The following is a 57,671-nucleotide window of genomic DNA, read 5'->3' as shown; positions in this document are numbered from 1 at the left end:
TTCTCGACGGCGCACGGGCCGGTGGGGTGCGGCGGGTCGTCCTGCTGTCCTCGCAGGGGGCGGGGACCAGGCCGGAGTTCTACCGCCATCCCGCCGCTTTCGAGGACGCGGTGCGCCGGTCGGGACTGGAGTGGACGATCCTGCGGCCCGGCGGCTTCCACTCCAACGCCTACGCCTGGGCGGAGTCCATCCGAGACGGCCGCACCGCCGCCGCTCCGTTCGGTCACACCGGCCTGCCGTCCGTCGACCCGGCCGACATCGCCGAGGTCGCCGCGACAGTCCTGCGCGAGGACGGGCACTCAGGCCGCGTCTACGAGCTGACCGGTCCCGCGCCGACCACGCCGCGGGACCGTGTGGCGGCGATCGGCGCCGCGTTGGGCGCGCCGGTGCGATTCACCGAGCAGACCAGAGAGGAGGCTCGGGCGCAGATGCTGCAGTTCATGCCCGAGCAGGTGGTGGAGGGGACGCTCGCCATCCTGGGGGAGCCGCTGGACGCCGAGCGGCAGGTCAGCCCTGACGTCGAGCGCATCCTCGGCCGTGCTCCCCGCTCCTTCGCGGAATGGGCCGTCCGGAACGTCGCCGCCTTCCGATGAGCCCGATCGACGCGTTCCTGGCCGATCCGTCGGCCCTGTATGCGCTGACCTGCCCCGCCCGTCTCCCGGGTCTGGGCGAGATCGGTCACGTGCTGATCCACCGCGACGACCGCGCGCGCCGCCCGGTGGGGGCTCGCCTCCGACCCCTGCGCCGAACAGCTGTGGCGCGTCCTGATGCGCGCCGAGTACGAGGCCGAAAACCGTCCGGAGAAACCGGGGTCCATTCGAGCGCGGCGCTACGGCCGACCCGCGAGAATCGGGAAGCGGGGGAATTCCTCAGGCGCTTCCGCCTTGGAATATCTCGGTCGGTATCAACAGTCCCGGGCGCCCGGTGGGCCCCGCCTCGATTTCGGCCTGGCATCGATCGATCAATTCGCCGGCGACCTTCTCCAGCGGAATTCGTACGCTCGTGATGGTCGGCTCGGTGATCAGTCCCATCGCTCCGCCGTCGAAGCCGGTGACCGCGATGTCGCGGCCGGCCCGCAGGCCAACGGAATGACAGACGTTGACCACGACGGCGGCGATGGAGTCGCTGCTGGTGACGATCGCGTCAGGCCGCTGCCGCCGGCTCAGTATCCGGCGGACGTGGTCACGAATCGCGTCGCCGGAGCCCTGGAAGATGTCGTCGTTCGTCGCCTCAAGCCCATGGCGGTCGAGACCCCGCTGGAAGCCGTGGAGTCGTTCGCGCTTCCAGTACTCGTCGCCCTCGGCCCCCACGTAGGCGAACCGGCCGTATCCCTTCGCGACCAGATGGTCCATCAGCATGGCCATGCCGTGCGCATTGTCGATGTCGACCCACTGCTGGGGGAGGTCGGGGGCGAGGCGGCCGAAGGACACGAAGGGAAGCGTGCCGCGCGCCAGCAGCCGGACGCGGGGGTCGTCCACCTGTGATTCCGAGATGATCAGTGCGTCGATGTTGCCCCGGGCGATGAGTTCGGTGAATACGGACAAGGGGTCCTCGTCCGTATGCGTGAATACCAGAATCTGGTAGCCGCGCCGGGCCGCCGCCTTTATCAGCGCCTGGAGGAAACTGAGGGTGAAGCCTTTCACCGTCTCCAGTTCCTCGCCGGACATGTGATAACCGATCTGCATGCTGCGCCGGGAGCGCAGGGCCTGGGCCGCGCGATTCGGCTTGTATGAAAGCGCTTCCATCGCGGCCATCACGCGGGCCTGCGTCTGCGCCGAAAAGTAATCCTTGCGGTCGTTCAGCACATTGGAGACCGTCTGTCGCGATACGCCGGCGAGTTTCGCGACGTCGTCGATGCTGGGGCGGCGAACTGAGCGACGATCGTTCGCGCCGGCCATTTTCCCCCGATCGGCTGTGTCTGACATTCGCATCACTCATGGTGTCGCAGGCGCCCGGGCCCAAACGCCTCCGGACTCTAGCACGCACCGCAGGCCCCGGAGAGGGCCGCGCCGACCGGTGGAGCGCCCACGTACGCACCCGCGTGAACCGCGGACGACATCTTGACGTAACGCCGGTGACATGTCACTCTCGGCTCCATTGAACGTTACATGTGAGCGCAAACACACTCTCACCCTCATCGAGACATGTAGCCGCGCCGCAGGCTCTCGGCGGTTGATGCGCGGCCTGATTCGTAGGAAAAGGACGTAAGTGTGGCCATCGTGGAAACTGTCGCCGAGGCGGGAGATCCTCACTCAGGTACGAGCGATGAGGTCGCGGCGCGGTCGGACGGGCACGGAGCCGACGGCTTCGTCCACCTCCAGGCGTCCGGGGTGAGCCTGGTGCTCGACTGCCGCGGCCCCCGGCTGCCACGGGTGCTGCACTGGGGACGCGCGTTGCCGCACGCGTCGGACGCGGACCTTTCGGCGTTGGCGCTGGCTTCGCTGCCGGCGACGGTACCGAACTCGCTCGACACGCCCGCGTCGGTGGCGGTGGTGCCGGAGCCGGCGACGGGGTGGTTCGGCCTGCCCGGTGTCCGGGGCCACCGCGACGGCCTCCATTGGTCGCCGCTGTTCGAGACGGAGCACGTCGGCGTCCACGAACGCGGCGCCGGCGAGGGCGGCGAGGTGGCCGTACTGGCGTCGGACGCCGGCTGCGGCTTGTCCCTCGAACTCCGCCTCGACCTGACGGCCGGCGGCGTGCTCCGCATGCGAGCCGCGCTCCGCAACACCGCTTCCGGGTGGTACACGCTCGACGGCCTGGTGATGGCTCTGCCGGTGCCGGCGGAGGCGACTGAGCTGCTCGACTTCACCGGCCGCTGGGGCCGGGAGCGGGACCCCCAGCGACGCGCGTTCTCGGCCGGTGCTCATGTTCGCGACGGGCGACGCGGGCGCACTGGTTCGGACGCGTCGTTCATCCTGGTCACGGGCGAGAAGGGGTTCGGGTTCCGGTCCGGCCAGGTGTGGGGCGTCCACGTCGGATGGAGCGGCAACCACCGGACGTACGCCGAGCGGCTGCCCACCGGAGAGTCGGTCGTCGGGGGCGGCGAGCTGCTGCAGAGCGGCGAGGTCCGGCTCGCGCCCGGCGCGTCGTACGAGACCCCATGGGTCTATGCCGCCCACGGCGACGGCCTCGACGAGATGGCCGCCCGCTTTCACCACCTGGTGCGGAGCGGGCGGGGCGGACGGCGACCGGTGATCGTCAACACCTGGGAGGCGGTCTATTTCGACCACGACCTGGGCCGGCTCAGGGCGCTGGTCGACGCGGCCGCCGAGGTCGGGGCCGAGCGGTTCGTACTCGACGACGGCTGGTTCCGGGGCCGGCGCGACGATCGGGCCGGGCTGGGCGACTGGTTCGTGGACGAGGCGCGCTGGCCGGAGGGGCTGCATCCGCTCGTCGAGCACGTGCGGGCGCGGGGCATGGACTTCGGCCTGTGGGTCGAGCCCGAGATGGTCAACCCCGACTCGGACCTGGCTCGCGCGCACCCGGACTGGATCATGGCGACCGAAGGCCGGCAGCCCCCGCTGGTCCGTCATCAGCAGGCTCTCGACCTGCGCCGGCAGGATGCCTACCGGTACATCCTGGAGCGGCTGGACGCCCTCGTGAGCGAGTACCGGATCGCGTTCCTGAAGTGGGACCACAACCGCGACCTCATCGACGCGGGCGTGCACGAGCAGACCAGGGCGGTCTACCGCCTCATGGACGAGCTGCGGGCGCGCCACCCCGGGCTGGAGATCGAGTCGTGCTCGTCGGGCGGCGCCCGGGTGGACCTCGGCATCCTCGGGTGCACCGATCGCGTCTGGGCCAGCGACTGCATCGACGGCATAGAGCGGCAGGCGATCCAGCGGTGGACGGCGTTGCTCCTGCCGCCGGAGCTGATCGGTTCGCATGTGGGGTCGGCGCGCTCGCACACCACCGGGCGGACGCAGAGCCTCGCACTGCGGGCCGGTACCGCGCTGTTCGGCCACTTCGGCATCGAGTGGGACCTGACCGCGGCCTCCGGCGAGGAACGCGCGGAGCTGAGGCGGTGGGTGCAGCTCTACAAGGGGATGCGCGGCTGGTTGCACCGTGGCCTCGTGGTACGGGCCGACCACCCCGACCCGGCGCTGTGGCTGCACGGAATCGTGTCGGCGGAGCGCGATCAGGCGCTGTTCTCGGTGGTGGCGATGGCCACCGGCGCCCGCACCCAGCCCGGACGGGTCCGCATCCCCGGGCTCGACCCGCATCAGCGCTACCACGTGCATCCGCTGCCCCCGGGCGACAGTCCGGGCACCACCGCGGTGACCCCGAACCCGTGGCTGGCCGAGGGGGTCGTGGTCACCGGCCAGGTGCTGGCGGAGGTCGGCCTGTCCGCCCCGCCGCTTCACCCCGAACAGCTGCTCCTGCTGCACATCACGAAGGCATGACCGTCATGAGGACCAGCACCGAACGGCAGCGCGACACGGAGGCGCCGCAACCTGACATGTCCCCGCCGCAGCCCCGGCGCCGGGCGGGCGACCTGCCCGTCGCAATGGTCTTCCTCCTGCCCGCGGCGGTCGGCTTCGCCGTCTTCTACCTGTGGCCGACGCTGCGGACCATGTACCTCAGCTTCACCGACTACAGCCTGCTCGCCCCGCCGGAATGGGTCGGTTTCGACAACTACCGGCGCGTGTTCGGCGACCGCCTGTTCTGGAACTCGCTCAAGGTCACGCTCGAGTACGTCGTCATCAACATCGGGGTGCAGACGATCGTCGCCCTCGGCATGGCCGTGCTCATGCACCGCCTGACCCGCTCCGGGCTGATCCGGGGCATGCTGCTCCTGCCGTACCTGGTCGCCAACGTGGTGGTCGCACTGATCTGGTACACGATGCTCGACGCTCAGCTCGGCATCGTGAACCAGGCGCTGGAGTGGATCGGCCTCGACCCGGTGGCCTTCTTCGGGGAGACGAGCACGGCGATCCCGACCATCGCGCTGGTCAACGTCTGGCGGCACATGGGCTACACCGCACTGCTGATCTTCGCCGGCCTGCAGGCCATCCCGAAGACCGTGTACGAGGCGGCGGCGACCGACGGCGCCTCCGAGGCGAGGATGTTCTGGCGGATCACCCTGCCGCTGTTACGGCCGGCCCTGGCGCTCGTACTGGTGCTGACCGTCATCGGCTCGTTCCAGATCTTCGACACGGTGGCGGTCACCACCAAGGGCGGGCCGATCAATGCGACCCGGGTGATCTACTACTACATCTACGAGCAGGCGTTCCAGCGCTTCAACTTCGGTTACGCCGCCGCCATCTGCGTCGCCCTCTTCGCGATTCTCGCCAGCCTCGCGCTGCTCCAGCTCAAGCTGCTGCGCGCCGGCGACTCGGACCTGGACTGAGAGGCAAGCCATGAGCCGAGCACTGAAAGGACGCGTCTCGTCGCCGGCGGGTCAGCCGCGGCTGAGCTGGCAGCGGATGGTGGCCTGGGCGATCCTCGTGCTGTTCCTCCTGATCACGCTGCTGCCGTTCTACTGGATGCTGCGCATCTCGCTGTCCAACAACCGAACCCTCTTCGCGAATCCGAGTTCGCTGCTGCCGACGGACTTCACGTTCGGCGCGTTCAAGCGGGTCCTGGGCATCGCGACGCTGGCGGAGGCCAACGCGGAGGGCGGCTCCGGCGCGAACATCAACTTCTGGCGGTACCTGGCGAACTCGGTGGCGACCTCAACCGTCATCACGGTCTGCCAGGTGTTCTTCAGCGCCATGGCGGCGTACGCGTTCGCCCGGCTGCGCTGGCCCGGACGGGAGAAGGTCTTCTTCGTCTTCCTCACCGCGCTGATGGTCCCGCCGATCTTCACCGCGTTGCCCAACTTCGTGACCGTCAAGCAGCTCGGGCTGCTCAACACGTACGCGGGGATCGTGCTGCCGTACCTGTTCATGACGCCGTTCGCGGTGTTCTTCCTGCGGCAGTTCTTCCTCAACATCAGCAGGGAGGTGGAGGAGGCGGCGATCATGGACGGCGCGGGACACGCGCGCATCTTCTTCCGGCTGATCGTGCCGATGAGTTCGGCGCCGATCGCCACCATCTCCCTGCTGGTCTACATCGGAGCCTGGAACGAGTACTTCTGGCCCCTGCTCGTGGGGCAGGAGGACGACGTCCGGGTGCTCACCGTGGCTCTGGGCATCTTCCGTGCCCAGACTCCGCAGGCCGGACCTGACTGGTCCGGGCTCATGGCCGCGACGCTCCTGGCCGCGTTACCGGTCATCGCGCTCTTCACCATTTTCGGACGATGGATAGTCAACTCCATCCAGTTCTCCGGGATCAAGTGATCCCCCCCTGAACCACTCTCATCCCCCCACCGTAACAAGGAGATCTGGCATGAGACGGATAAGGCGCCTCGCCGCTGTCGCGACGATATTTCCGCTGGCCCTGGCAGGGTGTGGCAGCGGCGGCGAGAGCGGGGACGGCGGCGCCGCGGGCACCGCGAAGACCGAAATCAGCTATTGGCTGTGGGACTCCAACCAGTTGCCGGCCTACCAGGCCTGCGCCGACGCGTTCCACGCCGCGCACCCCGAGATCACCGTGAAGATCTCACAGTTCGGCTGGGACGACTACTGGACCAGCCTCACGACCAACCTCGTGTCCGGCAACGCGCCGGACGTCTTCACCAACCACCTGAACTACTACCCGGAGTTCGCCGGCAAGCATCAGATCCTGCCGCTCGACGAGTTCATCGCGGCCGACGGCACCAAGACCGACGCCTACGCCCCCGGCCTCGCCGACCTGTGGGTGTCGGCCGACGGCAAGCGGTACGGCCTGCCGAAGGACTTCGACACGGTTGCGATCTTCTACAACAAGAAGATGCTCGCCGACGCCGGCATCACCGAGGAGCAGATGAAGTCGCTCACCTGGAACCCTAAGGACGGCGGCACCTACGAGAAGATCATCGCCCACCTCACCGTCGACAAGAACGGCAAGCGCGGTGACGAGCCGGGCTTCGACAAGAAGAACGTCAAGGTCTACGGCCTGGGCCTGGACGAGAACAACGGCGCCGGTGTCGGCCAGCAGATGTGGAGCATGTACGCGCTGTCCACGGGCTGGCAGTTCACGGACAAGAACCCGTGGGGCACCCGGTTCCGGTACGACGACCCGCGCTTCCAGGACACGATCGCATGGTGGCGTGGGCTGATCGACAAGGGGTACATGCCGAGCCTGGCCATCGCCCGGTCCGGTACCAGCGTCAACGACGGCTTCGGAGCCGGCAAGTACGCGCTGTCCACGAACGGCTCGTGGATGATCAACACGTACTACGGCTACGACGGGGTCAAGGTGGGCACCGCGCCGACACCCGTCGGCCCCTCCGGGAAGCGCGCCACCATCTACAACGGTCTGGCCGACTCCATCTACGCCGGCACCAAGCACAAGGACCAGGCGTGGCAGTGGGTCAAGTACCTGGCGTCCGCCGACTGCCAGAAGAAGGTCGGCGAGAAGGCCGTCGTCTTCCCGGCGATCCCTGAGGCGCTCGCCATCGCCGAGGAGAAGTTCAAGGCCAAGGGCATCGACATCAGCGCCTTCACCGTGCAGATTCACGAGAACACCACGTCGCTGTTCCCGATCACCGACCACGCCAGCGACGTTGCCGCGATCATGGGCCCGGCGATCGACGCGGTGCTGAGCTTCGAGGCGGAGCCGTCCTCGCTCAGCAAGGCCAACGACGAAGTCAACGCCCTGTTCCAGTAACGCCCGGCGTGCCACGTGCCGGCACGAGCGCCCCTGGACAGTAGATCACCGCCCCCGGCGGAGCAGGAACACGCGAGACCACGCGAGAAAACGCGGTGAACCGGCCGAGAAACGCCTGTCCAAGGGCTCGGCCGGCCACCTTCGATCACCAAACCCCTACCCCGTCGGCCAGCGGCTGGAGAGCCAGAGGAGAGGCATGCCCAAATTACCAACACATCGGCCAGCACGGCGAATCATCGCCGCGGTGACAAGCACCTTCGCCCTCGTCACCACGGGGGTGACGGCGGCGGTTCCCGCACACGGAGACGGCCCGGCGGCCCAGCAGCTCGTCGTCGACCTCGGCCAGCGGACCGGCGCGTTCCGCGGCGCCGCCGGCGGAGCGCTGTACGGGCTGAGCGACGAAGGCGTGCCCAGCGACAACACGCTGGAGCCGCTGCGGGTGGCCACCGTCAACCAGAAGCCACCCGCGGGCGCCCAGCACCCCAACGGCGACGCGTTGTCGGTGGCGCCCTCGTTCTTCCGCAACGGCGGCAAGTACATCCAGATCAACGTCCAGGACATGTACGCGCAGTGGACGTACGAGAACGCGGGCGGCGTGATCCCCTGCAACCAGGTCTGCTTCGACAACTACATGCAGAAGCTCGCCTGGGTCGTCGATCAGGTCAAGAACAGCCCGTACGCCGACCGGATCGTCTACGTGCCGTTCAACGAACCCGACGGCATCTGGTACAACACCTCGACCGGCAACGCCGCCCAGTACCAGACCCGGATGGCCGCCCTGATGGCGCACTGGAAGGCGGCCGTGGAGTACATCCGCGCCAACCACCCGGGCGCGCGGGTCATGGGCCTCAACGACGCCACCTTCCGGGCCCGCAACTACGGTGACTTCCTCACCTACGCCCGCGACAACAACGTGCTGCCCGATTTCGTGTCCTGGCACCAGTTGGAGTCCGGCAGCCTCAACCCCGCCGGCGGCAACTACTACCGCACCAACTACCGGACCTACCGGAACCTGGAGCAGGAGCGAGGCATCTCCCCCATCCCCATCAACATCAATGAGTACGGCGGCAACCGCGACCTGACGGTGCCCGGCCAGCTCATCCAGTATGTCGCCATGTTCGAGGACACCAAGGTCGACGCGGGCGGCAAGGCGTACTGGACCGCAGCCGGACTGCTCGGCGGTGACGTCGTCGAGACCAACAAGCCCGGCGGTGGCTGGTGGTTCTACAAGATGTACGCCGACATGGCCGGCGGTGACACCGTCAAGGTCACCCCGCCGACCCCGACCACCATCGACAAGCTCGAAGGCATCGCCTCCATCGACGACAGTCGCAGGCAGGCGCGCATCGTGGCCGGCGGTGGAACGTCGAACGCCTTCGACGTCGTCATCGACAACATCGACAAGGAATTGTTCGGCGACAAGGTCAACGTGACCCTGGCGGCGACCACGTGGAGCGGCCAGAACTCCGACGCCCCGCCGCCGACCGTGCTGCTCGACAGCGACTTCACCCCCGAGAACGGCTCGCTGACGATCCCGGTCCGCGGGCTCGGCGTCAGCGGCACCGGCGGGACGAACATCGACCTGATGGCGGCGTACGAGATCGTGCTGTCGCCCGGCGGCGCCGGCACCCGCCAGTCCGTGGACCCGCCCTGGCGAGCCTCGTACGAGGCGGAGCTGGCCACCGTCACGGCCGGAGCGGTTCAGACCTTCGGCACGCCGTCGAACTGGAACGCGGCCGCCGCCTCCGGCACGCGCCACGTCGGCAATCTCACCCAGACCAACAGCGCTGTGACGTTCGACGTGAACGTGCCGAAGGCCGGTGCGTACAAGCTGAGCATCCTGTACGCCAACCAGACCGGTCAGCCCGCCCAGCAGGTGCTCACGGTCAACGGTGGTGAACCGCGGTTCGTCGACTACCAGGCCACGCTCAACTTCCAGTGGCGCACCCGCAAGGACGTGGTGGTCCAGCTCCAGGCGGGCGCGAACCAGATTCGGCTGGCCAAGTCCCACCCCGAGCTGGGCACCGCGGTCGGCCAGGCGACGCTGGACCGCATCGACCTGGAACCGGCCTCCACCGGCCCGGTCACCCGGGACTACGAGGCCGAGCGGTCGCAGACCAAGGGCGACGTGACCTACGAGTACGACCAGCGGAAGCAGTCGGGGGCGGGCTTCCTCACCCTCAAGCGCGGTGGCGAGGCCATGTTCACCGTGTACGCCGAGGAGGACGGGTACTACGACCTGCAGTTCCGGCACAACAGCCCCGGCAAGCCAGGGTCGATCACCGCGAACATCGGGCTCGACCGGCGCGCGGTCGACGGTGCGGTGCTCCGCGCCAACCCGGGCGGCGGCACCTTCTGGAAGACCGACCGTCACCGGCTCTTCCTGTCGGCGGGCGTCAACCGTGTGACGGTGGAGCCCACCGGCCCCACGCCGGTGCGCCTCGACAAGGTGAGCGTGACCCCGGCGACGTCCGGGTCCCGCCCCGTGCAGGTGATCGAGGCGGAGTCCGCCGCCCGGTCCGGCTCGGCCGCGGTGGACAACCACGGCTACGCCTCGGGAGGGAAGTTCGTCGGCTGGATCGGACAGGGGCCGCAGAACCGGCTGACCCTCCAGGTCGACGCGGACAAGGCGGGTGACTACATGCTCGTCGTGCACTACGCCAACGACGAGCGGAAGACCGGCCACGTCTACAACGCCGACATCATCTCCCGCCCCCTCGACGTCTCCGTCAACAACGGGGACTCGAAGCGGTACTGGTTCAAGAACACCTGGTCCTGGGGCAACTGGTGGGCTCGCGGCGTGCCGGTGACCCTGAAGGCCGGAACGAACACGATCAGCGTGTACAACGATCCCGCCAACGGCGCGAAGGCTCAGGGATGCCCGGCACCGTGCATCTCCGAGCTCGACAGCCAGTGGGCGCCCAACCTCGACAAGTTCGACATCGCGCCGATCAAGGTCGGCTGATGCGGCACCCCGGGACGGGAGCGGCGGTGGGACAGCCGCTGCCGCCCCGGGCTCTCAGCAGCCCGAACAGGGTCGGCACGGCGGCAGGGACCACGAATCTCCCAGGATGACGGGCCTGGCGTCGGGCGCTACTCCCTGTCGGTGAGCTGAGGCCGCCGGCCCCCCTGCCCCGCGCAGGTCGCAACTGTCGGTGCCCTCCAATACGGTCTTCTCGGCACGCGGAGCCCCGCCCGCCCATCGTGGCGGGCGGGACTCCGCGATCGGGCGGGTGCGACACGGATTGGGGGGCCGGATGGCGGACCGCAGGGCGCTGGACCTCGACTCACAGGCGATCAGCGATCGGTTCAGGCTGTTCAACTTCACCAGGCGCGACGACCATGTGGCCTATCTCTGGGTCCTGCGGGCGATGGACCGGCTGCGTGAGGTGCACCAGGTCCAGGTGGACGCCGGGGAGGTGCAGGCGGCCCTGAACGAGCTCGCCCGGCTCCACGACGAGGTCCCCACGTTCGACGGCAACCTCCGCGACCGGCTGGACGCCCTGTACGAGGACGGGGTGGTGCACCGGTTCGACGACGCGTCCCGGGCCGGCAACCTGGTCCGCTACCGCAACAGGCAGTCGGTCTACCAGTTCAGCGAGCTCGGTTACTGGGCGTACACCTCGGTCGAGGGACTGCTCGCGGCCCGCATCCAGGACGCCAACCTGTCGCGGCTGGTCTTCTCCGACATCCTGGAGGACCTCAAGGCGCTCGCGGCGGCCAACCGCGCGGGGGAAGGCGAGCAGGTCTACCGGCGGCTGTCCCGGCTGGACTCGGTGATGGAGGACATGGGGCGCCGCTCCGCGCACTTCCACGTGACGCTCGGCGAGATCATCCGCTCCACCGACGCCTCTCCCGAGACGTTCCTGCGCTACAAGAACGCCCTGCTGACGCACATGTCCGAGTTCATGGCGGAGCTCGACCGCTATCTGCCCCGCCTGGCCACGGCCGTACGGGACGTCGAGGCGAGCGGCCTGGCCTCGCTGCTGGAGCGCGCGGCGGCCGCGGACGAGCGGCCCTTCATGGATCGGCACGAGCGGCTGGAGGACTGGCGCCGCCGCTGGTCCGCTCTGCGGGCGTGGTTCGCCCCCCAGGGATCGCAGGAATCACGCGCCGGTGAGCTGCGCAACGCCACACGCATCGCGGTGTCGGGCGTGATCGCGCTGCTGCGGCAGATCTCGGAGGCGCAGCGCGGCGGCGTCAACCGGGCCACCCAGCTGCGGCATCTGGCCGAGTGGGTCTGGAGCGCACCCGACGAGGGCGCCGCCCACGCGCTGATGGGGGCGGCGTTCAACCTGCGAACCGCGCGGCACCTGGGCGCCGCCCACGAGGACACCGATCAGATCTCGCCCAGGGCGACCTGGTGGGACGCGCCGGGGGTGGAGGTGTCGGTCACGCTCTTCCGCAGCGGTAAGGCGCCCACCCCGGGCGTGCCCACGCCGGTGCGCGGCAACCCCGGCGCGCGGGCGGCGCTGCGCCGCGAGCAGGCCGCGGAACGCGCGGCCGAGCGCGTGGCCGCCGGCCACCTGACCGAGCTGGGCGCGTACGGGCGGATGCTCGACGAGTCGGAGACCCGGGTCCTGCTGAAACTGATGACGCGGGCGCTGGAGGGACGAACGGTCGTCGCCGGCCGCCTGAAGAGAGGCTCCGGCGCCAACGACGCCGTGATGATCCGGCTCGTGCCGTGCGACACCGGAAGCGCCGTGCGCACCGCGCAGGGACTGCTCCACCTGCCCGGGTTCCGGGTCGAGCTCGCCGGGCGGACGCAGGGGACAGGTTCGGAGACAGGGGGTGCCAGGTGACGAGTCCTCGCGCCCGCGCCGCCGTCGGCGTCCCCGCCGCCGACCTCGGCTCCTACCAGCAGGCGGTCCGCCGCGTGCTGACCTGCGACCTGATCACCAAGGAGCGGCCGCGGCCCGGCGTGCTCGACCAGGTGCTGCGCTGGGCCGACGAGATGACGCGCGACTTCCGCGAGCTGCTCGGCTACACGTTGATCGCCACGACCCACCACGTACGGCTGGTCCGCCGCCTCGACGTCCTGGACGACACACAGCGATCGATCTTCTCCCGCAAGGGCAAGCCGTTCGACCGCCGCAGGCTGGCCTATCTGTGCCTGGTCCTCGGGTCTTTCCAGCGCTCCCGCATCGAGATCAGCCTGGCGGACCTGGTGCGGATCTTCACTCCGCTGGCCAACTCGATCGACGGCCTCGGCTTCGACCCCGCGATCGGTTCGCACAAGGCGGCCATCGTCGACGTGCTGGGCTGGCTGGTGGACCGCGGCGCGCTCCGGCTGTCCGACGGCAGCCTGGAGTGGTGGGCGCGCGACACCGAACGCGGCGACGCGCTGTACGACATCGACCACGACATCTGCGCGGTGCTGTTCAAACCGGCCCGGCCCGTCCAGCACCTCACCAGCGCGGCCGGCCTGGTGCACGAGTCGCCGCACTCGAACCCGGTACGCAGGGCGCGGCGGCTGCTCGTCGAGTTCCCCGTGGTGTACTACGCGGACGTCGAGCCCGAGGTGGCCGACGCGCTGCGCGCCCCGGGTCTCGCCGAGGACCTCGTCCGGTTCACCGGCCTGGTTCTGGAACGGCGCGCGGAGGGCGTCATGCTCGCCGACCCTGGCGGCGTATTCACCGACCGGCCGTTCCCGGGCCGGGGCAACGCGGTGAGCCGGGCGGCCGGGCTCCTGCTGGCGAAGATCGCGGACCTGCTGGAGGACCCCGAGCACGTGCCGGAGCCGCTGCCCGTGCCCGTGCTCGCCGACGACCAGGACGGCCTCGTCGCACGGATGGACGCGGGGCTGCCCCGCGACGGCATCGTCGCCGAGCTCGCCTGGTCTCCGTCCGAGGCCGAGCCGTCCCCCGACGACCGGCCCGCGCCCGCCGAGGCGCCGTTCGTGGAGCGCAGCCGCCTCGAGACGATGACGACCGAGTTGTACGACGAGTTCGGGGCGGCCTCGTTCACCACCACCTGGCAGCAGGACCCCCGGGGGCTGCTCGACGCCGTCGTCGGCTTTCTCGCGGACCTGATGCTGCTCAGGCCGGTGCCCGGCGGCGTGCTCGTCCTGCCCGCCGCGCTGCGCTACCGCAACATCCGGGCCGCCCTGCCCACCCGGACCTCGGGCGGCCAGCTGTCGCTGGTGGCGCTGCCGGAGCCGGTCACGCGGAAGGATCCGCCACTACAGGATCCGCGCATGCAGGAGGTTTCGTCCACACAGGAGGAGGAGCGATGACGCCGCCGCCCGACCGGTTCCAGCCCACCAGAGCGGGTGTGATCAACGTCTGGGACTACGTGGACGAGGAGTTCGCCTTCGCCGACGGGCGCCTGGTCCTGCGCGGGCACAACGGCTCGGGCAAGACCAAGGCGCTGGAGGTGCTCTTCCCGTTCATCCTCGACGGCGTGGCGGACGCCCGGCGGCTCGACCCGTTCAGCGGCGAGAACCGGACGATGAAGTCCAACCTGCTCTACCGGGGGCAGGAGGCCGAGTACGGCTACGTGTGGATGGAGTTCGCCCGGCGGGAGATCGGGGTGGAGCCCGCCGAGACCGACGAGACCGTCACCCTCGTCATCGGCATCCGCGCGCACCGGCACAGGGACGGGGTGCGGACCTCGTTCTTCGTCACCGACAAGCGCCTCGGCGTCGACTTCGGGCTGCTGGCGCCCGACTCCCGGCCGCTCACCGAGCGGCAGCTCAAGGCCGTCCTCGGGCCGGACGCCCACAGCGAGACCGCCACGCAGTACCGGGACGCGGTGGACGCCCGGCTGTTCGGGCTGGGCAGGGAGCGCTACACCCAGCTCCTCGACCTGCTGCTGGCGCTGCGCCGCCCCCTGCTGGCCAAGGACCTCGACCCCGACAAGGTCTCGGCCACGCTCACCTCGGGTCTGAGCCCCATCGACGAGGAACTCGTCGACCAGGCGGCCCGCGACTTCGAGAACCTGGCGGCGGTGCAGAAGCAGTTCGACGACTTCGCCGTCGCCGACGCGGCCGTACGGGCGTTTCTCACCGACTACGTCGCGTACCTCCGCACCCACGCGAAGGCCCGGCTCGCCCGCGTCCACACGGAGATGGACGGCGCGGTGGAGCACGCCCGCACGCTCGTGCGCGCGGAGGAGGCGCGGAAGACGGCCGCGGCCGCACGCGAGGCCGCCTTGGAGGCGGCCACCGCGGCCGAGGCCGAGCGGGAAGGGCTGGAGCGCCGCCTCGCCGCGTTGCGCGCGGACGAGGCCTACCGCGCGCGGGGCGAGCTGGAACTGCGCCGCCGTCAGATCGCCAAGACCGGCGAGGAGATCGAACGGGAGCGCGCCAGGCTGGCGGACGGCGCCGAGCACCTGACCGCCCTGGAAGGAGAGGCGGGCGAACTCGCGGAGCGGCTGGAGGGTGCGCGCGCGGCGATCGTCCGCTACGCCACCGACCTCGCCGACGCGGCGGAGCGGGCCGGCGTCTCCCGCGACGGAGACGGGCCGGCCGACACCGGGGAGGACCTGCTCACGACGGCGAGGGCACGTGCCACCGCCCGCCGGGACGACGTCGCGAAGGTCCGCGACGAGATCGCCAGAGTGTCCGGGGCGGAGCGGGACCGCCTGCGGGCGGAGACCGACCGGGACAAGGCGGACAAGGACGTCGGGGAACGGGAATCGCGGTGCGAGGCCGCCGACGCCGCGCTGGCGACGGCACGACGCCTCGCGAGGGAGGCGCTCGACGCCTGGGCCGCATGCTGGGCCCGCTCGCCGGAGCCCTCGGGAGACGTGCCCTCAGAAGACGTGCCCTCCGAAGACCCGCACGTGGAGGACGGGCGCCCGGAGGACGACGAGGCGGTGGCCGGGCCCGCCGACGTGGAGGCACTGGCGGAGGCCCTCGCCCACGCCGGCGACGCCGGGGCGCCGTCCCTGGCCGAGGTCTACAGCGTGCGGACCGAGGAACGGCGGACGGAGGCGGCCAGGTCCGCAGAACGCCTGTCCGGCCGCGTGCGCGACCTCGCCGCCGACCTCGTCCGCCTGCGCCGCGAGCGGGAGGAGATCGCGGCGGAACGCGACGAGGCGCCGCCGCACGACGACCGCCGGACCGCGGACCGCGACGGACGCCCGGGGGCGCCCCTGTGGCGGCTCGTCCGGTTCGCCGACGACCTCGACGAGAAGGAGGCGGCCGGCCTCGAAGGCGCTCTGTACGGCGCGGGACTGCTGACCGCCTGGGTGCACCCGGAGGCACAGCACACCCTCGATGCCGTCGAGGTCCTGGAATCCGACGGTTACCTGCTCCCCCTCCCCGAGGAGAGCCGCCCCTCCGGCCGTACGCTCGCCGACGTCCTCGTGCCGGAGGAGCAGGACATGGTGCCGGCGGCGGTCGTCGCGGACGTGCTGCGGTCGGTCGCGGTGTCCGACGCGATCACGTCCGGCGCGTCCGCGCCTGTGGTGACCGGACGGGCGCAGTTCGGCGTCGGCCTCCTGCTCGGCGCCCGGCCCAAGGCGTCGCCCGAGTACATCGGCGCCACGAACCGGGCCAACCGCCGCGCGGCCAGGCTCGCCGAGTGTGACGAGAGGATCGGCGAGACGAGCCGGGCGCACGAGGACGCCGAACGCGACCTGGCGCGGGCGAACCGCCGCTTGGAGGACTTCGCCCGGGCCCGGCGGCAGCTTCCGCCCGCCACGGCGGTCGTCGAAGCCGTCACCCGCGTGTCGCGGGAGTCCGCGCTGCTGGCACAGGCGCGGTCGGCGCTCGCGGACCGCCACCGCGACCTCGACGCCGCGGTGGCCCAGGTCGACGCGGCGCGCCGGCGGCTGCGGCAGGTCGCGGCGGAACGGAGCATGCCCGTCGCCGAACAGGAGGTCGACGCGGTCGCGCGGGCCGTCGACGACTTCCTCACCACGGCGCAGCGGCTGCACGACGGCCGCGAGCGGGCCGCGTCCGAGGAGCGGGACCTCGCGTCCCGGCAGGCCGCGATCGCCCGGCAGCGCGAGCGGCACGACGCGGACTCCCGCGCCCTGGAGGACAAGGAGCGGGAGCATCGGGCCGACGCCGAGGAGCTCAGGGCGGGAGAGGAGGCCCTCGACGCGCCGCTGCGCGAGGTGCTCGCCCAGATCGGCGAGGCCGAGCGACGCCTCGCCGAGGTCCGCGGGCGGTGCGAGGAGCATGCCGCCACGGCGGCGCGGGAGAACGAGGCGCTGATCATCGCCCAGAACGACCTCAAACACGGCCAGGTCTCCCTCGGCCAGGCGCTCGGGCACCTCTTCGAGCACGTCGCGGAGTTCGGGCCGTACGCGCACCTGGAGTTGCGCCCGTTGCTCGGCGTCACCGCCGTGGCGCCGTGGCCCGCCCACGTCGGCTGGCCCGAACCGGCGGAGGCGGCCGCGTCGGTGGCCGCGGAGCTGTCCGCCCACTCCAGCGGTCAGCCGCCGGATCCCGCCGCCCTGGTCGGCCGGGTGCTGCCGGGAGACGTGGCCGCGCTGCTGGACGCCTTCGCCGCGGAGATGGCCGACATCCGCGTGCCCGGGGAGAGCGCGCTCAAGAACGCCGCGAGCCGGCTGTCGGCCTCGCTGCGGACCTTCCAGGACGCGCTCGACGGCTGCGCCGAGGACTACCGCCTGGAGCACGACCCCACCGGCGTCGTCATGGTCTACGTCAGCGACGAGGGCGGCCGCAATCCGGTCGCGGCGTTCGCCCGGCGGGTCGCCGACCGCGTCCAGGAGCAGGGAATGCTCCTCGAGGAGCGGGAGCGGACGGTGCTGGAGGACGAGTTGCTCACCGCGCTCGCCCAGCAGGTGCACGACCGGGTCCGCACCGCGCGCGACCTGGTGCGCGGGATGAACGAGGACACCCGTTCGCGGCCCATGTCGTCCGGCACCAGGATCGGCATCCGGTGGGGCCGCTCCGACCGGCTGAACGACCGGCAGGTCGCGGTCTCGCGGCTCCTCGACCGGGACGCTCAGGGGCTCGGCGCGGCCGGGCTGGGGGAGCTGCGCGGCCTGCTGCGGGAGATGATCCGCGACTACCGGGCCGCCCATCCGCGTGCCACGTACAAGCAGGCCCTGGCCGAGGTGCTCGACTACCGCACCTGGTACGGCTTCGAGCTGGTGCTCGCCGTGCCGGGGGAGAAGGAGGTGAAGCTCACCCGGGCCAAGCACGAGGAGATGTCCGGCGGGGAGAAGTCGGCGGCCATCCACCTCCCGCTGTTCGCCGCGGCCAACGCCCTCTACTCGTCCGCCAAGCCCACGTGCCCCCGGGTGATCGCGCTGGACGAGGCGTTCGCCGGCATCGACGACCGGTACAAGCCCGAGCTGCTGGGCCTGACCGTGAAGTTCGGCCTCGACCTGTTCATGACCGGCCACGACCTGTGGGTCCATTTCGACACCGTGCCGATGGCCGCGCATTACGACATGCACCACGACAAGAGCGCGCACGCGGTGTCGGCGATGCTGATGCTCTGGGACGGCGCCCAGACCATCGATGCCGACGCCGGCTTCTCCGGCAACGAGGAGCTGGCCGAGACGCTGCTCGGCTTCCGGCCGAGCCGCCGCGCCCCCGCCCTCACCGAAGGCACCCTCCTCGCCGCCGACGGCGACGAGGAGCCCGACGACGTGGAGGCGGCGACATGACCTCGGCCTCGGAGGCGGTGGAGCGCTACCGGGGCGGAATGCGGGCGCCTGCTCCGCGCCGCGGCGCGCGGTGCTGCGACGAAGCACCGGCGCAGGACCGTCGACGGGTCCCCGGTGGCGGATCTCCGGGGGGTGACACGGCGCGAGAGGCGGTCGTACGTTGACCTGCGTGGCCTGCGCGACGAAGGAGTCACCGTGAGCGAGACGACCAGCACCCATGTCTTCCGGGAAGCCCGCGACCTGCTGCTCCGCTTGAGGGAGGAGCCCGAGCGGGCGGCACGCGAATTCTCCTGGCCGGTCTTCGGCGACAGGTTCAACTGGGCCACGGACTGGTTCGACGCGATCGCCCGGGGCAACACCCGTACGGCGCTGTGGATCGTGGAGGAGGACGGCTCCGAGCGGCGCTACTCCTTCGACGAGATGGCCCGCCGCTCCGATCAGGTGGCGGCCTGGCTGGCCGCCCAGGGGGTCGGCAAGGGCGACCACGTGCTGCTGATGCTCGGCAACCAGGTCGAGCTGTGGGAGTCGATGCTGGCCGTGATGAAGCTCGGCGCGGTGATCATGCCGGCGACCACCGCCCTGGGCGCGGCGGACCTCGCCGACCGGGTGGCGCGGGGACGTGTCCGGCACGTCATCGCCAACGCGGCCGACACGCACAAGTTCGACGGCGTGCCGGGGGAGTACGGCCGTGTCTGCGTGGGCGAGGCGGCCGGGTGGCTCCGGTACGGCGACGCCCACGCGATGCCGGAGCCGGGCCCGTTCGAGGCCCGGACCTCCCCCGGCGATCCGCTTCTGCTGTACTTCACCTCGGGGACGACGAGCAGGCCCAAACTCGTGCGGCACACCCAGGTGTCCTACCCGGTCGGGCACCTGACGACGATGTACTTCATCGGGGTGCGGCCGGGCGACATCCACCTCAACATCAGCTCGCCCGGCTGGGCCAAGCACGCCTGGAGCTGCTTCTTCGCGCCGTGGAACGCCGAGGCGACGGTGTTCGTGCACAACTACTCCCGCTTCGACGCCGCCGCCCTGCTCGCGCAGATCCGCCGCGCCGGGGTCACCACGTTCTGCGCGCCGCCCACGGTCTGGCGGATGCTCATCCAGGCCGACCTCGGGGACGGGCCGGGCAGCCTGCGTGAGGCGGTGGCCGCGGGGGAGCCGCTGAATCCAGAGGTCATCGCCCAGGTGGAGCGGGCGTGGGGGCTGACGGTCCGCGACGGCTACGGCCAGACCGAGACGACCGCGCTGATCGCCAACACGCCCGGTGTGCCCGTGAAGGCCGGCTCGATGGGCCGCCCCCTTCCCGGCGTCCCGGTCGTCGTCGTGGATCCGGTGACCGGCCGGCCGGCGGACGAGGGCGAGATCTGCCTCGACCTTTCCGCCCGCCCGGTCAACCTGATGACCGGCTACCTGGACGGTGAGGAGGGTGCCATGTCCGGGGGCCTGTACCACACCGGCGACGTCGCGGTCCGGGACGCCGACGGCTCGATCACCTTCGTGGGACGCACCGACGACGTGTTCAAGGCGTCCGACTACAAGATCTCGCCCTTCGAGCTGGAGAGCGTGCTCATCGAGCATCCCGCCGTGGCCGAGGCGGCGGTCGTGCCCGCCCCCGACCCGATCCGCCTCGCCGTGCCCAAGGCGTACGTGGTGCCGGCCGCGGGCTGGGAGCCGAACCGGGAGACCGCCGCGGCCATCCTGCGGCACGCCCGCGAGAGGCTCGCGCCCTACCAGCGGGTGCGCCGCATCGAGTTCGCCGAGCTGCCCAAGACCATCTCTGGGAAGATCCGCCGGGTCGAGCTGCGAGCCAGGGAGAGCGACGCCGCGGAGGCCGGCGCCCCGCCGTCCGGGGAGTGGCGCGACGACCAGTTCCCCGAGCTGCGTGCCTGACCCGGCCGCCCCTCCACAGAAGGGCCCGGCAGAGGGGCCGGGGCCGTCACCGCGCGCCGTGCGCGAGGAGTCGCGCGACCGGCTCCTCGGTCAGCCCCACGACGCCGTCGAAGTCCGTCGAACGGCTGACGGCGGCCCACCGCTCGGCTTCGGCGGCGCGGACGCGGGACGCCTGCTCGGCCATGCGCAGCGCGTCGGAGCCGAGCAGCAGCCGCAGCGGCGGCTCGTCCGCGTCGACCAGCCCGGCGATCACCCTGGCCGCGCGCCGGGGGTCGCCCGGCTGGGCGCCGTCGACCGCGCGCCGGTAGGCGTTGATCCGGCCGACGGTCTGCTCGTAGTCCGCCCCCACCGGCGGAATGCGCATCGACGAGCCACCCCAGTCCGTACGGAACCCGCCGGGCTCGACGATGACCACGGTGATCCCCAGCGGCCTGACCTCGCTGTTCAGCACCTCGGAGAACCCTTCGACGGCGAACTTGGCCGCCTGGTAGGCGCCGAGCCCCGGGGTGCCCCCGACCCGGCCGCCCACGGAGCCGATCTGCAGGATGTGACCGGACCGCTGCGCGCGCATCACCGGAAGCGCGGCCCTGGTCATGGTGACGACGCCGAACAGGTTGGTCTCGAACTGCGCCCGGAAATCCTCGTCGGAGGTCTCCTCGATGGGCGAAGAGTTGGCGTATCCCGCGTTGTTCACGAGAACGTCCAGTGAGCCGAACTCCTCGACGGCCAGCCGGACGGCCCGCTGCGCCGCCGCGGCGTCGGTGACGTCCAGCGCGACGGCGCGCGCCCGGTCGCCATGGCCGCGGACGAGGTCGTCCAGCTCTTCCGGTCGGCGGGCGGTGGCCACGAGGCGGTCGCCGCGTTCGAGCACCTCGCGGGCCAGCGCGCGTCCCAGGCCCCGTGATGCGCCGGTGATGAGCCATGTCCTCTGCATATTGCTTGTCTCCTTTGGGTGATTTTCAGTGCGCCGCGCCCGCCGGGACCCGCTCGGCCACCCCGGCGGCGGACGCCGTACGGCGGCGAGCCCCCGGAACCAGCAGCGCCACGGCGACGGTGGCCGCCAGGGTCACGGCCAGCACCAGGAAGGCGGTGGTGAAGCCCGACTCGTACGGCAGGCCGTCGGGGCGCAGGCGGGCGGTGATGACGGAGCTGATCACGGCGGTGCCGACGGACCCGCCGATGGTGCGGATGTTGGTGTTCATTCCGCCGGCGACGGCGGTCTGGCCGGCCGGCACGCTCTGCACGATCAGGTTGGTCATCGAGGCGTAGGCCAGGCCGAGACCGAGCCCGAACACGGCGGTCGCGACGGCGAGCTGCCAGGGCCGGTCGTGCCAGAGGGCGACGCCGGCACTCGCCAGCGCGCCGAGCGCGCATCCCCAGACGAGCTGAGCCTTGACCCCGACGACGCGGGAGATGGGGCCGCTCACCGTGCCGGCGACGGCCATCGTGACGAGCATGGGCAACATCAGCAGCCCGGCCTCGGTCACGCTCGATCCGAAGCCGTAGCCCGTCACGGCCACGGGCATCTGCACGAACAGCGGCAGGAAGGCGTACGAGGCGAACATGCCCGCGCCGAACAACAGGGCGACCAGGTTGGTCGTCCACACGGCCGGAAGCCGCATCATGCGCATGTCGATCAGCGGATCGCGCGAGCGCAGCTCGACCGCGATCCATGCGGCGAACAGCAGCACGGCGGCGGCGAGCGGCGCGATCACTGCGGCCGAACCCCAGCCCCAGGAGGTCGCCTCGCTGAGCGGGACCAGCAGCGCCACCAGCCATCCGGACAGCAGCGCCGCGGCCGCCCAGTTGACCCGGCCGGGCGTGCGCACCGGGGACGGGGGGACGTGGCGGTAGGCCAGGAACGCGGTGGCGACGACGATGATCGCGGGGATCCAGAACAGCCAGCGCCAGCCCAGGGCGTCGACGATCGGGCCGGCGAGCACGATGCCGACGCCGCCGCCGACGGCGATGACCGCGGACAGGACGCCGACGATCGAGGGGACCCGTGAGGCGGGGAACTCGTCACGGACGATCCCGAACGAGACGGGGAACACGGCCCCGCCGAGCCCTTGGATGACCCGGCCGGCGATCAGCACCCCCACGTTGGGGGCGATGGCGGCGACGAGGCAGCCGAGCGCGATGGCGGCCAGCGCGACGAGCAGCGTGCGGTCCTTGCCGATCATGTCGGCGATCCTGCCCATGAGGGGAGTCGCGACGGAGGCGGACAGCAGCCAGGCGGTGAGCACCCAGGTCACCGTGCTCTGGCCAGTGTGCAGGTCGTGCTGGATGGTGGACAGCACCGGGCTGACCAGGGACTGCAGCATGGAGAACGAGGCCGTGGCGGCTGCCAGCGCGAGGAAGGTCAGCCGTTGTGGTGAGGTGGTGCGTGACATCGACATCCTTCGACAGGAGGAATCGGGCGCGACGAGGCGCGCCGGTGACGCCGCCCCGGGCATGGGGACGGCGCGTAGCAAAGACGACGATCAGGGCGGCGTTGACAGGGAAGACACGAACGCGAGTGCCCGCCTGCTAAAGTCGAGGCGTGCCTCCAGATTAGCGGAGGTATGCCTCCGGTACAACCTGGGGAGGATCCCGGTGAACGAGAAGGCGGCCGAAGGCCCCCGGACGAGGGTGCGACGCCCCCAGCGCGCCGACGCGCGGCGCAACTTCGACGCGCTGCTCGCCGCCGCGCGCGAGGCGTTCGCCGAACACGGCACGCAGGCCTCGCTGGAGGACATCGCCCGGCGCGCCGGGGTCGGCATCGGCACGCTGTACCGCAACTTCCCCACCCGTCAGGACCTGTTCGACAGCGTGTACCTGGACGAGATCGACGAACTGTGCAGTGCCGCGGGGCAGGTCGCGGCCCTGCCGCCGTGGGAGGCGCTGGCCGCCTGGCTGCGCCGGTTCGTGGACTACGCGGCCACCAAGCGGGCCATCTACGAGGCGCTCAACCGCGACTCGGAGATGATGCGCTCCAGCCGGACCGCGATGTACGAGGCGGGGGAGCCGCTGTTCGACCGGGCGCGCGAGGCCGGGGAGGTTCGCGGCGACGTGACCTTCGACGACGTCCTGCGGATGATCTCCGGCATCACCGGGGGCGGGTTCGTCGACGACGACCAGCGTGAGCGGGTGCTGCGCATGGCCCTCGACGGCCTCCGGATCCGCCCGGCCTGAATCCTGATGGAGAACAGGAAGCCGGGCGGGGCCGACGGCCCCACCCGGCTGATGTACCTGGCGTGTCACTTGGCGATGGGCGTCACCGCGATCCTGTCGACGATCGGGGCGTACTTCGATCGGAGCAGGATGTCCGGGAAGGTCTCGGAGATGTAGGTGGCGCCGTCGAAGTTCGGCAGTTCTCGCGAGGCGAAGGCGACGGTGTTGGCTCCCTTCCTGAGCTGGACGGGGATGGTCAGCTCCCAGAAGTTGTCGGCGTGGAAGGAGTGGGGGAACCAGGCCCGCTGCGGCGTGGCGCCGTTGACGGATATCTCGGCGTGGCGGGCCAGCGGGTCGGGGTTGTAGTGGGAGGCGGGGGACTGTTCGGGGTTGGAGTAGCGGACGGTCAGCGCGTACGTCCCGTTCTCGGGGGCGGTGACGTCGAAGGTCAGAGTGCCGGCGTTGCCGGGGGCGCCGCCGATGTCGGTGACGGCCTTCCCACCGCTCGCCAGCGGGTAGGCGGCCACCTTGGCGGCGCCGGCGACGTGGGCGGACTCGGCCTCATACCAGGTCGGCGTGAGGGCGCCCTCGGTCTTCTCGACCCGCAGCCGGTCCAGCCGCACCCTGCCCGTCCGTGCGGTGTAGGTGATCTTGTTGACGCCGCCGGACAGGAATGCCTTGACCTCGGAGGACCCGGACGGCACGGCGATGTCCTGCCCGTTGACGCTCAGTGTGCCCTTGCCGCCGCCGCGCAGGTCGACACGCACCGTGGACTCGCCGTCGCCGGGTGAGTAGACCCAGAACGTCGCCGACTGTCCCTTGCGCAGGTCGGCCACGCCGGAGCCGGACACCTTCTTCTCGCTGTAGTCGGTGCGTGCGCCGTCGAGCGTGGCGTACTCGGCCTCGTAGATCGCCTCGCTCGCGGCCGGGTTGGCGAGGGAGAGGTCGATCTTGTCGACGATCGCGTCCCCCTTGGTGGCCCGGGTGCCGTCGAGGCTCCTGGCGGCCAGGGTGATCGTGTGGTCGCCCTTGGACAGCGTGACCTTCGTGTCCGTGTGGTCCCAGACCACCCACTTGTACCCCAGCGGAAGATGGAGCTCCCGCTCGTCCTTGCCGTCGACCCGGAGGAAGACGTTGGTCGGGCCCTGCTCCTGAACCGCGCCGTAGGTGTTCAGCGAGTTCGCGAAGACCGACAGGTCGTACGTGCCGTCCTGCGGGACCGACACCGTGAAGTTCAGCGTGACGTCGGAGCCGGTGCGCAGCCCGCCGACGTCGTAGCCGCCGGAGGTGTAGAACTTGCCGACGTCGGACGGGGTCCCCTCGGGACCGTTGCGGCTGTACCCCGAGCCGGTGTGGGCGGCGTCCTCCGCCTCGTACGTGGCCTGCCAGAGCGTGGTCGCCGGAGTGCCGGAGGCGGCGTGGTCGCCGGGGGTGAGGATGATCTGGTAGGCCGACGACTCCTTCAACGCGGGCAGTGCGGACCCGAACTCGAAGGTCACCGCGCCGTCCGTCACCTTCCGGTTCAGTTCGGCGACGACGCGGGGCTGCGCGGAGTCGCCGATCTGGCCGGTCCAGGGGATCTCCTGGACCAGCGCGTGCACCGTGTCGCCGAACAGCGTGGTGTCGACGTTGTCGAAGTGGATTCCGACGAGACCGGACGCGCCGCCGAACAGCGCGCGAGCCTGTGCCTTGGCCTTGTCGAGCGTCGCGACGCCCTGCAGGGTGTAGCTGACGTTCGGCCGCGGCGGGGTGACCTTGACCGTGTCACCGGTCATCTGGCCGTAGGCGTTCAGCAGCCACCACTGGCCGTTGCCGCGGTTCGCCTGCACGGCCGAGTCGGACAGGTTGCCGTCGACGTTCCAGTACGCGATGTCGGCGTCGACCTTCGACTCCTCGATGGCCGAGGCCCACTGGATCATCTGGCCGGGCACCGAGGTGTGGTAGTTGAAGGCGTACTCGTCGAGGTTGATCGGGAGTCGCCTGCCCTCATACGGGGTGCCCGTGAAGATGGCCTGCTCCCACTGGCGGTATTTCGCCACGTTGGTGCGGATGCGGGCCGGGTCGCCCAGCTCGTGCCAGGTCATGACCTCGGGGACGGTGCCCGCCTGCACGGTGTGCCGCAGGAAGCCCTGCACCTGGTCGTACAGAACGCTGGTGTTGGGGCCCGCGATCCTGGCCTTCGGCATCTTGGCCTTGATCAGGGCGTTGACCTCGTCCCAGGCCTTGAAGTAGTACTGGGGGTCGCTCAGCCAATTGATCTTGTTGTAGCTCCACGCGCCGGTGCCGAACATGTTGCCCTCGGGCTCGTTGAACGGCACGAAGACGATGTGGTCCTGATATTTCGGGTCGAGCGTGCGGACCTGGTCGACCTGCTTGGCGATCTTGGCCTTGAAGTCGCCCAGCCTGGCCTCGGGGGTGTCGCCGGGCCACTGGTAGGGGAAGCCGCGGTAGATGTCGGTCATGTAGATGTACACGTCGCCGCCGGTGCTGTCGGCCAGCGGCTTGACCACCTCCAGCGCGTCGGCGCCGGGGTGCTGGGGGCCGTCCTGGGCCTTCGTCGCGACCGTGCGCAGGCGCATGCCCTCCAGGAGGTTGGAGGTCGGCACGCCCTCGCCGTACACGCCGTACAGGGTGCCGGACGCGCCGCCGTGGAAGGCGCCGGTCTCGGTGCCGAGGTCGATGGTCAGGTCGTTGGCGACGACCTTGACCGCGGCCTCGACCGTGGTCCCGTACGCGGTGCCCTTGACCGTGAACCGGCCCGGCTTGGCGTAACCGGCCGGGTCGACCGCCTCCCAGGCGACCGGCACGCCCCGGCGGATGCCGTCGGAGAACTGCGCGTTGACGGTCGCGGGCAGTGCCGGCGCGGTGCCCGGATAGGTGGTGATCTCGAAGGAGGTCTGCTCGACCTTGGTGAGAGCCGCCTTGTGGTCGCCGGCGAGTTGCGCGACCTGCTCGGCGTCCATGGCGGCGTCGTAGACGCGGAAGTCGTCCAGGTCGCCGGCCAGGAACGGGTGCCCGCCCCAGAACGCCTTGCCGAGGAAGCCGGAGGTGCTGTTGCGGTCGGAGTGCATCACCGCGGCCAGGTCGATCTGGGCGGTGGTGCTGCCGATGGCCACGCCGTTCACGTAGTAGGTGAGGGTTCTGCCGTCGATCGTGGTGACGAGGTTGACCCACTGCCCGGTCGGCAGCTTCTGCGCGCCCGGCACCCCCACCTCGGCACTGCCGTTGACCGGTTTGATGGACGATCTGGTGGTGGCGTCGCCGGCGTAGGACGGCGTGACGAAGGTGGCGGTCGCGGCATCCTTGCCGAGGTTGTAGACCCACTGGAAGTCGGCGCCGCCCGCCCACTTCAGCCACGTGGAGACGGTCATGGCGTGGCGGTCGCGGAACAGGCCGTTCGGGATCGTCACGTAGGGGGCGGTCGCCGAGCCGGTCGGCCCGCCGGGCAGCGACAGGGCCTGCGTGCCGTCGGGCCCCGCGGCGGCCTTGGCCGCGCCCGGGTTGGCCAGGGCTCCGTCGAGACCGGACGGGGAGCGGTCCTCGATGACGCCGCTCGACAGGTCGCCTTCGAAGTCGTAGTGGAGGACGAGTGCCGGTGCTCCGGTGCTGTTGGTCGGTGAGGCGTGCGCCGGTATGGCGGCCAGGGGGATCGCGGTCATCGTGAGGGCGGAGGCGAGAACGGCGTGCGGCGCGAGCCTGCGTGCTCGCTCGGACAAGGGTACGGCCATGCGCTGTCCCATTCGGGGGGTGAGTGGAGTCGAATCGATTCGCCGAATCGATTCGACTGGACGATAAGCACGCTGCCGCGAGGCGGTCAAGTGCGCCTTCCGCAACATCTCCGCAACTCCTGCCCCGCAGCCCATTGACGCAGATGACGGGCCGGGCCTATCGTCAGCGAACCGATTCGGCGAATCGGTTCGACTCTTGTTGGGAAACAGGCGCGTAACGCTGTCAGCGGAGGTCACGTCAATGAGAACAGGGTCAAGCGGCCGGCGTGCGACCGGCCTGGGTGTGGCGGTGCTGGCCGCTGCCGCAGGACTCGCCGCCTGCTCGTCACCGTCCGGCGGCGCCGGCTCGGCGAGTTCGAGCCAGGCCGCGGGAGGCGGGACCTACACGATCTGGGACCCCTACCCCCAGTACGACAAGAGCTCCGACTGGGTGAAGCTGCTGGAGTCGTGCGGCACCCAGGCGGGGGTGAAGGTCGAGCGGACCGGCTACGACACCAGCGACCTGACGAACAAGGCGCTGCTGGCGGCGCAGCAGGGCAACTCGCCGGACGTGCTGATCGTGGACAACCCGGTGGTCTCGACGCTGGCCGAGGCCGGCGTGCTGACGACGACCGAGGAGAACAAACTCGACGTCTCGTCGATCGCGCCGAACCTGCTCGCGGCGGGCCAGCTCGGCGGCAAGACGTACGGAGTGCCGATCGGGGCCAACACGCTCGCCCTGTACTACAACAAGGAGGTCCTGAAGAAGGCCGGGGTGGACGCGGCCGGCATCAAGGACTGGGCGTCGCTGACCGCGGCGCTGGAGAAGGTGAAGGCGGCGGGCAAGAAGGGCATCACGTTCTCCGCCATCGGCACCGAGGAGGGCAGCTTCCAGTTCCTGCCCTGGTTCTGGGGCTCCGGCGCGAACCTCACCAAACTGGACTCGCCCGAGGGTGTCTCGGCGGTGGCCCTGTGGGCCGACTGGCTCAAGAAGGGCTACGCGCCCAACTCGGTCATCAACAACACCCAGACCACGAGCTGGCAGGAGTTCGCCGGCGGCGACTACGCCTTCGCCGAGAACGGCACCTGGCAGCTCGCCAACGCAAAGAAGACCGGTTTCGACTACGGCATCATCCCGATCCCCGGCAAGGACGGCGGCACCGCCCCCGCCCCGACCGGCGGCGAGTTCGTCAGCATCCCCGTGCAGTCGGACACCGCCCGCTACGCCACCTCGCAGAAGCTCGTGAGCTGCCTGACGAGCACCGGCAACTCCCTGTCGACCACGACCACGCTGTCGTACATCGCGCCGACCGAAGCGGTGCAGGCCAAGCAGGTCGAGCAGAACCCTGAGCTGAAGGTGTGGGTGGAGGCGGTCAAGGCGGCCAAGGGCCGCACCAGCGACAACCTCGGCACGAAGTATCCGAAGATCTCCGAGCCGATGTGGGGCGCCGTGCAGGCGGCGCTGAGCGGTTCCACGTCCGCGCAGGAGGCGATGGCGGCGGCGCAGACGGCGGCGGCGAACGCGACCCGGTAATGAGCAAGAGCCGAGTGACACGAACCCCGGTGCGTCCGGCCCGCGCCCCCGTCCCCGCGCCCGTCCCCCCGCAGGGGCGGGAGCGCCGGGCGGCACGCACCCGGCAAGGGCAGTGGGCGGCGTGGGCGTTCCTCGCCCCCGTCGTCGTCTACCTGCTGGTCTTCTACGCCTACCCGCTGTATCGCAATGTCGAGCTGAGCCTGCGCCACTACACGGTGCGCTCGTTCGTGCAGGGGGACGCGCCGTTCGCCGGGTTCGCCAACTACGCCAAGGTGTTCGCCGACGCCACGTTCGGGCCCGCGCTGTGGCACACCATCGTCTTCACGGTGGTGTCGCTGGCCTTCCAGTTCTCCATCGGGCTGGCACTGGCCGTGTTCTTCAGCCGGAACTTCCGGCTGTCGGCGACGCTGCGCGCGCTGTTCCTGGTGCCGTGGCTGCTGCCGCTGATCGTGTCCGCCTCGACCTGGTCGTGGATGCTCAACAGCGACTCCGGCGTGGTCAACGCCGCCCTGAGCTGGGTCGGCCTCGGCCCGGTGAACTGGCTGACCTCACCCGACTGGTCGCTGTGGTCGGTGACCATCGCCAACATCTGGATCGGCATCCCGTTCAACCTGGTCGTGCTCTACAGTGGCCTGCAGGCGATCCCCTCGGCCGTGTACGAGGCCGCGGCGCTGGACGGGGCCGGCGCCTGGCAGCGGTTCTGGCGGGTGACCTTCCCGCTGCTGCGTCCGGTGTCGGCGATCACCGTCCTGCTCGGGCTGGTCTACACCCTCAAGGTGTTCGACATCATCTGGATCATGACCAAGGGCGGGCCGAGCGGTTCCTCCGGCACGTTCGCCACCTGGTCCTACCGGCTCGGCTTCGGCAACCTCGTGCCCTCCTTCGGCCCCGGCGCGGCGGTGGGCAACCTGCTGATCCTCATGGCGCTGGCCTTCGGGCTCGTCTACATCCGCGTGCAGCGACGGCAGGCCGCGGCATGAGGCGGCTCAATACCGCCGTCGGGCTGGCGCTGACGGCCGTGATGCTGTTCCCGGTCTACTGGATGGTCAACGTGTCGTTCACACGGGACCAGGACATGCGCAAGTCGCCGCCGTACTGGTTCCCGGTCCACGGCACGCTGGACGGCTACCGGGCGGTGCTGGAGCGGCAGCTGCCCTATCTGGGGGTGAGCCTGGTCGTCGGGCTGGGCACCGTCGTGCTGACCCTCCTGGTCGCGGCGCCGGCCGCGTACTCGCTGGCCAAGCTGCGGCCGCGCGGCGGCGGCGTGCTGAGCTTCGTGCTGCTGATCGCCCAGATGATCCCCGGGATCATCATGGCGATGGGCTTCTACGCCATCTTCCTCACCACCGGCGTGCTCAACACCGTCCCCGGGCTGATCGTGGCCGACTCCACCCTCGCGGTGCCGTTCGCCGTGCTGATCCTCACCGCGTTCATGTCCGGCATTCCCGAGGAGCTGCTGCAGGCGGCCCGGGTGGACGGCGCCGGGGTGACCCGCACGTTCGTCTCGATCGTGCTGCCGGTCTCCCGTAATTCGATCATCACGGTGTCGCTGTTCGCGTTCCTTTGGGCCTGGTCGGACTTCGTCTTCGCCTCCACCCTCGACCAGGGCGGCGCCCACCAGCCGATCACGCTCGGCATCTACCACTACATCGGCAACAACAACCAGGAGTGGAACGCCATCATGGCCACCGCCGTGGTCGCCTCCATCCCCGCCACCGTTCTGCTCATCGTCGCCCAGCGCTACGTCGCCGCAGGCGTCACCGCCGGCGCCGTCAAGGACTGAACCTTTTCGAGAAGGGACCCCCTCTTCATGACCGTCGCCGCTTCAGGCCCGGTGTTCTCCCTGCGGGAAATCCCGTTCAGCTACCGCGGCTCATGGTTCGGCTTCTCGCCGGTGGTCGCCGAGAACACCTACGCCCGGGACGTGCATCTGGTCTCCCACCAGACCGGCATGCATCCGATCCTGCGGCTGGCGCCGTCCGCCGAGAGCGACGTCACCGCCACCCCCCACCGGCTCACCTGGAGCCGCGCCGGCGACCGGATCGACCTCGCCTACGAGAACGCCGACACGGTACGGCTGCGCGGCCGGGGCCTCGGGCTGAGCCTCCTGGCCGCCGACCCCGTCCTGACCCCGTTCAGCGGCCCGTACTTCTACCAGGACCCGGCGGACGGCTCGTTCGTCTTCACCGTCTACCAGACCGGGCGCCGCTATCGGGTCACGGTGCTCGCCGGGCAGGCCGAGGCGCGGGGCGTCCAGGCACTCGGCGCCGCCGAACGGGGCGTCGTCCTGAGCGGCGAGTGGGAGGTCGCCGTCGAGGAGTACGAGACCGCTCGCGCCCCTTACCCGGGCACGGACGCCTTCGAGCAGGTGGCCGAGGCGGCGCGGGCCCAGTTCGAGGCGTTCACCGCGGCGGTCGCGCCCTGGCGCAGCGACCGTACGCCCGCGGCCGAGCTGGCCGCCTACGTTCTGTGGTCGGCGACCGTACGCCCGGCCGGGTTCGTCACACGGCCCGCCGTGCTGATGTCCAAGCACTGGATGGACAAGGTGTGGAGCTGGGACCACTGCTTCAACGCCATCGCCCTCGCCGACGGCCTGCCCGGCCTGGCCTGGGACCAGTTCCGGCTGCCCTTCGACCACCAGGACGGCGCCGGTGCGCTGCCCGACTCCGTCACCCACTCCGAGATCCTCTACAACTTCGTCAAGCCGCCCATCCACGGCTGGGCCCTGCGCCGCCTTCCGCCGGCGGCCGAGCCGGAGGAGGTCTACCGGATGCTGGAACGCTGGACGACCTTCTGGCTCACGGCGCGGCGCGTCCCCGGCCGTGAGCTGCCGCACTACCAGCACGGCAACGACAGCGGCTGGGACAACGCCACCACCTTCGACCCCGAACGGGTCGTCGAGACCGCCGACCTGGCCGCCTTCCTCGTCCTGCAGATGCGCGAACTGTCCCGCCGGGCCCCGGACCCCGCCGCGGCGGCCCGCTGGTCCGGCGCCGCCGACCGGATGCGCGACGCGCTGCTCGCCGAGCTGTGGACGGGGGACCGGTTCGTCGCCCGCGGCGCGCACTCGGGGCGCACCTGGTCCAGCTCCAGCCTGCTCGACCTCATGCCCATCGTGCTCGGCGACGAGCTCCCCGGACCGGTGCACACGGCGCTCGCCGCACGCATCGCCTCGCATCTGACCGCCTTCGGACCCGCCACCGAGCACCCCGCGTCCGAGCACTACCAGGACGACGGCTACTGGCGGGGACCGATCTGGGCCCCCTCGACCCTCCTCATCGAGGACGGCCTGCGCCGCGCCGGCCACGTCGGGCTGGCCGACGAGATCAGCGCCCGCTTCCGGAGGCTCTGCGAGCGGTCCGGCTTCGCCGAGAACTTCGACGCGCGCACCGGCGAGGGGCTGCGCGACCGCGCCTACACCTGGACGGCCGGCGCCTACCTCATCCTCGCCGCCGCCCACGAACGGCGGACACGGACAGCGGAGACGGCAGCGTCAACACGAGCGCAGACGCGTGCATAGCCTGGCATAGCCGATCGCACGCCGCCACCGTGAACGAGTTCCGCCGATCCGGCCGTTCTCGCCCGGCCTGCCCGAGAGGATAGGTTGGCTCCCGATCATCGGGGCGAGTGGCCATGAGGAGGTGCGGGACGTGGTGCCGTCCACGCTCGGCGGTCGTTACGAGCTGCAGGAGCTGATCGGCCAGGGCGGGATGGGCGAGGTCTGGCGGGGCCGGGACCTGCGGGGCCACCGTCCCGTGGCGGTGAAGATCCTCGCGCCGCAGGTCGCCGGGGTCGCCTCGCGAGAGCGCTTCGCCCGCGAGGCCCGCGCCGCCGCTCGCGTCGTCCATCCGAACGTGGTGACGGTGCTCGACGTGGGCGAGCAGGACGCGCGGCCTTACCTGGTGATGGAGCTGCTCACCGGCCGCAGCCTGGCCGCGGAGCTGCTCGACCGGGGCCGGTACGGCGTGGCGGAGGCCTGCGACCTCATGAGCCAGGCCGCCGCGGGCCTGGACGCCGCGCACCGCGCAGGGGTCGTGCACCGGGACGTCAAACCCGCCAACCTGCACCTCACCGCGAGCGGCGTGCTCAAGGTGGTCGACTTCGGCGTCGCCCAGGTGGCGACCGAGGCGGCGCGGCTCACCATGGTGGGCACCGTCGTCGGCACCGCCGCCTACCTGGCTCCGGAGCAGATCGACGGCAGGGGCGGCGGGTCCGCCTGCGATCTCTACGCGCTGGGGTGCGTCTGCTACGAGCTGCTGTGCGGGCACCCGCCGTTCACCGGATCGGCCCCGGAGCTGGTGTATCAGCACATCCACCAGGCCCCGGTGCCGCCCAGCAGGCACCGCCCCGACATCCCCGCCGAGCTGGAGCGCCTGATCATGGCGTTGCTGGCCAAGGACCCGACCGCCCGGCCCGCCGACGCGGAGGTCGCGCGCCGGGTCTTGGCGGCCGTCGCCCTCTCCGCGGGGGAGCCCGCCCGGAAGGCCGGGACACCGGTGCCGCCCCCGCAGCAGGCGTCCTACCCGGGCGGCGCGCGTGCGGGCGACACGGCGCTGCTCGACGTCCCGCCGCCCGGCGTCCCGGCCGGCCGTACCGCGGGGATGTCGCCCGAGCGGCGCACGCTCATCCGGCTCGGTGCCGCGGTGGCGGGGCTCGCCGCGGTCACGATCGGGGTGGCGGCGCTGTCCGACGGCGGCGGGCAGGCGGAACCCGCGGTCGCGGCCCAGTCGCCGTCCGCCACCCGCGCCGCGACGTCGCCCACCCCGCCGAGGACGGTCTCGTCCAGTCCGACGCCCCGGCTGTCCAGGACACCGTTCCCCAGCGCGTCCCTCGGCGCGTCCCCGAAGCCGTCTCCTACGCCGTCCACGCGCCGCGTCTACCGGAACTACCAGGAGTGGCTGGCCGCTTTCGATCGCGCCGTGCAGGAGCAGGAGAGCCGGGGAGGCATCGAGCCGAAGCTGGCCCGCGATGCCCACGAGGCGATCAGGAAGACGGCCAGGGACATGTTCAGGGGCCGAGACGGGGACAAGGGCGACAAAGCCGCGCGGCGCGTCCGCGACCTGCTCATCAAGCTCCAGAGGGCGCACCAGACCGGCAGGCTCGCCGACGGCCCGCTGGTCGACTTCCTGAACGCCACCGGCCTCAGCGCGCGGGAGGACGACGACTGAGGTCCTCGACCGGCCCGATGTCGCGGGTCCACGAGCCGAGCACGAGCAGGGTCTTGGTGCCGGTCACGTCGCCGGCGCGGCGCAGCCGGTCGATGACCTGCTGGAGGTGGCCGAGGTCGCGGACGCGGACGTGGATGAGCGCGTCCGGGTCGCCGGCGATGGTGAACACCTCCTGCACCTCCGGCACGTCCGTGGCGGTGCGGACGATCTTGCCGACCGGGGTCGTGCCGGGATAGCGCAGTTCGGTGAACGCCTCGATGCCCCAGCCGAGCTTGGCGTAGTCGATCCGGACCGTGAAGCCCGTGATGACGCCGATCTCGCGCAGGCGGTCGACCCGCCGCTTCACCGCGGCCACCGACAGGCCGATCTCGGCGGCCATCTCGGAGAAGGTCCTGCGCCCGTCCTCGCGCAGCAGGCGCAGCAGCCGGTGGTCGATGTCGTCGATCTCCGCCATGACATGCTCCCTCTCCAAGCGGCGCCCGGCGCAAAGAACAGTAGCGCCCAGGGCGGACTTCTCCATCTTTTTGCGTCTTGTCGACCGTTTCTCGCGCGATGCTTGCGCGTGTGCCCTGGACGTTGGTGTGCTGTGGGTCACCCCCCCGACCTCAGGAGGTTCGCACGTGTCCACGCCTCCCGTCTCGCTCGACGACAAGTACGCGGCCGAGCACGGCACCGTGCTGATCTCGGGCGTCCAGGCCCTCGTCCGGCTGACCCTGGAGCAGCGCCGCCTCGACGCCGCGCGCGGCCTGGACACGCGGGTCTTCGTCTCCGGATATCCCGGCTCGCCGCTGGGCGGCGTCGACCTGGAGATGGCGAGGGCCGCGCGGTTCCTGAAGGAGGCCGGCGTGGTGGCCAGGCCCGGCCTCAACGAGGAGCTCGCGGCCACGGCCGTCGCGGGCACCCAGCTTCTCGCCCAGGTCCCAGGCCGCCGGCACGAGGGGGTGACCGGTTTCTGGTACGGCAAGAACCCGGGCCTCGACCGCGCCGCCGACGCGATCCGGCACGGCAACCTCGCCGGCACCGCGCCGCTCGGCGGGGCGGTGGCCTGGATCGGCGACGACCCGGGCAGCAAGTCGTCGACCGTGCCCAGCTCCTGCGAGCCGATGTGCCAGAGCCTGTCGATGCCGCTGCTCGCCCCCGGCTCCGTGGCGGAGGTCGTCGAGCTCGGGCTGCACGCGGTGGCGCTGTCGCGGGCCACCGGCCTGTGGGCAGGCCTGAAGATCGTCGCCGACGTCGCCGACGCATCCGCCACCGTCGACCTCGGCCCGCTGCGCGAGAACATCCGGTCTCGCATCCCGGTGCCGGATCGCGCCGGCCGCGGGGCGCCGCCCACCCTGGTCGGCCCTGCTTCGCTGGAGGCCGAGCACGACATGCTCACCCGCAGGCTCGGCCTGGCCCGCGAGTACGCCCGCGCGAACGGCCTCAACCGGGTCATCCACGACGCGCCGCGGGCCACGACGGGCGTGCTCGCCTCGGGCACCTCCTACGCCGTGGTCCTGCGCGCCCTGGCCGACCTCGGCCTGGACGAGTCCGCGATGGACCACCTCGGCCTGCGGCTCATCCGGCTCGCCATGCCGTTCCCGCTCGCGTACGACGACCTCGCCGCCATGACCGCCGGGCTCGACCGGGTGCTCGTGGTCGAGGACAAGGTGCCGTTCCTGGAGGGGCACCTCAAGCAGGCGTTGTACGACACCGGGCAGCGCCCGGACGTCATCGGCCGGGAACTGCTCACGGCACGCGGCACGCTCGGCGCCGAGGACGTGGCCGGGGCCCTCGCCACCTGCCTGGGCCCGGACCGCCTTCCCCGGCAGGCGGCCATCCTGTCGCCTGCCCCGTCCTCCGGCCGGGCCCGCCGCATGCTTCCGCTGGTCGCCGCCCGCACGCCGTACTTCTGCTCGGGCTGCCCGCACAACGCCTCGACGCGCGCCTCGGACGACATGTTGGTGGGCGCGGGCATCGGCTGCCATGCCATGATCGCCTTGGACGGGAACGGACGCGGCAGGCAGGTCGGCATGACGCAGATGGGGGGCGAGGGCGCGCAGTGGTTCGGCCTGGCCCCCTTCACCTCCGACCGCCATTTCACCCAGAACCTCGGCGACGGCACCTTCCACCACTCCGGCTCGCTGGCCGTGCGCGCCGCCGTCGCGGCCGGCGTCTCGATGACGTACAAGCTGCTCTACAACGACGCCGTGGCGATGACCGGCGGGCAGCGCGCCGAGGGCCGCCTCGACGTCCCGGCGCTGACGCGGTGGCTGGCGGTCGAGGGGGTGCGCCGGGTCGTGGTCACCACGCCGGAGCCGGAGACCTACCGCGGCGTCCGGCTGGCGCCGATCGCGTCCGTACGGCACCGCGACGACCTCCCGGCCGTGGAGAAGGAACTCGCCGCGATCGACGGGGTGACCGTGCTGATCCACGACGACCGCTGCGCGGCCGAGGAGCGACGGCTGCGCAAGCGCGGCAAGCTGCCGGCGGCGCCGGCCAGGGTGGTGGTCAACGAGCGCGTGTGCGAGGGCTGCGGCGACTGCGGGGACGTGTCCACCTGCCTGTCCGTGCAGCCCGTGGAGACCGAGTTCGGCCGCAAGACCCGCATCCACCAGGCGTCGTGCAACTCCGACCTGAGCTGCCTCAAGGGCGACTGCCCGTCGTTCCTGCTCGTCGAGCCTCGCCCGCAGACCCCGCGTACGGTGCCCGAGCCGCCGGTGGCGCTGACCGAGCCCGTGGCGCGGTTCCCGGAGCGCTCGGTGCTGCTGCGGATGCCCGGCATCGGCGGCACCGGGGTGGTGACCGTCTCGCAGATCCTGCAGATGGCCGCCCACCTCGACGGCCTGCACGCCGCCGGCCTGGACCAGACCGGGCTGGCGCAGAAGGGCGGTCCCGTCGTCAGCGACGTGCGGATCTCCCCGCAGCCGATCACCGGCTCGGTGCGCGCCGCCCGCGGCACCGCCGACGTCCTCGTCGGCTTCGACGTGCTCGGCGCCGCCGCGGACGACACCCTCGCCGTCGCCTCGCCCGGGCGTACGGTCGCCGTCGTGAACACCGCGATCGTGCCGACGGCCGCCATGGTCACCGGCCGTGCCGCGCTCCCCGGACCTGAGGACGCGGTCGCCCGCATCGCGTCGGCCACCCTGCCCGAGGCCGGCCTCCACCTGGACGCCGGCGCGCTGTCCGAGGCGCTGTTCGGCGACCACATGCCCGCCAACCTCGTGCTCGTCGGCGCGGCCTACCAGCACGGCTGCATCCCGATCTCGGCGGACGCGATCGAGCGGGCCATCCGGCTCAATGGGGCGGCCGTGGAGCAGAACCTGGCGGCCTTCCGCTGGGGGCGGGCGGCCGTGATCGACCGCGAGGCCGTGTTCCGGGCCGCGATCCCGCAGTCAGTGATCGCGCCGCCGCCCCCGATGCCGGTCGACCCCGGCGCGGGCGGCGAGCTGGAGGAGACGCTGGCCGTCCGCGTCGCCGACCTGACCGGCTACCAGAACGCGGCCTACGCGCGCTCGTACGCCCGGGACGTGCGCCGGGTGGCCACGCTGGCCACCGAACGGGCGGGGGAGGAGGCCGGCGTGCGCATCGGGCTCGCGTACGCCCGGGGGCTGCACAAGCTCATGGCGTACAAGGACGAGTACGAGGTCGCCCGGCTGCACCTCGACCCGGTGGAGCGGGCCCGGCGTGAGCGGGAGTTCGGCCCCGGCGCCGCCGTGTCGGTGCTGCTGCACCCGCCGCTGCTGCGGGCGATGGGCCTGAAGCGCAAGATCAGGCTGCACCGGTCCGCCGGCGTCGTGTTCCGTGGGCTGCGGGCCGCCCGCGTGCTGCGCGGCACCGCGTTCGACGTGTTCGGGCACGCCGCCGTCCGCCGCGTGGAGCGTACGCTGGTCGTGGAGTACCGCGAGCTGGTGAGTCGCGCGCTCGGCCGGCTCACCCCGGCGACCGCCGCGGCCGTCGCCGAGATCGCCGCCCTGCCGGACCTGATCCGGGGGTACGAGGACATCAAGCTCGCCCGTGTCGCGGAGTTCCGTGACCGCGCCGCCACCCTTCTCGCCGAGCTGAACGAGCCCGTCCTCCAGGAGTCACCGTGACCGTCGACCGTCTGCTGCCCGGCCCGGACGCCCGGGACCTCATCGAGCTGACCCGTGAGATCGCCGACAAGGAACTCGCCCGCCGCGTCGACGAGCACGAGCGCGCGGAGACCTACCCCGAGGGGCTGTTCGCCACGCTCGGCGCCGCCGGGCTGCTCGGCCTGCCCTACCCGGAGGAGTACGGCGGGGGCGGCCAGCCGTACGAGGTGTATCTCCAGGTGCTCGAGGAGCTGGCCGCGCGGTGGGCCGCCGTCGCGGTCGCGGTCAGCGTGCACACGCTGTCGTGCCTGCCCCTGGCCGTGTACGGCACGCCGGAGCAGCGGGAGCGCTGGCTGCCGGAGATGCTGGCCGGGCGGCTGATCGGCGGTTACAGCCTGTCGGAGCCCCAGGCCGGGTCGGACGCCGCGGCGCTGACCTGCAAGGCCGAGAAGACCGAGGGCGGCTACCGGATCACCGGCACCAAGGCGTGGATCACCCACGGCGGCCGGGCGGACTTCTACGCGCTGTTCGCCCGCACGGACTCCGGCCCGCGCGGCGTCTCCTGCTTCCTCGCCCCGGGCGCCGCCGAGGGCCTGACCTTCGGCCGCCCCGAGGAGAAGATGGGCCTGCACGCCATCCCCACCACGACGGCCCACTGGGACGGCGTGCTGATCGACGCCGACCGTCTCATCGGCGCCGAGGGCCAGGGTCTGCCCATCGCCTTCGGCGCGCTCGACTCCGGCAGGCTGGGCATCGCCGCCTGCGCCGTCGGCCTCGCCCAGGCCGCGCTCGACGAGGCCGTCGCGTACGCCAAGGAGCGCGAGGCGTTCGGCAAGAAGATCATCGACCATCAGGGGCTCGGCTTCCTGCTCGCCGACATGGCCGCGGGCGTGGACTGCGCCCGGGCGACGTACCTCGACGCGGCCCGCCGCCGCGACGCCGGCCTGCCGTACGGCAGGCAGGCCAGCGTCGCCAAACTGGTCGCGACCGACACCGCGATGCGGGTCACCACCGACGCGGTCCAGGTCTTCGGCGGGTACGGCTACACGCGCGAGTTCCGCGTCGAGCGTTACATGCGCGAGGCCAAGATCATGCAGATCTTCGAGGGCACCAACCAGATCCAGCGCCTCGTCATCAGCCGCCACCTCGCCCGCTGAAGTCGTCCGAGGCATATGGGGCCGTGGCGATGTGCCACGGCCCCCCCGGGCGATAGGTTCGCGTGCATGCCGGATCATGAGGTCTCCCCGCAGCGCGTGTCCCAATTCGTTCTCGGCCGGGAGATGAGCATGCGCGTCCGTGAATGGGCGAAGGCCGAGGGGTGGCCCGTCAGCATGCGGGGCCGTATCTCCTCGGATGTGGTCGACGCCTTCTTCGCGGCCCATCCCGCCGCCCTCGCCGACGCGGACCGGATCGAGACGGTGCGCGCCGCCGTCCGCGAACCGGGTGACGGGCGCGCGGCCCCGGACGACTACGCGTGGCAGGACGACGACTCCCAGCCGCTGGGCCCCATCTACACGCTGACCTTCGTCGAGCACCCCGACAAGCGTGAGGTCCTGCGCCGGTTCGGGGTCGCGCCCCAGGACGTCGGGCCGCTCACCGACGAGGACGTGTACGAGCGCTTCGACGCCACCGGCGGCCGCTGCGACCTGGTCATGGTGATCGGGCTCGGAGACTGGACCGTCGCGGTGGAGAAGTATGGCTGGCAGGGGGCGCGTCCCGAGGTGCTCCGCGAGCTGGCGCGGGACGGCGGGCGAGCCGTGGTGGTGAGCCGACACGACTACGCGCACGACCACTTCGCCTACGCCGCGGACGGGCAGGTCCTCACCGCCTTCGATCCGGCCTTCCCCTGCCGGCGCCACGGCGCCGCCCCCGGCTGTCTGGACGGGTATCTGCGTGAGCTCGGCATCGACCCGGAGGCCGAGGACCACATCGGCAATCGCATACCCGCCGCCCTGGCGCTGGCGTCGAGGATCTCCGGTGTCCTGCTCACTCCCGGCCACCTCGAGGAACCGCTCCTCGGCGGGCGCATCACCCTTCCGGAGCAATCCGGGTGACCTTCCGGGCAGGATGAGCGGCGTGTGGGAAGCCCCGCACCCCCGTCGGTGTTCTTACCGATCGCAGCGTACTGTTAAGTGCGTTTTATCCGCTTAATCCTGTTTTGGGGGAATTGTGGCGAAGCCGGTTCTGCAGATCGTCATCGCGAGCACGCGTCCGGGCCGGACGGGGCTGCCGGTCGCGGAGTGGTTCCACGAGCGCGCGGTGGCCCAGGACGCCTTCGAGGTCGAGCTCGTCGACCTCGCCGAGGTGAACCTGCCGTTCATGGACGAGCCGAACCACCCCCGGCTCCGGCAGTACGTCAACCAGCACACCAAGGAGTGGAGCGCGACCATCGAGCGCGGCGACGCGTTCGTGTTCGTCACGCCGGAATACAACTACGGCTTCAACGCCGTGCTGAAGAACGCCATCGACTACCTGCACCATGAGTGGCAGTACAAGCCGGTCGGCTTCGTCAGCTACGGCGGCGTCTCCGCGGGCACGCGGGCGGTGCAGATGCTCAAGCAGGTCGTCACCACGCTGAAGATGGTGCCGGTCTTCGAGGCGGTCTCCATCCCCTTCGTCGCCCAGCTCCTCGACGAGGAGGGCCGGCTGCAGCCCAACGACGTGATGAACACGGCGGCGGACACGATGGTGGCCGAACTGGCCCGGCTCGCCACCGCGCTGCGGCACCTGCGCCCCGCCGCCTGACCCTCAGGGGAGCAGCGCGCCGGTCTCCGGATCCCGCTCGGTTAGGCAGTAGACCCCGCCGGCCGGGTCGCGCATGACGATCCAGCGCCGCCCCCGCGCAACGAACACCGCGCCGTGCCGCTCGTGCAGCAACCGAGCGGCCTCGGCGTCGGCGCAGGCCAGGTCGATATGGGCCGACCGGCCTGGACCCTCGCCGAGCCGCTGCAGGAGGACCCGCACCGGCATCCCCGGCATCGCCAGCACCGTGAACTCGGGCAGCGACCCCCGGCGCGGGGGCCACCCGATCAGCGCCGCCCAGAACGCGACCTCCTCCTCGTACGCGCCGGGCGCGATGTCGAGGCAGACCTGGTCGAGGCGGGTGCCGCCGAACACGGGCGGCCGCCGCGCCGCCCCCTCCCAGGACACCCTCTCCTCGGGTGCCCTCTCCTCTGGTGCCCTCTCCGAGGGCACCAGGCAGAACGCCCTGCCCTCCGGGGAGCGCAGCACGGCCCAGTCCCCGTGATCGGCGGCGACGTCGGCGCCGAGCGCCACCGCTCCGGCCACGGCGGCCCTGACGTCGTCCACCTCCAGATCGAGATGGGCGCCGCCCCCGCCGCCCACCGCCTGGAGCTTCACGCAGGCGTCGCCGGACTCGGGCAGCAGCGTGGCGAACTCCCCGTCGTCGCCCCGGCGGGGGGACAGGCGCGTGCCGGTGACGGCGGTCCAGAACGCCGCGGCCTCCTCGAACCGTTCGCGTGGCCGGTCCACGAAGGCCAGCACCCGTCGCAACGCCATCAGGAAGCCTCCTCGAACAGCGGGAGCAACGCGATCTCCAGGTCCGCCGGGGCACGGTAGACGACCCCGGTCATGCCGAGCACCCTCGCCGCGTCGACGTTCTCGGCCCGGTCGTCGACGAACAGGCAGCGCTTCGGCGGCACGCCCGCGTGCCGGGCGGCGATCTCGAAGATCCTCGGGTCGGGCTTGGCCACGCCCACCTCGTAACTGCTCACGATGTGGTCGAAGGCGTCGTGAAGCTCCAGCTCGCGCAGGTGGACGGCCAGTTCCGACGTGGCGTTGCTGACGAGCACGACGGGGACGCGGGCGCGCGCCCGCGTGAGCAGCGCGAGCACCTCCTCGTCGGCCCAGGTGCGGGCGGCCACCCAGTCGGCGGTCAGCGCGCTCGCCCGCGCGGCCGAGCCCACCAGCCCGGCCAGGACGGGAACGGCCGAGGCCAGCCACTCCTCACGGGTCACCAGCCCGGTCAGAGCCGGGACCACCAGGGCCGACTCGCCGGTCACCCGGGCGACGGTCCCCGGTTCCACCCCGTACGCCCGCTCGATCTCCGCCTGCTGCTCGAGATCCTGAAATTTGAGGACGCCGTCGAAGTCGCACAGCACCGCGTCGAATGGTCTGATCGCCACGGTCCGAGCCTATGGTCAGGTGATGAGGCGGTGGCCGCCGGGACTGAGGGAGTTCATGAACAGCCGGTCGGCTCCGGGCAGGGAGGCCAGCCGCAGCAGCCAGTCGCGTGCGGTGATGCGCAGGCGGCTGGACGGCGCCATCCAGGGGAGGAAGCGGCGGCCGAACGACTGGACGTCGGCGACGACCGGCCGCATGCGTGCCGCGTACCGGTCGAGGGCGGGGGACAGGTCGCCGGAGGAGGTGGCCCGCAGTTCGTCGGCGAGCACCCACGCCGCGGCCACCGCGAGGGACGCGCCGTGTCCGGCGAACAGGGAGACCGCCTGGCAGGCGTCGCCGAGCAGGACCACGCGGCCGCTGTTCCATCGGTGGGCCTCGACCTGCGTCACCTGGTCGTAGTAGAGCTCCGGCGGGCGCGGGCACCTGGCGAGCACCTCGGGCAGGATCCAGCCGAGGTGCCCGTAGTGGCGGCGCAGCGAGGCGGCCGGATCGGCGGGAACGGCGGGGTCGGGCTCGTGGCGCAGGAACAGCAGGGCGAGCCGGTCCCCGCCCACCGCGTAGGCCCCGGCCATCAGACGCGGCACGGTCAGCATCCGGTAGCGCGGCCCGACCCGCCGGCTGAAGTCCTCGTCCTCGATCACGTACGCGGCCACGTGGTGGCCGAGATAGCGGACGAAGCGCCCCTCGGGACCGAAGATCAGCTCCCTGACCCGTGAGTGCACGCCGTCGGCGCCGACCAGCAGGTCCGCCTCGTGCCGGGTGCCGTCGGTCAGTTCGACCTCGACGCCCCCGTCGTCCTGCTTGACAGCCGTGACCGTCGTGCCGTACCGGACCGGCGCCCGCACCTGCTCGGCGAGCACGCGGGCGAGATCGCCCCGCAACAGGCTGACCACCTCGGCGAACCCCGCCTTGACGGCGAGACGGCTGGTCTGCCGTCCGGAGCCGTCGACATAGCCGATCTCCTGAACGGGGTGGCGGACCTCCTCCAGCCGGGGGCGCAGCCCCATCCGCCCGGCTGCCTCCAGCCCGGGGCCGTAAAAGTCGATCATGTATCCGCCCGTGCGGAACGCCGGGGCGCGCTCGACCAGTTCGACGTCCCAGCCGGCGCGTTCCAGGTGCCACGCCAGGGCAGTCCCGGCTATCCCGGCGCCGCAGACGATCGCTCTCATGTTCCTCCGCCCTCCTCGTGTCCGTCGGTACGCACCATCGCCCGCAGCGGCCCGGCCAGAGCGGTGAGGTCGAGGGCCGGGTCGAGCCCGCGGTGCAGCACCAGTCCGTCCACCGCCGCGACGAGGACCGCGGCGGTCGCCTCGGCGTCGCCGGGGTGGCCGGCGGAGTGGCCGCGCTCGCGCAGCCAGGCGGCGACGCGGGCGCGGGAGTCGGCGACGATCTCGTGCAGCCGGTCGCGGAGATCGGGCAGCCGGGCGGCCGCCAGGTACATCTCGACGATCAGCAGCGAGGCGGGGTCGGTTCCCGCGTATCGCGACAGCTCGCCCAGCAGCCACTCGACACCGGTCTCGGGGTCGGGCTGCTCCGCCAGCCGCCCGGTCAGCTCCTCCAGCATCGCGCGCGCGACCCCGGTGGAGGCCGCGATCAGCAGGTCGGGCAGCGATGCGAAGTGGTAGTGCACGACTCCGGGGGCGACCCCGGCCCGCTCGGCCACCATCCGCGTGCTGACGCCGCCCCAGCCGGCCTCGGCGATCAGGGCCGCCGCGGCGCCGAGCAGCCGTTGCCGTGTGGTCCTGCCCCGGTCCGCGGACGCCTCCGCCATCTCCCACGTGCTCCGTTCAGCTCTCGTACGATCGCCTTGGTCACCTGACTTGGACGACCGACTTGGACGAGTGCCCAAAACCATATCACCAGCATGAGGCCGCCGTCGCGGGGGATGGGCGGATACATGGGAGACCCGGCCGCCGAGGGGAGTGACCGATCATGATGCCGAGGGCTCCGGCCGGCGGCGTGGCGCCGTGATCGTCACGGTGGTTCTCGGCCTCGCGGCCGCGGCCCTCCTCGGCCTGGGCTGGGTCGCCCAGCAGCACGTCGCGTACACCGAACCGCTGGGCGAGATGCTCCACGTGCGCCTGCTGCTCGACCTGGCGCGCAAGCCGGTGTGGCTGGCCGGGATCGCCACGATGGTCGGCGGGCAGGTCCTCGGCGCGCTGGCCCTGCGGCGTGCCGACGTGGCCTCCGTGGAGCCGCTCCTGGCGACCAACCTCATCTTCGCCCTCGCCGCGGCGGCCCTGTTCTACCAGGAGCGCCTGGGCGCGGCGGAGTGGCTGGGCGCGGTGCTGGTCAGCGGTGGCGTCGCCGCCTTCCTCCTCGCCGGGCGTCCCCACGGGGGCGGGATGCCGGCGTCGGGCTCCGTGGTGTGGATCGCCGTGCTGGCCGTGGCCGGGGTGGCCGCGGGTATGGTCGCGGTGGCGCTGCGATCGCCCCTGCAGACCAAGGCGATGCTGCTCGCCGCGGCGGCGGGGGCGTTGTACGGCCTCCAGGACGCGCTGACCCGCGGGTCCCTGCTGATCCTGGCAGGGGGACCGGTGGCGCTGTTCACCTCGTGGGAGCCCTACCTGCTGCCCGTGATCGCGGCGACCGGCATCCTGCTCAACCAGAGCGCGTTCGACGCCGCGCCGCTGCGGATCTCGCTGCCCGCCACCACCGCGACCGAGCCGATCATCGGGATCGTCCTGGGAGTCGTGATCTTCGGCGAGCGGCTGCGTGTCGATCCCCCGGCTCTCGCAGGAGAGGTCGGCGGCCTGGTGGCGCTCGTGGTGGGCATCGTCATCCTCGGCCGCTCGCCGTTCCTGGCCAAGTCGGAGCAGGGGCAGCAGGCCTCTCGCGACCGCGAGTGAATGAAACGTGCACGGTGCCCCCATCCTCCGGCGGGTGTGGGCGGGCGCTGCCTCCGCCCACGGCTCGGTCGTCGACCCGGCCTCCCGCAACTACGGCTGTTGGCTGCGCTGGGGCAGCGACTTCCAGAACCCGGCCACGCAGCCACTGGAGCGTGGCGACGGCAAGGCCCACGAGTGTGACGACGGCGGCACCGAGAGACTGCGCCGTGAGGGCGCCGCCCGCGACCCCAAGGCCGACGCCGCCGAGCGCGAGGAGCGCGAGCGAGACGACCCCCAGCCGGGAAAGAACGGGCGGCCGGGCGATCCGCCGGACGATCCTCCCGAGCCCCGTCACCGCCCGGAACAACGACTTGCCGACCAGCGTGAACCTGCGTAGAGCGCGCTTCACCGACGTCTCCTCGCCGTGATCCCTCAGAGCGGCGCCCCGACACCCAGCTCACGAGAATCCCAACGACGGGCACCGCCGCCGACTGCGGCCCCGTCTACCGGGGGTGCCACCGGAATACGGCAAAAACGGGCTCCGGGCTTGATCGCTGATCGTACGAGCAGTGCGTCGGCCAGATCCTCGCGGACGCGTAACCCACAGCACACGCCCCCGCCCGTGAGCGCATCACTCACCCGGCGGAGAAAGGCGCCCCGGGCAAGCGCCCGGGGCGTCAGGTTCCGACCTCCGGGAAGCCCAGCTCAGCCGACTGGACGTCGTCCACGGCGCCCAGCGGAGAGCGGACCTCGCGCGCTCACCGACGACGAGTAGGCCGGAGCGCGTGGCGACGCGGGCCGGGACCGGCCGGAGAGCCGATGCCCGGCCCGCTGGCCGGCGGAGCGCGACGGCGGCCGCCGTCCTCAGCGCCGCTGCAGCTTCGCGAGTAGCAGGTTCGAGTCGTTCCCGGCCAGGTTGGCGCCGTTGGTCACATAGGCCCGATTTCCTCGGACGGCGACGGCCGTGGTCCCCTGCATGCCGTCCTGGACGTCCAGCAGGGTTTCGTGGGTGCCGTCCGCGTCCACCCGCACGAGCTTGCTGCTCTGGTTGATCGCGGCGAGGATCTCGGTGCCCTGACCGGTGAAGTCGAAGTCGTCGATGCCCTCCAGCCCCGTGGCCCGGACTTCGGCGCGGCCGGAGCCGCCGCTCTTGGTCAGCGGGATGCGCACGATGGTGCCGTGGTCGGAGTTGCTCGCCCAGACGGCGTCGTCGTGGATCTTCATGCCGTTGGCGCCGAAGAAGCCACGGGGCGCCAGGACCGGGTCCGCCGACCACACGGAGGCCTCGCCGCCGCGCAGCGGGGCCTGCCAGATGCGCCCGCCGGCGGAGTCGGTGACCAGGAAGCGGTCCCGCTTGCCGTCGATGACCAGTGCGTTCGGCATGGTGTCGGCAGGCAGCGGCACGACGAGCCGGGGCTCACCGGAGCCTCGGACCTGCCAGATCCCGGTCAGCCCGCCCTGCCCGGAGGAGTAGAGGAAGTACACGGCGCCGCTGTGCGACCGGGCGACCCCGGTGACCACGGGGTCCCCGATGACCGGGGTGGTGCCGCCGCCACCCGGAGGTAGCGGCATGGTGACGAGTGCCTGGACGGCCCCATCCTGCGCGACCCGCACCACCTGTCGGCCTGGGATCATGCCGATGACCGCGCCGCCGCCGGGCTCCGGGGCGATGCTCTCGGCGGCCTGGCCCGCGGCCCGGTCGAAGTGGGCGAGGACGCGCACGTCGCCCAGGCGGGTGCCGGCAGCGTGGCCGGGGTGCGTCGCGGTGGTGGCCAAGGCCGCGGTCGGGGCCGGGGTCGCGAGGGCCGCAGGGGCCGCGGCGATCGCGGTACCCGCGGTGAGCAGGGCGGCGAGGCCGAGCGTGGCGGCGCGGCGCCGGAGATCGGTGGGTCGGTGGAGGGACATGGTTGTCCTTTCGGTTGTGCGGGATGGGGAGGGTCTCGCGCTCGGCGTGCTGCGCAACCGGCGATCGTGTCGGTGGAACGCCGACTCAGGGATGCAGCCGATGATCGTGGCGTCCAGCACGGAAAGCTGGGCGGGTGGGACGGCGGACACGGTTCGGTCGTCACCTCTCCGACCGAAGACTGTATCGCTCAGTACAGAAAGGTCTGCCACAGACTGTATCAGCAAGTACAGAACGTCTGTACTATGAGATACAGAACGGGGAGGAGGCTCCATGGGACACACACCGACCACCGCGCGGGGTCGCGCGACCCGAGAGCGCATCCTCGATGCGGCAGCAGACCTCATCCAGCGGCACGGCGTCGCGGCGGTGACGCTGGACGATGTCGAACGCGCCGCGGGGGTCGGCCGTAGCCAGCTCTACCACTACTTCGACGACCGGGACGATCTCATCCGCTCCGTGGTTCATGCCACCGTGGACAGGGTGTTGGCCGCGCAGGAACCACTGCTCCTGGAGGTCGACTCGCTGGCCGGCATCGACCGCTGGTTCGATGCGATCGTGGCCAACGGGACGCGGCAGGACGCGGTGGGCGGCTGCGCGATCGGTTCGTTGGCCAGCCAGCTCAGCGGCCAGGACGACCTCACCCGGCAGGCGTTCGTGGATGCCTTCGCGCGCTGGGAGGCCCCCCTCATCGCGGGCCTGCGACGGATGCAGGAGTCGGGCGAGCTGCGCCCGGACGTGGACGTGACGGAGCTGGCCGACCTCACCATGGCCGCGATCCAGGGCGGCCTCCTGCTGGCCCAGATCCGCCGTACACCGGACCAGCTCCGTCACGCCCTGCGCGGCGCGCGAGCGGCGTTGAAGGACGCGCTCACCCCCCAGCCCTGAACGCGGTCCACCTGCCGCTCAGCGCGGGCGACCCACCACGCCGACTACGTGACGGCTGGGGACACCTTCGGGAGCGGAGGGCCGTGATGAGGGGGAGCGCCGTCGATGTCCTGGGCCACCGTCACCGGGCGCGCCCACCGATCGTCTGAACGGGACCGGCCCCGGAGCTTCGCGCTCCGGGGGCCGGGGTGGAATAGTCCGCGAATAATGCGACCGCGTTCTTAACCGCCGAGCAGCGCCGGGTCCTCGATCGGGTCCTCCTGGGCGAGCTGGCCGAGGACCCGGCGCACTGAACCGGCGACGAACAGCCCGTGGCGCCCGTACTGCCTGATGAGCAGCAGCGAGGTGCTCGCGAGGACGAGGACGGCGCCGAGGAACCACCTTCACCCGCGACGTCTGGTTCGCCGGGGCGACCTTCACCGGCAACACCTGGTTCGACCGGGCGGCCTTCACCGGCAACGTCTGGTTCGGCGAGGCGACGGGCTGGAGACGGCGGAACTGGGCGGCGTACAGGTGGCGCCGGCCGCGAACGCGAATCGAGTGTGGCCTTCCGCCTGGCGGACGGAGGGGGCGCGAATGGATGGCAGACGCTGCGCCTGGCCAGCGCCCCGGAGGAGGCCGAGGCGGTGGAGGGCGGAGCTCCCCCGCAGGCGGGGGTGATTAAGGCCCCGCTACGCACGCGATGCAACACCGCCTACTAGGGCTAGGCGGGCGGCCGTTCGACGTTGAGTTCGACGCTGGTCGCGGTCAGGTGCCCTTGCACGGCGACGACGCGGTGTCGACCAGTTGTTCCCGGCCATAGCGGGGTGGCTTCCCAGACGTCGCGGTATGGTTCCTGAGTCGCGGTTCCGAGGCTGATTCCACCGGGTTCGTCGACGAAGAGGTCGACCGAACCCGGCCGAAACCGGAACCCGCGGACATGGAAGCGATGGTGCGCGGTGATCCGGGCGCCGTCGTTGAGCGGTATGCCGTCCTCCGTGGTGATGAACACCTCCGGCGGCGGCACGAAGCCTTCCCCCAGGACTGTCAGCGGGAACGCCGCGGACGCTACGACCTGTCCTCTTAGGACGGCCTGGACCATGTACTCACCGGGCCGTTGGCCGGTCGGGATGGTCAGGTATCCGCCGATCGTGCCGTTCCTGGCGGTGGTGACGCGGGCGAGCACCGTGCCGTCGTCCAGAACGATGTCAACAATGCCCATCGGGCCGGTCGACAGGGTGAGCCAGGGCCCCCAATCGGTGGCCACCATGGGCGCGTCGTAGTCACGGACCCGGAAGGCGTAAGCGGAGTTGGGTTGGAGGCCGGTCGGCGTGAAAGTGTTGCGGCCGTCCCACTGACCGAGCCGCTCCGATCGTTTCCACGGCGACCAGTTCCGTGTCCGCGGGCCGCCATTGCAGCTCGCTACGGGTAACGGTCCCGGACGTGGTGTCCTGCCAGGCAACACTCAACTGGTCGCCGGGCAGGGGAAACCCCGAGCCGGTGAATTCCAGTCTGTCCCCGGGTCGCGCCTGGGTGGCGGGGACGCCCAAGTGCGCGTCGGGCGCGAACACCGCCGTGATCCCGTTGGGGTCGTAGAGGGTGGGACCCGGGTCGAACGGGTGGGTCACCACCAGAGCCAGGCTGGCTGAGCCGTCGGGGTCGGTCAGTATCCGCGCCTCCTGAGTGAGGAAGCCATACCGTGCCGCCGCGCCGACCGTGGTGGCGATGTGACCGATGCCCGGCAGCGAATCGATCGGGATCGGGATGATCGACTCACCTGGCGGAACGAACGGCGCACCCGTGATCTGCCCTACGAGCTCTATCAGCGCCAGGCTCACGGCACCGAACACGTCGGTGCCACCCAGCGTCACGTTGAGAGTCCGGAAGCTGCCCAGAACCAGGGTGGGGCGAAGTACCGAACGGGGTAGGCCGAGAGAAAGAGCGATTTCCGCATCGAAGTTCAGCTTGAACTCGGACGTGATTCCCAGCAACCCAGGCCTCTTCCAGGTGACCCGGACACCGCCCAGAAAGTAGTTGAGGTTGACCTGCTGAGCCTCGACGTCGGGCATGGCCTCAGCGAACGCCGTCGACAGGTTGTCACCGATCTCGACCCGAAGAACACCGCGATCGGGAAGCGAGACATCGATGTCGTGCGCCTCCGACTCGGCGCTGACCACAGCCTCCCGGATCATGCGAACAGCGTCCGCGCGCTGGGCGACCCACGCCTCGTAGACGAACGAGTCCAGCGGCTCGGTGAGCACCCGCTCCAGCAACGCCGCGGACTCATCCTCCATCTGGGACTTGATTACCGCACGAAGCACCGCCCCCGAAAAGCCGCCAAGATCACGCGGCGTCGGCGGCGGAGTACCGCCCACCGCCACGTAAGCCATCTGCACCCGCAGCGGAGTTCCAGAGATCGTCGTAGCTGTGCTGGTGAAGCTCATGCCCACCCCGCGCATTCCGATCGGATGCGACTCGACACAATAACTTGACCACGACTCGTATCACTGGCACCTCATCGTAACGCCGCACATCGGCGCCGGAAAGACGACGGCGGGCCAAGCTGTCCACATGGGCTATCCGTTATCACATGTCTACGAGAGGAGCGCGTCTCATTCGTCGTAGCGACAAGGTGTCACCGCCGCGTCCCGTGGACCAAGACCGCCGAACAGATCCGATTGATGCCGTAGTTCCGCATTACCGCCACTGGCCGTTCTGATGCGGGTGGCACCGGGCGGGCAGGCATTCTGTCCCACCGCCTGCGCACACCGGGATCCTAGAAGTGGTGACTCATGCCCCTCCGTTCATCGGCGACGTCGTTTTCGGCGACACGTGAGAACTGGCCTCCAGATGACGAGCGGGGCAGGCGTCTCACATCGTCACGGTGACCGTTGGCTGGGGCGTCACCGTTGTCGTTGTGCGCCAGGTGAGGCGGTTGTAGGAGGGGGTGTCGGTCCACGGCGCGTCGTCGGGCAGCCGGTAGCGCCGGGTGCGGTAGCGGCGATACAGCCGGCGGCCGCTGAGCCGGGGGAGCGTCGTCACGGCGCTACCGCCGCCGCTCCAGTCCAGTTCAGCAGCGCCTGCTGCTCGGCCTCGATCGGCCCTGCCCAGGCGAGGTGCCCGTCCGGCCGGACGAGTAGCGCCTCGGCCTCCTCCAGTTCGGGCGAGGGCTGCCAGGCCGTGGCGGTGACCGTCTCCACGCGGTCGTCCCGGCCGGACGCGCCAGCCTGCTTCCCCGTACGGACGAGCAGGAACCGCCCGTCGTGCAGCAATTGGTACAGGCGCTCGACCCCGGGCCGCTCCGCGACGCTGATCGGCAGGTCGGGTACCCGGGCCCCGGCCGGGGAGTCGTCGCCGTAGTGGGTGCCGATCGCCGAGACCGACGCGGCCAGGTTGCGGTTGACCTCCCCGATGCGGAGGAGGCCGTCGAGCATGCCGCGCAGCGCCATGACCGGCCGGTGGTACTGCGGCACCAGCGTCAGTTCCATCAGCAGCGTCTGCACCTCGGTGTTGGCGGTGACGGCCGCGCCGACCGGCCGGCGCTCGGCGTCGTAGGAGTCCAACAGCCCTTCCGGGGCCCAGCCTTTGACCTGGGCGGCGAGCTTCCAGCCCAGGTTCATGGCGTCCTGCAGACCGGTGTTGAGGCCCTGTCCCGCCGCCGGGAAGTGGATGTGGGCCGCGTCGCCCGCCACCAGGAGCCAGCCCTGCCGGTACCGCCTGGCCAGGCGGGTCGCGTTGCCGAACCGCGACAACCAGTGCGGCTCGGCGACGTTGAAGTCCGTGCCGGCGATGTTCGTCAGAGCTTGCCGGAACTCCTCGTACGTCAGGGGCCGGTCAGACGGCACCCGCATGCGTTCGGGATCGATGACCACGAACCGGGTCAGCCCGCCCTCCAGCGGCACGGCCAGCACGCCGTGGGCCTCGGCCGAGTGCGCGGCGTCCGGACCTGTGACGGCGAAGTCGCCGAGCATACCGGTCAGCGTCTCGTCGGTGCCGTCGAAGGGGATGCCCGCCGCCTGCCGGACGATACTGCGTCCACCGTCGCAGCCCACGACGTACGAGGCGCGTAGCGTCTCTCCTCGGGCTGTTTCGACGACGACGCTGTCCGGCTCCTGCCGCACGGCGGTGACCTGACAGCCGCGGACGATCTCGGCGCCCAGCGCGCGGGCGCGGGCGTCGAGTAGTTCCTCGGTACGGGCCTGCTCCAGGAACAGGGTGTAGCCGTGCCGGGTGTCCAGGTCGGTGAAGTCGAGGCGGGTGTTCAGGCCCGCGAAGTGCCACCCGGGCAGAGTGTGACCGCGGGCCAGGAAGCGGTCGGCGATGCCGCGCAGGTCCATCACCTCGATGCTGCGCGGGTGCAGCGTGAGCGCCCGCGACTGGCTGGTGGGCGCGTCGTTTCGTTCGAGTACGCGGACCCCCACGCCCGCCAGGGCCAGCTCCGCGGCCAGCAGCAGCCCGGTGGGGCCGGCTCCCACCACGATCACGTCGGTGTGCACGGTTTGCGTCCCTCCTATTAAATGAACATCGTTCATAAAATCGAGGTCACTAGTATCACTGGGCATGGGACCCACGTCAACCTCCCCGTCCGCCCAGCGCTCCCGAGGCCGCCCCCGCAAGGTGGCCGTGCCGGAGGCGGTCGCCACCGCCCTGCGCCTGGTGGACGAGGACGGGCTCGACTCGCTGACCATGCGCCGCCTGGCGGCGGCCCTCGACGTCCAGGTGGGCACGCTCTACCGGCACTTCGCCACCAAGCAGACGCTGCTCGCCGCCATGGCCGAGGAGATGCTCGCGGGTTGCGCCGGCCCGCTGCCCGACGGGCTCACCTGGCGCGAACAGATCACCGAACTGGCCGGGCGGCTGCGTATGGCGTTGCTGCGTCACCGCGACGGCGCACGTGTCTACGCGGGCACCCACTCCGTCGGCCCCAACACGCTGAGCTACACCGACACCCTCGTGGGCGTGCTGCGTGAGACATGCCTGAGCCCTGAGGCGGCCACCCGTACGGCACTCACAATCGTCCACTTCATCGTCGGCCACACGCTGGAGGAACAGGCCGCCCAGGCTCTCGCCGAGTCCGAGTTGCCCGCCGCGCTGACCCTGCTGCACGCGGCCCTCGACCCGGGTACCTACCCCAACCTGGCAGCCGCCGAGGCCACGCTGACCAGCACCGACTTCGTCGGCCACTTCGCCCACGGTCTGAACTTGATCATCAAGGGACTGGCCGGTGAGTGATGCCGCTCGATGAACCGGCCCTGCCCTGGATCGGCAGCGTTACCTTCTCCTTCAGCAGGTGTCCCACCAGCTGCGAGGTCAGATCAGAGGCCGCCTTGCGCGCCGTGCCGACCATCTTGGCCAAGATGAGCACGCCGGGCCGGATCACCTTGGCCGCGATCAGATGATCACGCGCCAGATTGAACAGCAGCGTCGACGAGTCGTGTTCCATGGCCCGGTCCAGCAGGAACTGCGAGAACCCCAGGGCGGTACCGGCGGGTGCGGTTGCGTTCGTCGCCGAGCAGCTCGGTGTGGATGCGGCCCGTTTCGCCGAGTATGGGCAGCGGCAGCAGACGGAGTACGAGCACGCGTGGGAGATCCGCGAGCTGCTGGGCTAACGCGACTTCGCCGAGGCGGAGGACGATATACGGCGGTTCGTCGCGGCCCGGGTGTGGTCGACGACGGAGGGCCCGCGGGCGTTGTTCGACCGGGCCCGGGTCCACATGCTCAAGGAGCGGGTGCTGTTGCCGGGAATCACGGTGCTGACCCGGCTGGTCGGGGAGGTACGGCGGCAGGAGAACGTACGGCTGTACCGGATGCTGGCCGAGCGGACCGGGCCCGAGCTCGCCCGGGAGCTGGCCGGCGTGCTGCAGGTGCCCGAAGGGCGTCGGGTCTCGGAGCTGGAACGGCTGCGGACCTCGCCGCGCAAGGCATCGAGCCGGGTGCTGCTGGAGGAACTGCGGCGGGTCGCCGAGATCGCCGAGCCGGGGACCGGGCAGGTGGACGTGGAGCCGGCGCCAGCGGTGAAGCTCGCGGCGCTGGCGCGGTATGGGATGGCGTCCAAGGCGCCCACGCTGCGGGATCTGGGCGATGACCGGCAGGCGGCCACGTTGCAACGTTGCGGCGCTGACCCGGGCCCGGCTGCAGCAGGTCGACCAGGGCTACCTGCGGGCGGAGACCATCGCGGCGGCCAACGCCCGCCTCCTCGCCGCCCAGGCCGACATCGGTCTGGTCGCCGCGTGGGGCGGCGGGCAGATCGCCTTGGCCGACGGGCTGCGGTTCGTGGTCCCGGTCGCCAACCTGCACACCGGCCACAACCCGATCCACTTCGGCCGCCAGCGCGGCGCGACCTGGCTGAACGTTGTCAACGACCAGGTGATGGGCATCGGCGGCCTAGTCGTCCTCGGCACGCTGCGCGACTCGCTGTTCATCCTGGACGCCATCCACACCCTCGACGGCGGCCCGCGCCCGGAGACGGTCATCACCGACACCGCCTCGTACAGCGACATCGTCTTCGGGCTGTTTGCGATCTGCGGGTACCAGTTCTCCCCGCGGATCGCCGACCTGGCGACACCCGGCTGTGGCGCACCAACACCCGCGCGACCTACGGCCCGCTGGACCACACGTGCCGCCACACCATCCGTCTGGACAAGATTCGCGCGCACTGGGCGACATGCTCCGCGTGGCCGGCTCGCTGACCACCGGCGCCGTACGGGCTTACGACCTGATTCGGATGCTGTCGACCGGTCTGCGAGCCGCAGCCCGAACCGGCCGCCGGTGAGCTGTTCCCGGACGGCTTCCAGGGCCTGTCGACCAATCCCAACTTCCTCTTCTTTGTCGTCGAGGTACCGCCGTCGGCTACCGGCTCGGGCAGCTGGTCCCGTACTTCGCGGGTGGTTGGTTCGGCTGATGTTGCCCTAGGGTGCTAGTTGCGCGTGCGCAACGCCTGTGAGAGCGCGTCGACGGTTACGCCCACAATGGCCAGGAGTTGCGCCTTGCTCGCCCCAGCTCTGCTCATGACGGCGAGAGACTGGTTCACGGCCGCCACGTGTTCAGCGAAGGCCTCGGCGTCATGGTCGGTCAATCGGCCGGCCTTCAGTGCGGCGCGTAGACGCAAGCGCTGGAAACCCAGCGCCTCCTTCGCGTGTGCCGCGACGCTCGGGCTCAGCACCGGGATTGCCATGGCCGATTGGGCAACCAGGCATCCATCCGGCAGTTCGGGGTCGGCGATGCGTTCGAGGGTGACGTCGAAGAAGGCACGAACGGCTGTAAGGGGCTCCGAGGCTGCACACGACAGGGCGGCGTCGTACTTTTCGCCGTAGCGCGCGGCATAGCGATCCAAGCAGCGGAGGAAGAGCGTGTCCTTGTCGCCGAGCGAGGAGTAGATGGAGCTGCGGTTCAGGCCGGTTGCCCGGGACAGATCGTCCATCGACGTGTCGGCGTAGCCGGCGCGCCAGAACTGGATCATCGCGGCGTCAAGTGCCGTGTCCATGTCGAATTGCTTCTTGCCTGCCACGTGGCACTTCCTTGCCGGTGTGTCGTTGTCTCGGGCTGCGCTGCGCACCATCCTATCTTGGACCGATCAGTTCAAGATGTGCTAGCGTCCAAGCATGGTCATGGCCGGGCGCCCCCCACACGTCGCGACAGCGCGACAAGCACACCACGCGGTCCCAGCCGCCGCCGTCGTCCTCATCTACACCGTCGTCATGGCCGGCGGGACGCTGACCATCCCGCTCTCCGTCCTGTGGGCGTCGAAGTTCGGCTTCGGGCCCGTCACCACCACCCTCGTCTTCATCACCTACGTCATCGGAGTCGTCGGCACGTTGCTCGTGGCCGGTTCACTGTCCGACGCGATCGGTCGCCGTCCTGTCCTCGCGCTGGCGCTCGCGCTCACAGCGCTCAGCACCCTCGGATTCGCCCTCGCCAACAGCCTCACCATCCTGCTCATCTCACGGGTCGTCAGCGGCGCAGCGACCGGCCTCATCACCGCAGCAGCGACGTCGTCGATCGCGGAAATCGTGCCCGGCCGAAAGACCGCAGCTGTGCTGGCCACTGCCGCCAACGTCGGCGGCCTGAGTCTGGGCACCATCGCCGCGGGCCTGCTCGCGCAGTTCGTCCAAGCGCCAACCCGCACCGTGTTCTGGTGCTACCTGGTCGTCTGTGCCGTGGCGAGCATTGCCTGGCCGACAGTTCCCGAGACTTCACATCGAAGGACGCGCTGGCAGCCGCGCATTCGCCGACCGGCACTTCCCCCCGGCGCGAGCCGGGCTCGCTCATTTCTCGCCAGCGGTGTGCTCGCCGCCGCGTCCTCCGGCGTGAACGGCTTCTTCTCGTCTCTGGCCCCAGCGTTCCTACGTGACGACCTGGGCATATCGAACCTGGCCGTCATCGGCGTGGGCGTCGGAGCCCTGTTCATCAGCGCACTGCTGGCTCAGGTCGTCGCACCACCGGCCATCCTGCGACGTAGCACCGGGACGGCCCTGCTGGCCATCGGAATGATCGTCATCGAGGCGGCGCTCTGGATCCACTCCGCGCCTGTCTTCATCGTCGGCACCGTCTTCGCCGGGGCAGCTGTCGGGACTCTGCTCCGCCACGGCCTCGGCGTCACAGACGCACTGTCCGATACCGGCAACCGGGCTGAGCTCAGCGCGACGTATTTCCTGTTCGTCTATTCCGGGCTCGTCGTCCCCGTCCTGCTACTGGGCCTCATCGATCAGGCCGTCGGGACCCGGATGTCGAGCACCACGCTGGCCGCTCTCGTCATCTGCACTGCGCTCGTGGGCCTAACCCTCGGGCGAAGCATCGAACCAGCACACCTGACACCGACGGAGGATCCCCGTGACTGACCCTGCGACCAGCGCTTGGCACGTCTGCGAAAGTAACCCTGTCCGCGACCTGCCCCTGCACGACCTGGCGGGATTCACTCACCGCTGGGTCGACGCCGACGGCGTCCGCCTTCATGCCGTCGAGGGCGGCCAGCCGACCGGCCCGGCCGTTGTCCTGCTCGCCGGATTCCCGCAAACCTGGTGGGCATGGCGAAAGGTCATGCCCAGCCTCGCCGGCCGGTTCCACGTCATCGCGATCGACCTGCCGGGTCAGGGCCACTCCGAGCGTCCGGAGCGCAGCTACGACACGCACACGGTCGCCGCGCACGTCCACGCCGCCGTGAAGGCTCTCGGAGTGCCGACTTACTGGCTGGTCGCCCACGACATCGGCGCCTGGGTCGCTTTCTCCCTCGCACTCAAATTCGAGAGCCAACTGCGCGGGGTCGCTTTGCTCGACGCCGGAATTCCCGGCATCACCCTCCCCGAAGCGATTCCCACCGATCCGGATCGGGCGTGGAAGACATGGCATTTCGCGTTCCACCTTGTGCCCGACCTGCCCGAGACGCTGCTTGCCGGCCGCGAACGGGACTACGTCGGCTGGTTCCTGAAAATGAAGGCCCTCTCTCCCGACACGTTCGACGACGCCGAGCTCGACCACTACGCAGCGGCCGTCGCCGCCGACGGTGGCCTCCGTGCTTCCCTCGCCTACTACCGAGACGCCGCCGAGTCGGCGCGCAAGAACCACGAGGCGCTCAAGCGGCAGCACCTGACCGTGCCCATCCTGGGAATCTCCAGCAGCCATGGCTCCATCCCGGACATGGCGGCCTCCATCAGCCCATGGGCCGACGACGCCACCGGAGTCGTCGTGCCCGACGCTGGACACTTCATCCCCGATGAGCAGCCCGAAGCCGTCGCTGCCGCTATAGCCGATTTCATCCTCGACGGCGACTGACACCGGTCAAACCTGCCCGACTGCGCCCCGCCCCGGTCCGCGCGAAGTCACGAGCGGCCGCCCGATCCTCCCGGTGCTGTTCACTCGGCGCCGCGTTTCAGCCCAGGAGGCCGTTCAGAACACGGCCGATCGCGGCGTCGAACGGATCAGCGCCGACCGCATCCGGCGGTGGAGCGGCCGTGAGGGCGGCCGCGACGCGGGGGCGGGTGCCGACGGCCGCCACGTGGCGCAGGCAGGCCGTCCGGCGTGCCGCAGAGGAGGCGGTAGCGGCCAGTTCGTTCTGGACGAACATCGCGGTCATCGCGTTGAGGAGGCCGAACGCCTCCAGCTTGCGCGAGACGGGCGCCGGATGGTCGGCGAGGATTTCCAGGAA

At 71.0% G+C, this 57,671-nt stretch carries 43 protein-coding genes and 4 pseudogenes (2 of these 47 running past the window's edge); 29 read left to right on the top strand and 18 right to left on the bottom strand.

Annotation, left to right across the window (positions count from 1 at the left end; translation table 11 throughout):
• Positions 1-593: the 3' portion of an NAD(P)H-binding protein gene (locus tag IL992_RS22120; RefSeq protein WP_319018723.1), read on the top strand. 226 nt of this gene lie to the left of the window's left edge; only the last 593 of its 819 coding nucleotides appear in the window; its start codon lies beyond the left edge, outside the window; its stop codon occupies positions 591-593.
• Positions 594-869: 276 nt separating this feature from the next.
• Here IL992_RS22120 and IL992_RS22115 read toward each other — a convergent pair whose 3' ends face one another.
• Positions 870-1,925 carry a LacI family DNA-binding transcriptional regulator gene (locus tag IL992_RS22115; protein WP_193205258.1) on the bottom strand — a complete coding sequence of 352 codons (1,056 nt, stop codon included), beginning with the start codon at positions 1,923-1,925 and terminating at the stop codon, positions 870-872.
• 285 nt (positions 1,926-2,210) lie between these two features.
• On the opposite strand from IL992_RS22115, the gene IL992_RS22110 reads away from it, so the two are divergent.
• The 9 genes from IL992_RS22110 to IL992_RS22070 all read left to right on the top strand — a co-directional run bounded on the left by IL992_RS22110 (position 2,211) and on the right by IL992_RS22070 (position 20,175).
• On the top strand, positions 2,211-4,403 hold the full coding sequence (locus IL992_RS22110; protein WP_404804776.1) for an alpha-galactosidase: 2,193 nt from the start codon (positions 2,211-2,213) through the stop codon (positions 4,401-4,403).
• The gene (locus tag IL992_RS22105; RefSeq protein ID WP_226873517.1) at positions 4,400-5,350 is read left to right on the top strand and encodes a carbohydrate ABC transporter permease; all 951 of its coding nucleotides are present in this window, start codon (positions 4,400-4,402) and stop codon (positions 5,348-5,350) included. The genes IL992_RS22110 and IL992_RS22105 overlap by 4 nt, the downstream gene beginning before the upstream one ends.
• A gap of 10 nt (positions 5,351-5,360) precedes the next feature.
• A complete protein-coding gene (locus IL992_RS22100; RefSeq protein WP_226873516.1) occupies positions 5,361-6,281 on the top strand; it encodes a carbohydrate ABC transporter permease in 921 nt (306 codons plus the stop codon).
• A 49-nt stretch (positions 6,282-6,330) separates the two neighbouring features.
• Positions 6,331-7,692, top strand: a complete 1,362-nt coding sequence (locus IL992_RS22095; protein WP_193205257.1) for an ABC transporter substrate-binding protein — start codon at positions 6,331-6,333, stop codon at positions 7,690-7,692.
• Positions 7,693-7,936: 244 nt separating this feature from the next.
• Positions 7,937-10,657 (top strand): CBM35 domain-containing protein, encoded by a 2,721-nt coding sequence (locus IL992_RS48450; protein ID WP_193205256.1) that lies wholly within the window; start codon positions 7,937-7,939, stop codon positions 10,655-10,657.
• Positions 10,658-10,949: 292 nt separating this feature from the next.
• The gene (locus tag IL992_RS22085) at positions 10,950-12,494 is read left to right on the top strand and encodes a TIGR02677 family protein (RefSeq protein ID WP_193205255.1); all 1,545 of its coding nucleotides are present in this window, start codon (positions 10,950-10,952) and stop codon (positions 12,492-12,494) included.
• Positions 12,491-13,927 (top strand): DUF2398 family protein, encoded by a 1,437-nt coding sequence (locus tag IL992_RS22080; protein ID WP_193205254.1) that lies wholly within the window; start codon positions 12,491-12,493, stop codon positions 13,925-13,927. Before IL992_RS22085 ends, IL992_RS22080 begins: the two co-directional genes overlap by 4 nt.
• Entirely contained in the window at positions 13,924-18,285 is a 4,362-nt protein-coding gene (locus IL992_RS22075; RefSeq protein ID WP_193205253.1) for a TIGR02680 family protein, read from the top strand. The genes IL992_RS22080 and IL992_RS22075 overlap by 4 nt, the downstream gene beginning before the upstream one ends.
• A 195-nt stretch (positions 18,286-18,480) precedes the next feature.
• Complete coding sequence (locus IL992_RS22070; protein ID WP_193205252.1) at positions 18,481-20,175, top strand: AMP-binding protein; 1,695 nt, start codon at positions 18,481-18,483, stop codon at positions 20,173-20,175.
• Between the two features lie 46 nt (positions 20,176-20,221).
• Here the strand turns inward: IL992_RS22070 and IL992_RS22065 are convergent, their stop codons facing one another.
• Positions 20,222-21,109: an oxidoreductase gene (locus IL992_RS22065; protein ID WP_193205251.1), complete on the bottom strand. Its 888-nt coding sequence runs from the start codon at positions 21,107-21,109 to the stop codon at positions 20,222-20,224.
• 25 nt (positions 21,110-21,134) lie between these two features.
• Complete coding sequence (locus IL992_RS22060) at positions 21,135-22,568, bottom strand: MFS transporter (protein WP_193205250.1); 1,434 nt, start codon at positions 22,566-22,568, stop codon at positions 21,135-21,137.
• A gap of 202 nt (positions 22,569-22,770) precedes the next feature.
• On the opposite strand from IL992_RS22060, the gene IL992_RS22055 reads away from it, so the two are divergent.
• Positions 22,771-23,349 (top strand): TetR/AcrR family transcriptional regulator, encoded by a 579-nt coding sequence (locus IL992_RS22055; RefSeq protein ID WP_319018722.1) that lies wholly within the window; start codon positions 22,771-22,773, stop codon positions 23,347-23,349.
• Between the two features lie 65 nt (positions 23,350-23,414).
• On the opposite strand, the gene IL992_RS22050 is transcribed toward IL992_RS22055, so the two are convergent.
• Complete coding sequence (locus tag IL992_RS22050; protein WP_226873515.1) at positions 23,415-27,056, bottom strand: LamG-like jellyroll fold domain-containing protein; 3,642 nt, start codon at positions 27,054-27,056, stop codon at positions 23,415-23,417.
• 241 nt (positions 27,057-27,297) lie between these two features.
• On the opposite strand from IL992_RS22050, the gene IL992_RS22045 reads away from it, so the two are divergent.
• From IL992_RS22045 to IL992_RS22025, 5 genes are all read left to right on the top strand, one after another.
• Positions 27,298-28,569, top strand: coding sequence for a sugar ABC transporter substrate-binding protein (locus IL992_RS22045; protein WP_193205249.1), 1,272 nt, complete (start codon positions 27,298-27,300; stop codon positions 28,567-28,569).
• Between the two features lie 14 nt (positions 28,570-28,583).
• Positions 28,584-29,549 carry a carbohydrate ABC transporter permease gene (locus IL992_RS22040; RefSeq protein WP_319018721.1) on the top strand — a complete coding sequence of 322 codons (966 nt, stop codon included), beginning with the start codon at positions 28,584-28,586 and terminating at the stop codon, positions 29,547-29,549.
• Positions 29,546-30,352, top strand: a complete 807-nt coding sequence (locus IL992_RS22035; protein WP_193205247.1) for a carbohydrate ABC transporter permease — start codon at positions 29,546-29,548, stop codon at positions 30,350-30,352. The genes IL992_RS22040 and IL992_RS22035 overlap by 4 nt, the downstream gene beginning before the upstream one ends.
• Positions 30,353-30,379: 27 nt before the next feature.
• Positions 30,380-32,089 (top strand): amylo-alpha-1,6-glucosidase, encoded by a 1,710-nt coding sequence (locus IL992_RS22030; RefSeq protein ID WP_193205246.1) that lies wholly within the window; start codon positions 30,380-30,382, stop codon positions 32,087-32,089.
• Between the two features lie 121 nt (positions 32,090-32,210).
• Positions 32,211-33,737: a serine/threonine-protein kinase gene (locus IL992_RS22025; RefSeq protein ID WP_193205245.1), complete on the top strand. Its 1,527-nt coding sequence runs from the start codon at positions 32,211-32,213 to the stop codon at positions 33,735-33,737.
• Here the strand turns inward: IL992_RS22025 and IL992_RS22020 are convergent.
• On the bottom strand, positions 33,712-34,191 hold the full coding sequence (locus IL992_RS22020) for an Lrp/AsnC family transcriptional regulator (RefSeq protein ID WP_193205244.1): 480 nt from the start codon (positions 34,189-34,191) through the stop codon (positions 33,712-33,714). The two genes, IL992_RS22025 and IL992_RS22020, sit on opposite strands and share 26 nt — an antisense overlap.
• A gap of 166 nt (positions 34,192-34,357) precedes the next feature.
• Here IL992_RS22020 and IL992_RS22015 point away from each other — a divergent pair, with 166 nt between their 5' ends.
• The 4 genes from IL992_RS22015 to IL992_RS22000 all read left to right on the top strand — a co-directional run bounded on the left by IL992_RS22015 (position 34,358) and on the right by IL992_RS22000 (position 40,534).
• Positions 34,358-37,810, top strand: a complete 3,453-nt coding sequence (locus IL992_RS22015; RefSeq protein ID WP_319018720.1) for an indolepyruvate ferredoxin oxidoreductase family protein — start codon at positions 34,358-34,360, stop codon at positions 37,808-37,810.
• Positions 37,807-38,946 (top strand): acyl-CoA dehydrogenase family protein, encoded by a 1,140-nt coding sequence (locus IL992_RS22010; protein ID WP_193205242.1) that lies wholly within the window; start codon positions 37,807-37,809, stop codon positions 38,944-38,946. Before IL992_RS22015 ends, IL992_RS22010 begins: the two co-directional genes overlap by 4 nt.
• 66 nt (positions 38,947-39,012) lie before the next feature.
• Complete coding sequence (locus IL992_RS46390) at positions 39,013-39,843, top strand: DUF6461 domain-containing protein (protein WP_226873514.1); 831 nt, start codon at positions 39,013-39,015, stop codon at positions 39,841-39,843.
• Positions 39,844-39,958: 115 nt separating this feature from the next.
• Positions 39,959-40,534, top strand: a complete 576-nt coding sequence (locus IL992_RS22000; RefSeq protein ID WP_193205241.1) for an NADPH-dependent FMN reductase — start codon at positions 39,959-39,961, stop codon at positions 40,532-40,534.
• Between the two features lie 3 nt (positions 40,535-40,537).
• On the opposite strand, the gene IL992_RS21995 is transcribed toward IL992_RS22000, so the two are convergent.
• Genes IL992_RS21995 through IL992_RS21980 form a run of 4 tightly spaced genes read right to left on the bottom strand, consistent with a single transcriptional unit; the run spans position 40,538 to position 43,703 of the window.
• Positions 40,538-41,308: a VOC family protein gene (locus IL992_RS21995; RefSeq protein ID WP_193205240.1), complete on the bottom strand. Its 771-nt coding sequence runs from the start codon at positions 41,306-41,308 to the stop codon at positions 40,538-40,540.
• A complete protein-coding gene (locus IL992_RS21990) occupies positions 41,308-41,934 on the bottom strand; it encodes an HAD-IA family hydrolase (protein ID WP_193205239.1) in 627 nt (208 codons plus the stop codon). Before IL992_RS21990 ends, IL992_RS21995 begins: the two co-directional genes overlap by 1 nt.
• Before the next feature lie 15 nt (positions 41,935-41,949).
• Entirely contained in the window at positions 41,950-43,101 is a 1,152-nt protein-coding gene (locus IL992_RS21985) for an FAD-dependent oxidoreductase (protein ID WP_193205238.1), read from the bottom strand.
• The gene (locus IL992_RS21980) at positions 43,098-43,703 is read right to left on the bottom strand and encodes a TetR/AcrR family transcriptional regulator (protein ID WP_193205237.1); all 606 of its coding nucleotides are present in this window, start codon (positions 43,701-43,703) and stop codon (positions 43,098-43,100) included. The genes IL992_RS21985 and IL992_RS21980 overlap by 4 nt, the downstream gene beginning before the upstream one ends.
• 151 nt (positions 43,704-43,854) lie before the next feature.
• On the opposite strand from IL992_RS21980, the gene IL992_RS21975 reads away from it, so the two are divergent.
• Both IL992_RS21975 and IL992_RS46385 read left to right on the top strand, forming a co-directional pair.
• Positions 43,855-44,781 (top strand): DMT family transporter, encoded by a 927-nt coding sequence (locus IL992_RS21975; RefSeq protein WP_319018719.1) that lies wholly within the window; start codon positions 43,855-43,857, stop codon positions 44,779-44,781.
• Between the two features lie 40 nt (positions 44,782-44,821).
• Positions 44,822-44,914 (top strand): annotated as a pseudogene (locus IL992_RS46385) (cellulose-binding protein); the annotation flags it as partial.
• A 710-nt stretch (positions 44,915-45,624) separates the two neighbouring features.
• On the opposite strand, the gene IL992_RS21965 reads toward IL992_RS46385, so the two are convergent.
• Positions 45,625-46,665, bottom strand: coding sequence for a hypothetical protein (locus IL992_RS21965; RefSeq protein WP_193205236.1), 1,041 nt, complete (start codon positions 46,663-46,665; stop codon positions 45,625-45,627).
• A 271-nt stretch (positions 46,666-46,936) separates the two neighbouring features.
• Here IL992_RS21965 and IL992_RS21960 point away from each other — a divergent pair, with 271 nt between their 5' ends.
• Complete coding sequence (locus tag IL992_RS21960; RefSeq protein WP_193205235.1) at positions 46,937-47,551, top strand: TetR/AcrR family transcriptional regulator; 615 nt, start codon at positions 46,937-46,939, stop codon at positions 47,549-47,551.
• Positions 47,552-47,936: 385 nt separating this feature from the next.
• A pseudogene (locus IL992_RS48955) lies at positions 47,937-48,215 on the top strand (hypothetical protein); the annotation flags it as partial.
• Between the two features lie 39 nt (positions 48,216-48,254).
• On the opposite strand, the gene IL992_RS21950 reads toward IL992_RS48955, so the two are convergent.
• The 4 genes from IL992_RS21950 to IL992_RS21935 all read right to left on the bottom strand — a co-directional run bounded on the left by IL992_RS21950 (position 48,255) and on the right by IL992_RS21935 (position 52,026).
• Complete coding sequence (locus IL992_RS21950; RefSeq protein ID WP_193205234.1) at positions 48,255-48,800, bottom strand: hypothetical protein; 546 nt, start codon at positions 48,798-48,800, stop codon at positions 48,255-48,257.
• Positions 48,801-48,813: 13 nt separating this feature from the next.
• On the bottom strand, positions 48,814-49,974 hold the full coding sequence (locus IL992_RS21945) for a hypothetical protein (protein WP_193205233.1): 1,161 nt from the start codon (positions 49,972-49,974) through the stop codon (positions 48,814-48,816).
• 427 nt (positions 49,975-50,401) lie between these two features.
• Complete coding sequence (locus tag IL992_RS21940; protein ID WP_193205232.1) at positions 50,402-50,572, bottom strand: hypothetical protein; 171 nt, start codon at positions 50,570-50,572, stop codon at positions 50,402-50,404.
• Positions 50,569-52,026: an FAD-dependent monooxygenase gene (locus IL992_RS21935; protein WP_193205231.1), complete on the bottom strand. Its 1,458-nt coding sequence runs from the start codon at positions 52,024-52,026 to the stop codon at positions 50,569-50,571. Before IL992_RS21935 ends, IL992_RS21940 begins: the two co-directional genes overlap by 4 nt.
• A 64-nt stretch (positions 52,027-52,090) precedes the next feature.
• On the opposite strand from IL992_RS21935, the gene IL992_RS21930 reads away from it, so the two are divergent.
• Positions 52,091-52,762, top strand: coding sequence for a TetR/AcrR family transcriptional regulator (locus IL992_RS21930; RefSeq protein WP_193205230.1), 672 nt, complete (start codon positions 52,091-52,093; stop codon positions 52,760-52,762).
• Here IL992_RS21930 and IL992_RS21925 read toward each other — a convergent pair.
• Entirely contained in the window at positions 52,740-52,973 is a 234-nt protein-coding gene (locus IL992_RS21925) for a DUF4158 domain-containing protein (RefSeq protein ID WP_193205229.1), read from the bottom strand. The two genes, IL992_RS21930 and IL992_RS21925, sit on opposite strands and share 23 nt — an antisense overlap.
• Here IL992_RS21925 and IL992_RS46380 point away from each other — a divergent pair.
• A pseudogene (locus IL992_RS46380) lies at positions 52,972-53,247 on the top strand (DUF4158 domain-containing protein); the annotation flags it as partial. The gene IL992_RS21925 and the pseudogene IL992_RS46380 sit on opposite strands and share 2 nt — an antisense overlap.
• Here IL992_RS46380 and IL992_RS47725 read toward each other — a convergent pair.
• Entirely contained in the window at positions 53,136-53,585 is a 450-nt protein-coding gene (locus tag IL992_RS47725) for a hypothetical protein (protein WP_264295065.1), read from the bottom strand. The pseudogene IL992_RS46380 and the gene IL992_RS47725 overlap by 112 nt on opposite strands.
• A 59-nt stretch (positions 53,586-53,644) precedes the next feature.
• Between IL992_RS47725 and IL992_RS21910 the strand changes: the two are divergent.
• Positions 53,645-54,263 (top strand): annotated as a pseudogene (locus IL992_RS21910) (Tn3 family transposase); the annotation flags it as partial.
• Positions 54,264-54,446: 183 nt separating this feature from the next.
• Here IL992_RS21910 and IL992_RS21905 read toward each other — a convergent pair.
• Positions 54,447-55,037 carry a TetR/AcrR family transcriptional regulator gene (locus IL992_RS21905; RefSeq protein ID WP_193205226.1) on the bottom strand — a complete coding sequence of 197 codons (591 nt, stop codon included), beginning with the start codon at positions 55,035-55,037 and terminating at the stop codon, positions 54,447-54,449.
• Positions 55,038-55,131: 94 nt separating this feature from the next.
• On the opposite strand from IL992_RS21905, the gene IL992_RS21900 reads away from it, so the two are divergent.
• Both IL992_RS21900 and IL992_RS21895 read left to right on the top strand, forming a co-directional pair.
• Positions 55,132-56,367 carry an MFS transporter gene (locus tag IL992_RS21900; RefSeq protein WP_193205225.1) on the top strand — a complete coding sequence of 412 codons (1,236 nt, stop codon included), beginning with the start codon at positions 55,132-55,134 and terminating at the stop codon, positions 56,365-56,367.
• Positions 56,360-57,298, top strand: coding sequence for an alpha/beta fold hydrolase (locus IL992_RS21895; protein WP_193205224.1), 939 nt, complete (start codon positions 56,360-56,362; stop codon positions 57,296-57,298). Before IL992_RS21900 ends, IL992_RS21895 begins: the two co-directional genes overlap by 8 nt.
• 97 nt (positions 57,299-57,395) lie before the next feature.
• On the opposite strand, the gene IL992_RS21890 is transcribed toward IL992_RS21895, so the two are convergent.
• A protein-coding gene (locus tag IL992_RS21890) for a hypothetical protein (RefSeq protein ID WP_193205223.1) crosses the window boundary here: on the bottom strand, positions 57,396-57,671 show its 3' portion. The gene runs 18 nt beyond the window's last position; only the last 276 of its 294 coding nucleotides appear in the window; its start codon lies off the right edge, out of view — the gene reads right to left on this strand; it ends in the stop codon at positions 57,396-57,398.

Source organism: Microbispora sitophila (assembly GCF_014892245.1).
GTDB lineage: Bacteria > Actinomycetota > Actinomycetes > Streptosporangiales > Streptosporangiaceae > Microbispora > Microbispora siamensis.
This window is presented reverse-complemented; position numbering and strand designations above follow the sequence as displayed.

Excerpts from the sequence above, each read along its gene's own strand:
- IL992_RS22115 (WP_193205258.1), bottom strand. The coding sequence starts at position 1,925 with ATGTCAGACACAGCCGATCGGGGGAAAATGGCCGGCGCGAACGATCGT.
- IL992_RS22105 (WP_226873517.1), top strand. The coding sequence starts at position 4,400 with ATGACCGTCATGAGGACCAGCACCGAACGGCAGCGCGACACGGAGGCG.
- IL992_RS22100 (WP_226873516.1), top strand. The coding sequence starts at position 5,361 with ATGAGCCGAGCACTGAAAGGACGCGTCTCGTCGCCGGCGGGTCAGCCG.
- IL992_RS22095 (WP_193205257.1), top strand. The coding sequence starts at position 6,331 with ATGAGACGGATAAGGCGCCTCGCCGCTGTCGCGACGATATTTCCGCTG.
- IL992_RS22085 (WP_193205255.1), top strand. The coding sequence starts at position 10,950 with ATGGCGGACCGCAGGGCGCTGGACCTCGACTCACAGGCGATCAGCGAT.
- IL992_RS22075 (WP_193205253.1), top strand. The coding sequence starts at position 13,924 with ATGACGCCGCCGCCCGACCGGTTCCAGCCCACCAGAGCGGGTGTGATC.
- IL992_RS22065 (WP_193205251.1), bottom strand. The coding sequence starts at position 21,109 with ATGCAGAGGACATGGCTCATCACCGGCGCATCACGGGGCCTGGGACGC.
- IL992_RS22060 (WP_193205250.1), bottom strand. The coding sequence starts at position 22,568 with ATGTCACGCACCACCTCACCACAACGGCTGACCTTCCTCGCGCTGGCA.
- IL992_RS22050 (WP_226873515.1), bottom strand. The coding sequence starts at position 27,056 with ATGGCCGTACCCTTGTCCGAGCGAGCACGCAGGCTCGCGCCGCACGCC.
- IL992_RS22045 (WP_193205249.1), top strand. The coding sequence starts at position 27,298 with ATGAGAACAGGGTCAAGCGGCCGGCGTGCGACCGGCCTGGGTGTGGCG.
- IL992_RS22035 (WP_193205247.1), top strand. The coding sequence starts at position 29,546 with ATGAGGCGGCTCAATACCGCCGTCGGGCTGGCGCTGACGGCCGTGATG.
- IL992_RS22030 (WP_193205246.1), top strand. The coding sequence starts at position 30,380 with ATGACCGTCGCCGCTTCAGGCCCGGTGTTCTCCCTGCGGGAAATCCCG.
- IL992_RS22020 (WP_193205244.1), bottom strand. The coding sequence starts at position 34,191 with ATGGCGGAGATCGACGACATCGACCACCGGCTGCTGCGCCTGCTGCGC.
- IL992_RS46390 (WP_226873514.1), top strand. The coding sequence starts at position 39,013 with ATGCCGGATCATGAGGTCTCCCCGCAGCGCGTGTCCCAATTCGTTCTC.
- IL992_RS21995 (WP_193205240.1), bottom strand. The coding sequence starts at position 41,308 with ATGGCGTTGCGACGGGTGCTGGCCTTCGTGGACCGGCCACGCGAACGG.
- IL992_RS21985 (WP_193205238.1), bottom strand. The coding sequence starts at position 43,101 with ATGAGAGCGATCGTCTGCGGCGCCGGGATAGCCGGGACTGCCCTGGCG.
- IL992_RS21980 (WP_193205237.1), bottom strand. The coding sequence starts at position 43,703 with ATGGCGGAGGCGTCCGCGGACCGGGGCAGGACCACACGGCAACGGCTG.
- IL992_RS21965 (WP_193205236.1), bottom strand. The coding sequence starts at position 46,665 with ATGTCCCTCCACCGACCCACCGATCTCCGGCGCCGCGCCGCCACGCTC.
- IL992_RS21960 (WP_193205235.1), top strand. The coding sequence starts at position 46,937 with ATGGGACACACACCGACCACCGCGCGGGGTCGCGCGACCCGAGAGCGC.
- IL992_RS21950 (WP_193205234.1), bottom strand. The coding sequence starts at position 48,800 with ATGGTGGCCACCGATTGGGGGCCCTGGCTCACCCTGTCGACCGGCCCG.
- IL992_RS21945 (WP_193205233.1), bottom strand. The coding sequence starts at position 49,974 with ATGAGCTTCACCAGCACAGCTACGACGATCTCTGGAACTCCGCTGCGG.
- IL992_RS21930 (WP_193205230.1), top strand. The coding sequence starts at position 52,091 with ATGGGACCCACGTCAACCTCCCCGTCCGCCCAGCGCTCCCGAGGCCGC.
- IL992_RS21925 (WP_193205229.1), bottom strand. The coding sequence starts at position 52,973 with ATGGAACACGACTCGTCGACGCTGCTGTTCAATCTGGCGCGTGATCAT.
- IL992_RS21900 (WP_193205225.1), top strand. The coding sequence starts at position 55,132 with ATGGTCATGGCCGGGCGCCCCCCACACGTCGCGACAGCGCGACAAGCA.